This is a genomic window from Pseudomonas helleri (assembly GCF_045830615.1).
Classification (GTDB): Bacteria; Pseudomonadota; Gammaproteobacteria; order Pseudomonadales; family Pseudomonadaceae; genus Aquipseudomonas; species Aquipseudomonas helleri.
In genome coordinates, this window is record NZ_CP174501.1 from 4,291,520 (window position 1) to 4,349,190 (window position 57,671).

Genomic DNA, 57,671 nt, shown 5'->3' on the forward strand with positions numbered 1-57,671 from the left:
GATCCATAAATAAAACCCGGTCGGCCACTTCACGGGCAAAGCCCATCTCGTGGGTCACCACGACCATGGTCATGCCATCGCGGGCCAAGTCGCGCATCACCAGCAACACTTCACCGACCATCTCCGGGTCGAGCGCACTGGTGGGCTCGTCAAACAGCATCAGCGGTGGGCGCATCGCCAGCGCCCGGGCAATGGCCACGCGCTGCTGCTGACCACCGGACAAGTTGATCGGAAAGGCACTCGCCTTGTGCGCAAGGCCCACGCGATCGAGTAACGCCATGGCTTCTTTTTCAGCGTCTGCCCGGCTCAGGCCGCGCAGACGAATCGGCGCCAGCGTGCAGTTTTCCAGCACGGTGAGGTGCGGGAACAGGTTGAACTGCTGAAACACAAAGCCGATGTGTGAGCGGAACTGATTAAGGTCCAGGTCCTTGGCGTGGATGTCCTGGCCATCTATCAGAATGCGCCCGGACTTGATCGGCTCCAGACGATTGAGGGTGCGGATCAAGGTCGACTTGCCCGACCCCGACGGCCCGCAAATCACGACTACCTCGCCCTTGGCAATGTGCTCATCGACATCCACCAGTGCCTGATAGGTGCCGTACCACTTGTTAACTTTTTCCAGACGAATCATCAGGTCACCTTGCTGTTGTCAGTTAAGGAAACACGTTGCGTCTGACGCCGCTCCAGCCAGAAGGCGAAACGTGACAGGCCAAAGCACAACACAAAATACGTGAGCCCCAGAATCAGGTAGACCTGAGCCGGCATGGTGAACACTTGGGTGTTGATCTGCGAGGCGATAAAGGAAATTTCCGTAAGGCCAATGATGTAGCCCAATGAGGTTTCTTTGATCGTCGAGACAAACTGGTTAACCAGCGACGGCAGCATGGTGCGCAGCGCCTGTGGCAGGACCACCCAGCGCATCGTGCGCCAGTAGCCGAACCCCAGCGAACGCGATGCCTCCACCTGCCCGCGGTCCAGCCCCTGCACACCGGCGCGAACGATCTCTGACAGGTACGCCGCGTCGAAGATCACCAGTGCAATCAGCATGGTGGTGAATTGGTCGGTCTTGAAGCCGGTGAGGCTGGGCAGAAAAAAATACGCCCAAAAAATCACCATCAATAACGGCGTACCGCGCACCACAAACACCAGCGCCGTGACCGGCCAACGCAGCCAGCGCCACGGGCTGAGCCGCGCCAGGCCGAACAGCACACCCAGCGGCATCGCCAAGACCAGCGCGGCAGACGCCAGGATCAAGGTCAGCGCCAGCCCGCCAAGCGGCCCGTTGGGGTATTGACCGACCAGGAAGTACACCCAGTACGAATCGATCAACTCTAAAGTGGTCATCGTGATTTCGCCTGCACGTAGCGGTGTTGATACCACGCTGCAGCACCGGTAATCAGCAGCGACACGCTGAGATAGGCCGATGTGGCAAAGGCAAAGGATTCAAGGCTGCGGAATGTTGCGGTTTCAACCTGCCCGGCCTGATACATCAACTCGGCCACACCGACCACCGTGGCGATGCTGGTGTTTTTCCACAGATTGAGGGTTTGCGAGATCAGCGGCGCAACGGTCACCCGCAAGGCTTGCGGCAAAACCACCAAACGCATGCTCGCCAGATAACCAAAGCCCAGGGCACGCCCGGCCTCCAGTTGCACAGTGGGGATCGCACGGATACCGCTGCGAATGTCTTCGCTCATAAAGGCTGCGGTGTACAACGTCAGCGCGACGATGGCGCTGATGGCCTCAATGTTGCCGGCGTAGAGCCACTCGCGAAAGGACTCAGGCAAAAACTCGGGCGCCGCGAAATACCAGAACAGCATGTGTGCCAGCAGCGGAATATTGCGGATGGACTCGACGTAGGCAAAACCCAGCCATTGCAGCGGCCGCACAGGTGACAGGCGCAGCAAGGCAATGAACAGGGCCAACGGAAGTGCGCACACTAACGTGACACAGGCGAGCTTGATGGACAGCATCAAGCCACTGAGCAGCATGTCGTGGTATTGACCGCTCAGGAGTAACGAATAATCAAAATCCAGCATCTCGCGCAAAACTCTTGGAGACCGGCCGGCCATTCATTGGCGTTGCCTGGGGTTACCAGACCAGCAATGTCATGACCAGCCCGCCTAATGGCAGCGGTTACTCAACCTGATCGGAGTCGATCTTGAAATGGCGCTCGGCCTGGTTCGATTTGGTGCCCGGGCCGTACCATTTCAGGTACAGCTTCTCGGCTTCACCCGAGCTTTCAAGTCGCGCAAGAGTCTTGTCGACAGCCACTTTCAAGTCGCCGCTGTCTTTGGGTAATGCCAGCGCCAGCGCTTCGGTGCTGAGGTTTTCAGGGAGGATTGCGTAGCCTTTGGCGCCTGCACCGATCTTCGCAAAATCGTTGGTCAGCGCAGATTCATCATCGACAAACGCCTTGCCTTTACCTTGCTGCAACGCCAACAGTGCTTGTTGCGAAGTGTCGAAGGTCACGACTTTAGCAGTCGGCAGCGCCTTGAGGATGTTGGGTTCCTGAGTACCGCCTTTGACGGTGAGGATTTTTTCCCCGGCCAGTTGATCAAGTGCCGTCACGCCGCTGGATTTCTTCACCATGGCTTTTTGCCCGGTGATCAACACTGAATACGAGAAATCGACCAGCGCCTCACGTTCTTTGTTGTGGGTCAGCGAAGCGGCCAGCAGATCGACGCGGCCCTGCTGCAACTCTGGAATCCGCGCGGCTACGGCGATCTGTTTGTAGACCGGCTTTACGCCCAGGTCCTTGGCAATTTCATTGCCCAGATCAATCTCATAACCAATGATCTGGCGGGTTTTGGGGTCAACGAAACTGTTGGGCTCATCAGTACCCAAGGTACCGATCACAATCTCGCCCTTGTTTTTGATGGCGGCGACATCGGCAAAAACGCCAGCGCTCACCAGAGACAAAGCAACTGCAACGGCCGAACTCAGAAGGCTAATTCTCATCTCAGGATCTCAGAAGAAAAACTTAAGAACGTGACCCCGCCACTGATCAGCAGTGCAGGCCATTAGCCTGGAAGTTTAACAACCCGAACCATTGGTAATAAAAGAACTATTTAATATATCTATATCGCATTAATGATTGTCAGACAGGCTCACAGCCCTTGCAAAAACCCGTAGGAGCGAGCTTGCCTCGCGATCTTTTGATCTTTAGCCAGACGTAGCCTCGCAAAGCTCGTCAACTGCTACGGGTTTAATGGTTGATAAACCCTTAATTCCCCTTCATCGCCGCCGTCAGCTTGTCGACGTTGTAGCGGAACATTTGCGCATACGTCGGCGCCGGGCCATCAGCAGGTGACAGCGATTCAACGTAAAGCTCGCCACCCGGCTGCGCGCCGCTGGCATCAGCGATCTGCTTGACCAGCCGCGGGTCGCTGGAGTTTTCGAAGAAGTAGGTGCTGACGTGTTCTTGCTTGATCTGTTTGATCAGCTTGGCCACGTCCGAAGCCGACGCTTCGGTTTCGGTCGAGAAGCCTAGCGGCGACAGGAAAGTCACGCCATAGGCATCGCCGAAGTAACCAAACGCATCGTGCGAGGTCAGGACCTTGCGTTTGTCACTGGGGATTGCCTGGACCTGCGCGCGGGCATAAGCATCCAGTTGCTCCAACTGCTGGATGTACTGCTCGCCCTTGGCCTGATAATCGCTGGCATTGGCCGGGTCAGCCTTTTGCAAGGCGCTGATGATGTTGCGCACATACACCACACCGTTCGCCGCGCTGTTCCAGGCATGCGGGTCGGTGATGCGCTTGCCGTCTTCTTCCATGCTGCGGGTCTTGATGCCATTGGACAGCACCACCGGCTGGCCTTGGTAACCCGAGGCCTTGATCAAGCGGTCAAGCCAGCCTTCCAGGTGCAAACCGCTGACAAACACCAGATCGGCCCGCTTCAACGCCTGCGCGTCATTAGGCGTTGGCTCGTAGGCATGCGGGTCGCCGTTAGGGCCGATCAACGAGGTCACGTGCACATGGTCACCGCCCACGTTCTGCACCATGTCGGCAAGCACGGTGAATGAAGCCACCGCTTCGATGGGTTTTGCCTGGGCAAGACCGGCCATACTCGACAATGCAAAAACAGCAGCCAGCAGCATTTTTGGCTTCATGCGAATCCCCTTTGGGTGAGTGTCGGAAATCAGTGGGTGAGATGCGTTTTCGGGAGCAAGCGACGGACAATTCCACTGCGGCCAAACAGCAGCGAAATCACATAAAAAGCACTGGCGGTCAGCACAATCGCCGGGGCGGAAGCGACGCCGGCATGAAACGAAACGATCAAACCAATAAAGCCCGAGAGCGTGGCGACCACGGTCGAAATGATCATCAGCGCACTTAATGATGTGGCCCAGAACCGCGACACGGTAGCCGGGATGATCATCATGCCCACCGCCATCAACGTGCCCAGCGCTTGAAAGCCGGCCACCAGATTGAGCACCACAAGCAGCAAAAACAGCACGTGATACAACGAGCCTTTACCGCCCACGGCGCGCAGGAAGCCGGGGTCAAAACACTCCAGTATCAGCGGTCGATAAATCAGGGCGAGGACGATCAAGGTGAATGAGGCGATGCCGCCGACCATGAAAATGGCCTGGCTGTCGATGGCCAAAATAGTGCCGAACAGTACGTGCAGCAGGTCCACGCTGGAACCATGCAACGAAACAATCAACACCCCGGCAGCCAGCGAAGTGAGGTAAAAACTCGCGAAACTGGCGTCTTCGCGCAAGGTCGTAAAGCGGCTGACCAACCCGGCCAGCAACGCCACCAACAGCCCGGCGATCAGCCCGCCAAAGCCCATGGCGGGCAATGACAAACCGGCGAACAAAAAGCCGACGGCCGCACCGGGCAATACCGCGTGGCTCATCGCATCACCGACCAGGCTCATGCGCCGCAACATCAGCAACACCCCCACCGGACCGGAGCCGATACCCAGCGCCAGGCAAGCCACCAAGGCGCGGCGCATAAAGCCAAATTCAACAAACGGTTGCACGACCATCTGATACAGCATCATGAAGGCTGCTCCTCGTTCATATCGCAGGCCGTGGCATCGTCACTCCAGTATTCGGCCATGTTGCGCGCCCGGCGCAAATTGTCGGCGTGCAACACGGTCGCGGTGTCGCCCCAGGCAATCGCCTCGCGCGCCATCAACAGCGTATTGGGGAAATGTTTGCGCACCTGTTCGATGTCATGCAGCACCGCGATCACGGTGCGGCCCTGACCGTGCCAGTCGCGGATCAGTTTGAGCAGGTCTTGAGTGGTGCGGGCATCAATGGCGGTAAAGGGTTCGTCCAGCAAAATCACCGAGGCGTTCTGCATCAACAAGCGTGCAAACAGCACCCGCTGAAACTGCCCGGACGACAACGAGCCGACACTGCGGTCTTCAAACCCTTCAAGCCCGACGGCGATCAACGCCTCTTGGGCCTGCCGGGCTTGCTCACGGCTGACGCCACGAAAGGCACCGATACTGCGCCATGCGCCCATCAGCACCGTATCGACAACATTCAGGGGGAAGCTGCGATCGATCTCGGCCGCTTGCGGCAAATAACCAAGATTGCGCAACGCCAGATTGCCGCGATCCACCCGCCCGGCGGCGGGCTTTAGCGTGCCGGCAATGGTTTTGATCAGCGTCGATTTGCCGGCACCGTTAGGGCCGACAATCGCCGTCAGGCTGCCTGCATCGAAGCAACCGCTGATGTGATGCACCGCCGGTCGGCGCTCATAGGTGACAGTCAGGTCATCCAGGCTAATGCTCGCCGCACTCATGGAATCGCCACCGCCCAGGCGATGCCCAGCCACAACACTATCAACACACACAACGAGGTTAACAGTCGCTTACCCGCAGACTGGGCCAGCGCAGAGCTGACAATGCCTGCAACAAGGGGGGATCGGGGAGTCTTCACGCAGGTCGCTCGAAATATAATGTAATGATATTACATCCCGATAAACCACTATGGATAGTGAAACTATGCTGCCGACCACCGAATGGCTCAGGTGCTATGGGTTTTTTTAAAGATCAAAAGATCGCGAGGCGAGCTCGCTCCTACAGCGGAGGGTGAGTTAACGGCTGCTTTTTTTCACGCTGTACATGGCCGTGTCGGCCTGGTGCAGCAGTTGCCGGGCGTCGTCGCCATGTTCGGGATAAACGGCGATGCCGATGCTGGGGAGGGTGTTGAGTGTTTGCCCTTCAATCAAGAGGGGCTGGCTCAATTCAGTGCGAATGTTCTCGGCGACGATCAACCCGTCTTCTGGCCGTTTGAGGTTTTCAAGCACCACTACAAACTCGTCGCCACTCATTCTGGCTACGGTGTCGCTTTCGCGCACACAGGCTTTTAAGCGCAGCGCCACGTGTTGCAGCAACACGTCGCCAACGCCATGTCCGTAACTGTCATTGATCCGTTTGAAGTCATCCAGATCGACATACAGCACCGCCAGATATTGCTGCTCGCGTTTGGCCCGGGCCAGCGCGCTGTTTAAACGTTCGTACAGAAACTCGCGATTGGGCAAGCCGGTCAGTGCATCGTGCTGCGCCAAAAACTGCAGGTGAGCATGGAGTTTTTTTCTTTCAATGGCCGTGGCGATCTGGGCGGATACGAACTGCAGCAGCTCTTTGTGCGCCTCGGTATAAGGTTCACTGCCCAATGAGCTCTTGACTAGCACCGCACCGATAATGCCGTTTTGCGCTACCAACGGGGCGCCCAGCCACGACGCTGAACCCTGCTCGGCGTGCAGTAGCATCTGCTCACTGCGGATGACCTCCTGGCTCAGCCGCGTCACCTCGGCCAGCGGCCAGTCACCGTGCTCTGCAACCCGATAAGGAAAACTCAACAAACCATCCGGTTGATCACACAGTGCGACCGAAAAGTTTATCGCTGGCAGCCACTGACCGATCAACGCGTGAACGCGCTTGAACAACTCCAGCAAATCCCCAGCCCCATGGGCGGCTTCGGAGATGGCAAACAGCGCCAACTGACGGGACTCGGCCAGTTTGCGCTCAGTAATGTCACGGGCCACCGCGATGTGCAGCCGATAGTCTTCTGACCAGCGCGCAGACCACAAAATATGGATGACACTGCCGTCTTTGCGTAGATAACGGTTCTCGAAATTCGGCAGGGGGTCGCCCTCCCTGACGTCATTGGCAGCATGCACGGTGCGTTCACGGTCAGCCGGGTGAACCAGATCGATAATGCAACGGCCGATCAGTTCGTCCTGCTCATAGCCAAAAATACGCAGGCAGGCCGCGCTGACATAAACAATGTGGTACTTGCGGTCCACGACGCAGACCGCATCCAGCAACTGATCAATAAAACTGGCTTGAGACAGGTATCTTTTGATGTCCATAAAGCCCTCGATGCCTCGAGATTAAACGTGAACATCCATCCCTATCCCTGTGTTGCCCCATGACTGCACTCCCGGCAGATCACGTTACTTGTTGCTGCTCACCAGCCCTGGCAAGGCATGCGCCAGGGCGCTGATGGCAAAGCCGATAAACATCACGCCACACAAACGTGTAATCAGCAATTGATGACGCTGATACAGCGCGCGTACGTGACCCGCGCCGACGATACCGATCAAGATCACATACGCCAGTGCGCCGCCAACAAAGCTCAGGGCGATGAGCCAAGGCAGCATGCTCCAGGTAAGCAGTTCGGCACGCCCGGAAAGCAGCGCGGTGAAAGTCGCCACGGCCACCGGGTAGGCTTTGGGGTTGGTCAGGCCAAAGAAAATACCGTGGGCAAACGGTTTACGGGCCGGGCCTTCCTCGGCCACGCTGCTGCGCTTGGCACGTACGGCGCGCAGGCCCAGCCAGAACAGGTAAAGGCCGCTGATCAGGCCCAATACGTTGAATGCAGTGCTGCCAAATTCCCGCGCGCCGACAATCGCAATCAACGCCGTACTGCACCAAATAACATCACCCAGCAAATGCCCGCATAAAAACCCGGCGCCCGCACGGCGCCCACGGGCAGCGCCAATGCCGAAAACAGCCAGGACACCCGGGCCCGGAGTGATGCCATAGATAAAGCCCGACGCCAGTACGGCCAGCCACAATGAAGAAGTCATGCACAACGCTCCAAAAATTCAGACTTCACGCTGTCCAGTCGCCCGTGAAGTCGTTCGATTTTGCACGTTCTGCAGCGTTATGTAACCGCGTGTTCAACAAAATGCCACGCTTTCTTCAAACAGCCCCTGCGTTCAGGCGGTAACCCTTAACGGCGGCGCCCCAAAAGGTTGACCACCACCCGGTCAACCCAGCCCCAGATACGCTGCTTGACCCGCCCCCACAATGGCCGGGACTGCCAGGCTTGCAAGGTGATCGGCAGGCTTTGCGCGAAGTCGTTCATAAAGCTGGCCGCCACGGCTTTAGTCAGCGTCGGGTCGATGGCCTCCAGGTTGGCCTCAAGGTTAAAACGTAGATTCCAGTGGTCAAAGTTGCACGAGCCAATGCTCACCCAATCGTCGACCAGAACCATTTTCAGGTGCAGAAAGCACGGCTGATATTCAAATATCTGCACCCCGGACTTGAGCAACCGCGGGTAGTAACGATGCCCGGCGTAACGCACGGACGGGTGATCGGTGCGGGGACCGGTCAATAGCAACCGCACATCGACCCCGCGATTGGCCGCGCGACGCAGCGAGCGCCGCACACTCCAGGTGGGTAGAAAGTAAGGCGTGGCCAGCCAGATGCTGTGCTGGGCGCTGTTAATGGCCCGCACCAGCGATTGCAGAATGTCGCGGTGCTGATGGGCATCGGCATAGGCCACTCGGCCCAAGCCCTCGCCCTGCTGAGGCGCCTTGGGCAATCGCGCGAGGCCAAAGTGGGTGGCAGGCTTCCAGGCTTTGCGGCTGATGTTGGCGCGCCATTGGCGCTCAAACAGCATCTGCCAGTCTTGCACCAGCGGCCCCTCAATCTGCACCATCACCTCGTGCCAGTCGCACACGTTTTGCGCAGGCTGCCAAAACTCATCGGTAATTCCCGTCCCGCCTACCACCGCCAATTGCTGGTCCACCAGCAACAGCTTGCGGTGATCGCGGTACAGATTGTTCAGCCCCCGGCGCCAGCTCAGCGGGTTGTAAAAGCGAAGCTCCACGCCCGCTGCCAGCAGCCTGAGGCGCAAGGCTTCGGTAAACGCCAGGCTGCCATAGGCATCGAACAGGCAGCGCACCCGCACCTCACGCAACGCAGCGCGCTCCAGCGCCTGGACCGTGACTTCAGCGCACTGCCCGGCCTCGACCAGATAAAACTCCAGATCAATGTGATCCTGCGCCTGATCGATAGCCGCCAGCATCTGCGGGAAAAACTGCGGGCCATCGATCAGTAACTTGAATTGATTGGCGCCGTGCCAAGGGAACACCGCGCCCGCCATCTTAGCGAGCCGTGAAAATCAGCACCGCGTTCACCGGTACTGAAAAGCTGATAGCCGACAAGCCGGCGGATTTACGCAAGATTTCGAGTTCTGGCTGCAAGCCAAAATCTTCAGCCTGAAGCATCAACGGTTCGAGGGTTACAACCTGGAAGCGCTGTTCATCCAGCCGCGTCGCCAGCAACTCGGCCTCATAGGTGTGCTGTTTGCCACGCAGGCTCACGGTGACCGGCAGGCGCAATTCCACTTGAGCACCCGGCGCCAGCTCGTTGATGGGCTGCAGATTGATTTGCGCGGTGATTTGCGCCTCGGGGAAATGCTTGAAATCGAACAACTGGTCACGCATGCGCTCATCGCGCAAAGGCACCGCGCTGTTGACCGAGTCCATTTCAATCCGCAATTGCGCGTGGCCCTTACGGTCGACTTTGCCGTGCAAGACCAGAAAGCGGTGCTTGTTCGCGACATTGGCATTTTGCGTGGTGATAAATGAAAGCCGTGATGACTCACCGTCCAGGTACCAACTGGCCTGAGCCGACAGGCTTACCCCGAGGGTTAATAGCAACGCACCAGCGGCGGATAAAAACGTCTTGAACATAAAAACTCATCGGCAGGTAAACGGCCTCTAGTGTGAGTGCTTTAGCGCCGTCCGGGCATATTTTTTTACTCCGCTTTAGAGCACTCGTCCATCGCGCCAGTTCCTTGGCCGGACGCTGTCATACAAGCATCACTCAATTGTCATGGTCATGACACTGGCGCTCCCTAGCCTGAGATTGCACACCTCAGTCGACAAGGCGGGCTTGATGCCTGCACGGAGATTCGCAATGGCCCAGATCGCCCGTATCCGCGACACCGCTCAAGAACGCCGACTGCAGGCTGAACGCTTGCTTGGCCCAGAGGCCTTGCGTGAGGCGCAAGCCTTGCGCTTCCGGGTTTTCAGTGGCGAGCTGAACGCCAAACTGAAAAGCGCCGACTGTGGCCTGGACATCGACGACTACGATGCGCATTGCGAACACATCGGGGTTCGCGACCTCAACACCGGCCTGCTGGTGGCGACCACTCGCTTGCTGGACCACAGCGCAGCGCGAAACATCGGTCATTTTTACAGCGAAGAAGAATTCAGCCTTCACGGCCTGGCGCACCTGCAAGGCCCGATTCTTGAAATCGGCCGTACCTGTGTCGATCCGGCCTACCGCAATGGCGGCACCATCGCCGTGCTGTGGGGCGAGTTGGCTGAAGTCCTTAACCAGGGCGATTATCACTACCTGATGGGCTGCGCGAGCATCCCGATGCAAGACGGTGGCATTCAGGCCCAGGCGATCATGCAGCGTCTGCGCGAGCGTTACTTGTGCACTGAACATTTGCGCGCCGAACCGAAAAAACCGCTGCCCGCGCTGGACGTTCCGGCGAACGTCATCACCGAAATGCCCCCGTTGCTCAAAGCCTACATGCGACTGGGCGCGAAGATTTGTGGTGAGCCGTGCTGGGACGAAGATTTCCAGGTCGCTGACGTCTTTATCCTGCTCAAGCGCGACGAACTGTGCCCGCGCTATGCACGCCACTTCAAGGCAGCCATGTAATGAACCGCCTGCGCCTGTATGGGCGAGTGGTTCGGGTGTTGGCGGTGGTCAGTCTGGGATTGGGCATGGCGAGCATTTTCGCCCTGCTCCATCGGTTGCACCTCAACAGCGCCATGGATCGGCGCCAACGCTGGACACAGTTCTTCATGAAGCGGCTGAGCAATGCCCTGCCGTTTCAGGTCACGGTGGTTGGCGAACGACCTGTTACGCCGATGTTGTGGGTCAGTAATCATGTGTCGTGGACCGACATTGCCTTGCTCGGGCAACTGACGCCGCTGTCTTTTCTGTCCAAGGCCGAAGTGCGCAGCTGGCCTGTGGCGGGTTGGCTGGCGGACCAGGCCGGTAGCCTGTTTATCCGCAGGGGCGCGGGTGACAGCCAGACCATTCGCGAGCAGATGAGTTGTCATTTGCAGCAACAGCATCCGTTATTGATGTTCCCGGAAGGCACGACCACCGACGGGCGTTCAGTGCGCACCTTCCATGGCCGCTTGTTGTCAGCCGCGATAGACAGTGACGTGGCGTTGCAACCGGTGGCGATTCGTTATTTGCGCAATGGCGAGAGCGACCCGATCGCACCGTTTATTGGCGATGACGACTTGCTCTCGCATTTGCTGCGTTTGTTTGCACACGAACAGGCACAGGTTGAGATACACCTGCTGGAGCCGATTGCGTGTGAGCAGCAAGAACGCGCGATGCTGGCGTTCAAGGCGCAGGAAGCGATTCGCCAAGTGGTCAGCGGAGCACCGCAAACCCGTCCGCAGACTGAGTGCGAACCGGCGGCGGCTTAGGCCACCGCTCCTACAGGTGTATTGCGTACTACCTGTAGTCGCTGACGAGGCACGAAGGCTGCGAAAGATCAAAAGATCGCGAGGCAAGCTCGCTCCTACAGGTGCATTGCGTACAACCTGTAGCAGTTGACGATCTTTGCGAGGCTACGTCCGGGCGCGCACCGGCCGTTAAAAGAGCCAAGATCAAAAGATCGCAGCCTGCGGCGGCTCCTACACTTTTACCGCGCCCGCCTGTAGTCGCTGACGAGGCACGAAGGCTGCGAAAGATCAAAAGATCGCGAGGCAAACTCGCTCAGGTGTATTGCGTACACCTGTAGCAGTTGACGAGCTTTGCGAGGCTACGTCCGGGCGCGCAGCGGACGTAAAAAGAGCCAAAATCAAAAGATCGCAGCCTGCGGCGGCTCCTACGCTTTTACCGCGTCCGCCCGTAGTCGCTGACGAGGGACGAAGGCTGCGAAAGATCAAAAGATCGCGAGGCAAGCTCGCTCCTACAGATGTATTGCGAACCCCTGTAGCAGTTGACGAGCTTTGCGAGGCTACGTCCGGGCGCGCAGCGGCCGTAAAAAGAGCCAAAATCAAAAGATCGCAGCCTGCGGCGGCTCCTACGCTTTTACCGCGCCCGCCTGTAGTCGCTGACGAGGCACGAAGGCTGCGAAAGCGAGCAAGCTCGCTCCCACAGGCTTTATGGCGTCTGGCTGAGTTTTTCGCGGGCAGCAAACGCCTGCAGTTGCGGGTAGAAGGCGCTGAAGTCTTCACTCAGCGGTTCGTACAGGGCATGCAGGTCGCGCATGGCGCCGCTCAGTTCCTGTGGATGCGAAAGACGCCGGGCGATGCCGTTGAACACTTGCTCCAGCACGCCAAAGTCTCGATAGGACCCCAACCAGTCGTGCGCAGCCATGTGCGGGGCGATGCTGGCCAGACGCTTGGGCAACTGGGGTTGCGCAACCAGCAGCGCATAGAACGTTGAGGTGAAGCGCTCCAGCGGCCCTTCGGCGTATTGCACCCAATCCCGCGCCAAGCAATGGTCGAAGAAAACGTCCAGTACAATGCCGGCATAGCGACGCCGGGTCTGGGTGAAACGCGACAACGACTGATCAACCAATGGGTGCGCGTCGGTAAAGACGTCGATGCTGCGGTGCAACTGGATCGCCGACTCTATCGCCGGGCTGTATTGGCCCTGCAGGCGCCCTTTCACGAAGTCGCCATAGAGACTGCCGAGCAATTCTTCTGGCCGCTGGCCGCCAAGGTGCAGATGTGCGAGATAATTCATGCCGCGCAGTTTAGCACCGCGCTATTACGCACGACCAAAACATATCGTTATAACTCGATATACCGATTTGAGCTGACGTCAGATCAAATACATATTTGTATATCGCGATATTCCGATTTAAAGTTCGCCTCATCGCGATATAACGCTACACCTCATGAGCACTGCCACTATGCCGATCGACCTCGACGAAATAATAAAAGCGCTGGCACACCCAGTACGCCGAGAAATCATTCGCCTGCTTAAAAATCCGCAGGTCGAGTTTCCTGACCAGCATCACAGCACTGAGCACGGTGTGTGCGCAGGCCAGTTCGACCAACGCTTCGGGTTGTCGCAATCCACTGTTTCCGCCCACCTCGCCACTTTGCAGCGCGCTGGCTTGATCAGCAGCCAAAAAGTCGGCCAATGGCACTTTTTTAAACGCAATGAGGAAACCATTCAGGCCTTCCTCGCAACACTGAGCCAAGAGCTTTAACAAGGAATTCCATGCCTCTCTCGCTACTTATCCTGGCGCTCAGCGCCTTCGCCATCGGGACCACCGAGTTTGTGATCATGGGCTTGCTGCCTGATGTCGCAGCCGATTTGGGCGTGTCCATTCCGGGCGCTGGCTGGCTGGTAACGGGCTATGCCCTGGGCGTGGCCATTGGCGCGCCGTTTATGGCGCTGGCCACCGCCAAGTTGCCGCGCAAGGCCGCACTGGTGGCGTTGATGGGCATCTTTATTGTTGGCAATCTGCTTTGCGCCCTGGCCAGTGATTACGAAGTGCTGATGCTGGCCCGCGTGATTACCGCCCTGTGCCATGGCGCGTTCTTCGGTATCGGCTCGGTGGTGGCTGCCGGCCTGGTGCCTGCCAACAAGCGCGCGTCTGCGGTCGCACTGATGTTTACCGGCCTGACCCTGGCAAACGTCTTGGGTGTACCGCTGGGCACCGCCTTGGGCCAGGTTGCAGGATGGCGTTCGACATTTTTTGCCGTGACGGTGATTGGTGTGGTGGCGCTGATCGGCCTGATCCGCTTTTTGCCCACCAAGCGCGACGAAGAAAAACTCGACATGCGCGCCGAACTGGCTGCCCTCAAAGGCGCCGGGATCTGGCTTTCGTTGAGCATGACGGCATTGTTTTCGGCCTCCATGTTCACCCTCTTCACCTACGTCGCGCCGCTGCTCGGTGACGTGACGGGCGTATCGCCAACCGGCGTGACCTGGACCCTGCTGCTGATCGGCCTGGGCCTGACTGTCGGCAACATTATTGGCGGCAAGCTGGCGGACAAGCGCTTGGGCGCGACGTTGATCGGCGTGTTTATCGCAATGGCCGTGGTCTCGACCGTATTGACCTGGACCAGCGTGGCCCTGATTCCAACCGAGATCACCCTGTTCTTGTGGGCCACCGCTTCGTTTGCCGCGGTGCCCGCTTTGCAAGTCAACGTGGTGACCTTCGGCAAAGCCGCCCCCAACCTGGTGTCGACCCTGAATATTGGCGCTTTTAACGTCGGCAACGCATTGGGCGCCTGGGTAGGCGGCAGCGTGATTGCCCACGGCTTCGGCCTCACCAGCGTACCGCTGGCCGCCGCAGCGCTGGCGATACTGGCGCTGCTGGTCACCCTGATTACTTTTCGCCAGAACGGTAACCCCGAACTGGCCTCCGCAACACACTGATCCTTGAGAGGGCTGCATTAATGACCACGATTTTTGATCCGATCAAGCTGGGCGACCTTGAGCTGCCTAACCGCATCATCATGGCGCCGCTGACCCGCTGCCGTGCCGAAGAAGGCCGTGTGCCAGGCGCTCTGATCGCGGAGTACTACGTACAGCGCGCATCAGCAGGCTTGATCCTCAGCGAAGCCACTTCGGTTACCCCGCTGGGCGTTGGCTACCCGGACACCCCAGGCATCTGGTCCGACGAACAGGTTCGCGGCTGGACCAACGTTACCAAGGCCATCCATGACGCCGGTGGGCGCATCTTCCTGCAACTGTGGCACGTTGGGCGGATTTCCCACTCGCTGTACCTGAACGGCGAACTGCCCGTCGCACCGAGCGCCATCGCCGCCAAAGGCCATGTCAGCCTTGTTCGTCCAAAGGCAGACTTCGAAGTGCCACGCGCTCTGGAAACGGCTGAGATCACCGACATCGTCGAGGCTTACCGTACCGGTGCCGAAAACGCCAAAGCCGCAGGTTTTGACGGCGTTGAGATCCATGGCGCCAACGGTTACCTGCTCGATCAGTTCCTGCAAAGCAGCACCAACCAGCGCACCGACCAATACGGTGGTTCGTTGGAAAACCGTGCCCGCCTGATGCTGGAAGTCACCGACGCGGTAGTCGAAGTCTGGGGTGCTGGCCGCGTTGGCATGCACTTGTCGCCTCGCGCAGACCTGCACGACATGGGCGATGACAACCGGGCTGAAACTTTCGGGTATGTGGCTAAGGAACTGGGCAAGCGCGGTATCGCGTTTATCTGCGCCCGTGAGCGTGAAGCAGAAGACAGCCTGGGCCCACAGCTCAAAGAAGCGTTTGGCGGCCCTTACATCGTCAACGAAGGCTTCACTAAAGACAGCGCCAATGCCTTGATCGCTGCCCGCAAGGCAGACGCTGTTGCGTTTGGCGTGCCTTTTATTGCCAACCCAGACCTGCCAGCCCGCTTGAAGGCCGATGCACCGCTCAATGAACCGCAACCGGAGACCTTCTACTCCAAAGGCCCTGTCGGCTTCATTGACTACCCGGCGCTGTAAGCCCGCGCTTAAACACCGGCTTGCTCGCGGCCGGTCTTTAAACACATAAAAAAACGCCCAAGGCCATTCAAGCCCTGGGCGTTTTGTTTTAAATGCAGGTAACGGCTTAAACGCTTAAGTGGCGCGCCAGAGCACTTTTTAACGGGCAAAAAAAAGGGGCGGTTTGACCCGCCCACATTTTTTCCCTAATCCCTTTTGTTCCTTCTCATCATCCTGATGAATTGCATCCTGCAATGTCCTTAACGTTCCTCCTTGAACGCCGTGTCTATCCGTCGACACAGTTAAGATACTAGAGCCTTCTAAAATTGCTGCAAGCGCACCAGTTATAGATTTTTATTACAAAGCAGCGCCTTATAAAAACACAAAACCTATTACTTTCAACGAGTTATAAAACTAAACAAGTAAGAAAAAGTCATTCATTCCTACGTCTTTCGCCGTTGGCTTACAGAAAACGTAAGTAAAGGCTTACATCCGATCGCAGATAAAGCTCAACTTCGTACGTGTCATCCCATTTCAAGCCCACACATTTTTAAGAACAGGCCTGAATTGACTTGGCGCAAACAATGTCAGCCCATAAAAAAACCCCGAAAGCTCGGGGTTTTGGTCAGCACACTTCGTTTACTGAAACAGTGATTCGCTCGACAAACCATTACGTTCAAGAATCTCACGCAGGCGCTTGAGCCCTTCAACCTGGATTTGTCTTACACGTTCACGGGTCAAGCCAATTTCCAGCCCGACATCTTCAAGGGTGCTGCTTTCATGCCCACGCAAGCCGAAGCGGCGAATCACCACCTCGCGCTGTTTATCGGTGAGCTCGGATAGCCACTCATCAATACTCTGCGACAAATCATCGTCCTGCAGCAGCTCACAAGGATCTGTAGGGCGATCATCGGTGAGGGTATCAAGCAGTGTTTTGTCGGAGTCCGGGCCTAAAGAAACGTCTACCGAAGACACACGTTCGTTGAGCCCAAGCATGCGCTTGACCTCCGAGACGGGTTTTTCGAGCAGATTGGCGATTTCTTCAGGGGAGGGTTCGTGATCGAGCTTTTGCGTCAGTTCGCGCGCAGCTCGCAGGTAGACATTGAGCTCTTTTACAACGTGGATCGGCAAACGGATGGTTCGGGTCTGGTTCATAATTGCCCGTTCAATCGTCTGACGGATCCACCAGGTGGCATAGGTCGAGAAGCGGAACCCGCGTTCCGGGTCAAATTTCTCGACTGCCCGAATCAGGCCCAGATTGCCCTCTTCGATCAGGTCTAGCAGTGAAAGCCCACGATTGACGTAACGTCGGGCGATTTTCACCACCAGTCGCAAGTTACTTTCAATCATGCGTTTGCGCCCAGCGGGATCGCCACTTTGCGATAAACGCGCAAAATGGACTTCTTCTGCTGGTGAGAGCAACGGGGAGAAGCCAATTTCATTGAGGTACAGCTGAGTCGCATCGAGCGCCCGGGTGTAATCAATGTACTTGTGCTGCTTTGAGGCAGCTGCTTTTTTCGACTTGGTGCGAGCTGTAGGGGTTGAGTCGTTTTCTTCTGACATCAAGTCACTATCGATGCTGGCGTCCATAAGGAGCACCTCATCGTCGATGTCAAACCCCGGCGCTTCTTTGCTGAGAGCCATTGTTCTAGTCCTTTGGTGAGTTCGACCTCAAGCTCAAGCATCGCCTTTATCCTTGGCAACGCTGGAGCCTGTTCCTTTCATCTACATCAGGAACAGGCTGGTAACTGATCAACGGCGTGGAAGGAATTGCAATGGATCTACAGGTTTACCCTGGCGGCGAATTTCAAAGTGAAGTTTCACCCGGTCTGTACCAGTTGACCCCATTTCGGCAATTTTCTGCCCGACCTTGACCTGCTGCCCCTCCCGTACCAAAAGCCTGCGGTTGTGGCCGTAGGCACTAACATAGGTGTCACTGTGTTTGATGATGACTAATTCGCCGTAGCCCCTCAATCCACTGCCGGCGTATACAACTGAGCCATCAGACGCAGCTAAAACAGGCTGTCCCAAATCTCCGGCAATATCAATACCTTTATTCAAACTACCGTTTGAAGAAAATTTCCCGATCAAAATACCGTCTGCGGGCCATCCCCAGCCTTTGGGTGCAGGGCCTGCAGGCAAAGGCTGCGTGTTGACCGGTGTCGCCGTCGTGGCGACCGGGCGCTTGGTGACGGTAGTTTTGCTGCCTGATGAAGACGAAACCACGGTGGTTGTCGTGCCCCCTGAAGGGACAGTTCCTGCACGTCCATCGAAACGGATTGATTGCCCCGGAACGATCGTATACGGCGCCGCAATATTGTTTTTTGCCGCCAGCGCTTTCCAGTCCCAACCGTAGCGAAAGGCAATCGAGAACAACGTATCGCCACGTTTGACCACATACTGACCGGTGGTAACAGCCGGGCGCTGAGCCACACCGTTAACGCCACTTGTACCGCTTTTGGACGCGCTGGAACACGCCGCCAACATCGCCAGGGAGACACTTAACACCAGACCCGCCACTACTCTCTGATAGCTTATGGTCCCCATACGCTGCGTAATGACTGTGAGACTCACCCGCCGCTCCCTTTGAAGATGGCTAAAAATTAGAACGCCAGTCGCGGCCCTCATTGGGCGCAAGTATAACTGGCTGTACAGCTTTGCAGACGGCAAAGCCCATTCATAAACGTATTGTTTAAACCCCGAACAGGCACAGGACGGGCCTGACCACTGCGCTGTATGACCCGTACCCGGCATGATAATTCAGCCGGGCAGCGCTAAAGAATCAGGCCAGCGGCCCATTAAGCAGCGGTACAAACCGCACATTGCCAATGACGCGCCGGGCAAATCCGTGCTCTTCACGCACGATCAGCATCAGTTGCTGAACGTCACCTGCGCCGACCGGGATCACCAGGCGCCCGCCCGGAGCCAGTTGGTCGAGCAAGGCTTGCGGTACATCCGTGGCCACGGCGGTGACGATAATGCCATTGTAAGGTGCAAGCGCCGGCCACCCTTCCCAACCATCGCCCCAGCGAAAGACCACGTTACGCAAGTTAAGCTCAAGCAGACGTTCTTTGGCGCGATCCTGCAGCACCTTGATGCGCTCGACCGAGAAAATCCGCTCAACCAACTGCGACAACACCGCTGTCTGGTAACCCGAACCGGTGCCGATCTCCATGACTTTGTCCAGCGGGCCATCTTCGAGCAGCAGCTCGCTCATGCGCGCCACCATATACGGCTGGGAGATGGTCTGGTTGTTGCCAATCGGCAGCGCCGTGTCTTCGTAGGCACGGTGGGCCAGGGCTTCATCAACAAACAGGTGACGAGGTGTACGCCGAATGACCTCAAGCACTTTCTGGTTAACGATGCCCTCTTCACGCAGGCGCTGAATCAGCCGCTCACGTGTCCGCTCCGAGGTCATGCCAATGCCGCGATGCATCAGGCCATCCTGCTCACGCCCCATCAGCCCAACCCCTCCAGCCAGCCATCGAGGCTTTTGAAGGCATCTCCAAAGGTGCGATCCAGTTGTAACGGGGTAATCGACACATAACCCTGCATCACAGCGTGGAAGTCGGTGCCGGGGCCGCCGTCTTCCGCGTTGCCCGCTGCGGCAATCCAGTAACCCGCCTTGCCACGCGGATCGACCATGCGAACCGGCGCCGCTGCACGGGCGCGATGGCCCAGGCGGGTTAGCTGGATACCGCGGATCTTGTCCAGCGGCAAATTGGGAATGTTGACGTTCAGCACGGTGCGCGGTGGCAGCTCAAGCAGGTGATGTGCATCCACCAGCTTGCGCGCGAAATAGGCCGCCGTCGGCAGGTTGTCGACCTGGCGCGAGACCAGCGAGAACGCAAACGAAGGACGCTCCAGAAAGCGCCCTTCAAGGGCTGCTGCCACGGTGCCCGAATACAACACGTCATCACCCAGGTTGGCACCCAGATTGATCCCCGATACCACCATGTCCGGCTGCTGCTCCAACAGGCCATTGAGGCCCAGGTGCACGCAATCGGTCGGCGTCCCGTTGATGCTGATAAAGCCATTGGTCAGGGTATGCGGATGCAACGGGCGGTCGAGCGTCAGCGAGCTGCTCGCGCCACTTTTGTCTTGATCGGGGGCAATCACCACGCACTCGCAATAATCCGCCAAGGCGTCATAAAGCGCAGCTATCCCCGGGGCGCTGACCCCATCATCGTTTGAAATCAGAATACGCATAGGCTGTCCGTTTGCCCCAAAGACACCAGATCAACAAGTTCGCGCACCAGAACAGTGGCGAAGCATCCGGCCGGCAGTACAAATTCCAGTTGCAGAATATCTGGTTGCGGATAATGCCACGTCAGTCGGCCAATGGGCAGCCGCAGAATACGTCGCTCGTGGCTCATGCCAGCGCGAACCAGCCAGTCACGCAAATCGGCTTCACGCTCGGCAATGGCTTGCTCCAGCACATGGGTCGCACCTGTGGTTGGTGAATCACCTTCGCCCCACTGCGGGCCGGTCGGGTGCAGATCAAGGATAGCCAATCGCGGGTCGTTGCACTCCGCTTCGCCCGCCGGGAAAAAGCTCCGGCTGTCGGTGAAGGCCAGCAGATCCCCTACCTGCGCACGCTGCCAGCTGCCATCGGCGACGCGGGCGGCCAGCACCTGATTGAACAGATAGCTGCGCGCTGTAGAGAGTAGCCGCGAACGGACATTGCGCTGCTCCGGCAGGGCTTTGCGCGCCGCATAATCACGCGCCTCGCCCAGATTGCCGCCTTCCCAGCCAAAACGCTGGGTGCCGAAATAATTCGGCACACCCTCACGGGTGATCAATTCCAGACGTTGCTGCAAGGCGTCTTTGTCGGCGTTCAGTTGCGTCAGGCGCAACGTGAAACCGTTTGCCGCGTGGGCACCGCGTTGCAGTTTACGTTTGTGCCGCGAGGTCTTGAGGATCTTCAGCGTGTCGTTTTCAGCACCTGACAGGTCAGGGTCCGCCTTGCCCGGCAACTGCACACTGAACCATTGGCGGGTCAGCGCCTGACGATCCTTCAGACCGGCGTAGCTCACCGTGCGCAAAGGCACGCCTGCGGCCTTGGCAATACGCCGCGCCGCTTCTTCGGTATTCAGACCACGCTTTTCTACCCACAACCACAAGTGCTCGCCATCCCCGGACAGCGGGATATCCAGCACTTCATCGACCTGAAAATCTTCGGCCGTGGCTTTTAGCACTGCGGTGCCCAACGGCACGCCGTGAGCTGTCGGCCCCAGCAGATCAAACTCGTTCATGCGCGAACCAACAAAGCGATGGAATGCACCGCGATGCCTTCTTCACGGCCCACGAAGCCGAGTTTTTCAGTGGTAGTGGCTTTTACGTTTACCTGGTCCAAATCAACCTCAAGATCCGCTGCAATCAACGCACGCATCGTTTCAATGTGCGGTGCCATTTTTGGCGCCTGAGCAATGATGGTGTTATCGACATTACCGACTTTCCAGCCTTTGGCATGGATCAACCCGACGATATGGCGCAACAGGACACGGCTGTCCGCGCCCTTGAACTGCGGGTCGGTGTCCGGAAAATGCTTGCCGATATCGCCCAGCGCCGCCGCCCCCAGCAATGCATCGCTGAGCGCGTGCAGCAGCACGTCGCCATCAGAGTGGGCCAAGAGCCCGAATTTATGAGCAATACGCACGCCGCCCAGGGTTATAAAATCGCCTTCAGCAAAACAGTGCACATCATAGCCGTGGCCAATACGCATAAAAAAACGCCCCGATTAAGTCAGGGCGTGATTCTACCTACTTTGCTCAACATTAGGCGCTTAGTGCACGCGCGTGATGCCGCAAGTGGTCGTCAATGAAGCTGGCGATAAAGAAATAGCTGTGGTCATAGCCCGGCTGCAGACGCAAAGTCAGCGGATGGCCCGCCAGTTTGGCCGCTTGTTGCAGCGCTTCAGGCTTGAGCTGGACGGTCAAAAAGTCATCCCGATCACCTTGGTCGACCAGCAACGGCAGCTTTTCACTGGCCTCGCTGATCAACACACAGGCATCCCACTCGCGCCAGCGCGCACGCTCTTCACCCAGGTAATGGGTGAACGCCTTCTGCCCCCAAGGGCAATCCATCGGATTGCTGATCGGCGCAAATGCCGACACCGATTGATAGCGCCCCGGATTGCGCAAGGCACATACCAGAGCCCCGTGACCGCCCATCGAATGCCCGCTGATGCCGCGTTGTTGCGACGCAGGGAAATGAGCCTCAACCAATGCAGGCAATTCCTGCACCACATAATCATGCATCCGGTAATGCTGGGCCCAAGGTTGCTGGGTGGCGTTGACATAAAAGCCCGCCCCCAGGCCGAAATCCCACGCACCTTCCGGATCATCCGGCACACCTTCGCCACGCGGGCTGGTGTCCGGGCAAACAATAATCAGGCCTAACTCGGCGGCCAGTTTCATGGCGCCAGCCTTATGCATGAAGTTCTCATCGGTGCAGGTCAGCCCCGACAACCAGTACAGTACCGGCAGCTTGACGCCCTGCTCGGCCTGGGGTGGCAAATACACGGCAAACACCATGTTGCAGCCCAAGACTTCAGAGCGATGCTGGTAACGCTTGTGCCAGCCGCCAAAGCTTTTCTGGCAGGAAATATTTGTTAAGGGCATTAGGAGCAGCTCCAAGCTTTTAGCTGCAAACCGCACGATAAGCCCACTGTAGGAGCGAGCTCGCCTCGCGATCTTTTGATCGTTAAAAAGATCGCGAGGCAAGCTCGCTCCTACAGCGTCAGTGATTGGGCTTACCCCGGCTTGTAGCTATTCGTCAGAATTTAATAACAGTACGAATGCTTTTGCCTTCGTGCATCAGGTCGAATGCCTTGTTGATGTCTTCCAGGCCCATGGTGTGGGTAATGAACGTGTCCAGCGGGATTTCGCCGGTTTGCGCCATGTCGACATAGCTTGGCAGCTCGGTACGACCGCGCACGCCACCGAACGCCGAACCCCGCCATACGCGGCCTGTCACCAGTTGGAACGGACGGGTCGAGATTTCCTGACCGGCACCGGCAACGCCGATGATCACCGACTCGCCCCAGCCTTTGTGGCAGCATTCCAGCGCCGCACGCATCAGTTGCACATTGCCGATGCACTCAAAGGAGAAATCAACGCCGCCGTCGGTCATGTCGACGATCACTTCCTGGATCGGGCGATCAAAGTCTTTCGGGTTGACGCAATCCGTCGCGCCCAGCTGTTTGGCAATCTCAAACTTGGCCGGGTTGATGTCAATGGCGATGATGCGCGATGCCTTGGCTTTGACAGCACCAATCACTGCCGACAGGCCGATGCCGCCCAAGCCGAAGATCGCCACGGTGTCGCCCGGCTTGACCTTGGCGGTGTTGAGCACTGCGCCAATCCCGGTGGTGACGCCGCAACCCAGCAGGCAGACTTTCTCCAGCGGTGCATCTTTTTGAATTTTAGCGACGGAAATTTCCGGGAGTACGGTGTACTCCGAGAACGTCGACGTGCCCATGTAATGGAAAATCGGCTCGCCTTTGTAGGAGAAACGCGTAGTGCCGTCGGGCATCAAGCCTTTGCCTTGGGTCGAACGAATGGCCTGGCAAAGGTTGGTCTTGCCCGACAGGCAGAATTTACATTGGCGGCATTCCGGGGTGTACAACGGGATCACGTGGTCGCCAACGGCCACCGACGTCACGCCCTCACCGATGGCTTCTACGATGGCGCCGCCTTCGTGGCCCAGGATCGACGGGAAGATGCCTTCCGGGTCCGCGCCCGACAAGGTGTAGGCATCAGTATGGCAAACGCCCGACGCCACAACCCGCAGCAGCACTTCGCCAGCCTTGGGCATGGCGACATCCACTTCTACGATTTCCAGTGGCTTTTTGGCCTCGAACGCTACGGCAGCACGTGACTTGATCATCCATCGTCTCCAGCAAAGTAAAAACAAGGTGCCGAGTGTAAATCAGCTCTGAGTGATTAATAATCCAGGCAAAAGCAAAACATTATTGCTCTACAGGGATAATCAACCGTGAACGAAAACCGTTGGGAAGGTATAGACGAATTTGTCGCGGTGGCTGAGTGTGGCCAATTCACAGCGGCGGCAGAGCGCTTGGGCGTATCGTCTTCGCACATCAGCCGCCAGGTGGCGCGCCTTGAAGAACGCTTGCAGACCCGTCTGTTCTACCGCAGTACCCGACGGGTCACGCTGACCGAAGCCGGGCAAACCTTTTTGCAGCACTGCCAGCGTCTGCAAGATGGCCGCGAAGAAGCACTGCGTGCCATCGGTGACCTGACCAGCGAGCCCAAAGGCATGCTGCGCATGACCTGTGCCGTAGCCTATGGCGAACGTTTTATCGTGCCCTTGGTGACGCGTTTTATGGGCGTATACCCACAATTGCGGGTCGACATTGAACTGACCAACCGGCCACTGGACCTCGTACACGAAAGCCTCGATCTGGCGATCCGGCTGGGCCGACTGCATGACTCAAGCCTGGTCGCCACCCGTCTGGCCCCCAGGCGCATGTACGTGTGCGCGTCACCGTCGTATCTGGAACGATACGGGCGGCCCCACAGTTTGTCGGAATTGAGCCGTCACAACTGCCTGATTGGCAGTTCGGACATCTGGCAACTGGAGCAGGATGGGCGAGAATTTTCGCAGCGGGTGCAAGGCAATTGGCGCTGCAACAGTGGGCAGGCGGTATTGGACGCGGCGTTATTGGGGGTTGGCCTGTGTCAGCTACCGGACTATTACGTGCTGGAGCATTTGAAGACCGGGGCGCTGGTGTCGTTGCTCGATGCGCACCAGCCACCCAATACCGCGGTGTGGGCGCTGTACCCGCAACAACGGCACTTGTCACCCAAAGTCAGAAAGCTGGTGGATTACCTGAAGGCAGGCTTGGCCAAGCGGGAGGAGTATTCGGGACCATAGAAACCTGTGTAGGAGCGAGCTTGCCTCGCGATCTTTTAAAAGATCAAAAGATCGCGAGGCAAGCTCGCTCCTACGCGGGGATCAGCGGTTAGCCCAGCGCAGCCGCAGCCATTCAAGGTCTTCGGGGCGGGTGACTTTGATGTTGTCTGAACGGCCTTCGATCAGGCGTGGCGCCTGCCCCGCCCATTCCATTGCCGAGGACTCGTCGGTAATGGTCGCATCCGACACCAGGCTGTCAGCCAAGGCGCGGTGCAGCGCACCCAACCGAAACATCTGCGGCGTGTAGGCCTGCCAGATCAAGCTGCGGTCGACGGTTTCGACTGCCCGGCCATTTTTGTCCACGCGCTTGAGCGTGTCCCGCGCCGGAACCGCCAGCAAACCACCGACCGGATCATCTGCCAGCTCGTAGAGCAGCTTGTCGAGGTCTTCGCGTGACAAATTAGGTCGCGCGGCATCGTGCACCAGCACCCAGTCATCATCACTGGCGCCCTGCGCATGCAGGTACAACAAGGCGTTCAACACCGAATCGGCACGCTCGCGGCCACCGTCAACCCGGGCAATACGCGGGTCGGCAGCACATCGCAAAGAGGGCCAGAACGGATCATCAAACGCCAGACTGACCACCAAACCTTTAAGGCCGGGGTGATCAAGGAAACAGCCAAGGCTGTGTTCAAGAATACTGCGCCCGCCCAACTGCAAATATTGCTTGGGACGGTCTGCGGCCATACGGGCACCCACGCCCGCAGCAGGAATCACGGCCCAAAAGGCCGGTGATGCGATTCTCATTGGGCCAACTGGTAGAGGGTTTCGCCCTCTTTAACCATTCCCAATTCATGGCGGGCCCGTTCTTCAACGGTCTCCATGCCTTTTTTCAACTCAAGGACTTCCGCATCCAGCACGCGGTTACGCTCCAACAGCACTTCGTTTTCAGCATGCTGATCAGCAATTTGCTGCGTCAGATCTGTCACCTGCGCCAAACTCCCATTCCCCACCCACAGGCGATACTGCAGGCCAGCCAGAAGCAAGAGCAAAATGAGGAACAACCAATTGGGACTGCGCATCGAATATCAGGTATCCAGTGAAAAGACAGCCATGCCGACAAACGTAAACAACCAACAGTACAAAGCCTGGAAGAACCAGGCTTGTACTTGATAAGCATCAGGTTAGTGTCAAAACACCCACGATGGCGAGTTTTCTGACACAACCTGTTGTCTTTTTACCACCAACTGCTTAGCCGCGGAACTCGCCACGACCGTTGTACTTGGCTTTAGCACCCAATTGCTCTTCGATACGCAGCAATTGGTTGTACTTGGAAACGCGGTCCGAACGGCACAGGGAACCGGTTTTGATCTGGCCAGCCGAGGTGCCCACGGCCAGGTCGGCAATGGTGGAATCTTCGGTTTCACCGGAACGGTGCGAGATCACAGCGGTGTAACCAGCGGCCTTGGCCATCTGGATGGCTTCCAGAGTTTCGGTCAGGGTGCCGATCTGGTTGAACTTGATCAGGATCGAGTTGGCGATGTTTTTATCGATGCCCTCTTTCAGGATCTTGGTGTTGGTCACGAACAGGTCGTCACCTACCAGCTGAACTTTCTCACCGATTTTGTCGGTCAGGATCTTCCAGCCATCCCAGTCAGACTCGTCCAGACCGTCTTCGATGGAGATGATCGGGTAGCGCTGAGTCAGACCTTTGAGGTACTCGGCGAAACCTTCGGAGCTGAACACCTGACCTTCGCCGGACAGGTTGTATTTGCCGTCTTCGTAGAATTCGCTGGCCGCGCAGTCCAGTGCCAGGGTCACGTCAGTGCCCAGGGTGTAACCGGCGTTGGCGATCGCTTCGGAGATCACTTTCAGTGCATCTTCGTTGGACGCCAGGTTAGGTGCGAAACCACCTTCGTCGCCTACTGCGGTGTTCAGGCCACGGGCCTTGAGCACAGCTTTGAGGTGATGGAAGATTTCGGTGCCCATGCGCAGTGCGTCGGAGAAGGTCTTGGCGCCAACTGGCTGAACCATGAACTCCTGGATATCGACGTTGTTATCAGCGTGTTCGCCACCGTTGATGATGTTCATCATCGGAACCGGCATCGAGTAAACACCCGGCGTGCCGTTAAGGTTGGCGATGTGCGCGTACAGCGGCAGGTCCTGGTCCTGAGCTGCAGCCTTGGCTGCTGCCAGAGACACCGCCAGGATTGCGTTAGCGCCCAGCGAGCCTTTGTTTTCAGTGCCGTCCAGCGCGATCATCGCGTGGTCCAGCGCTTTTTGATCAACTGGGTCTTTACCCAGCAGCAAGTCGCGAATCGGGCCGTTGATGTTGGCAACCGCTTTCAGCACGCCTTTGCCCAGGTAACGGCTCTTGTCGCCATCACGCAGCTCCAACGCTTCGCGCGAGCCAGTGGAAGCACCGGAAGGCGCGCAAGCACTGCCGATGATGCCGTTGTCGAGAAGCACGTCGGCTTCCACAGTGGGATTGCCACGGGAGTCGAGAACTTCACGACCTTTGATGTCGACGATTTTTGCCATTGTTGTAAGCACTCCAAAGTTGACGAAAACGACGCAGCTGAGGGAAATCTGGTTATCGCCGGCAAGGATCGAAAAACGGGCAGCCTTGCGGACGATAAAGCCCGGGCCACAAGGGCCCGAGAAATCGTGCGGTACTTTACCGGAGAAAAGCGGATCAGGCCGTTTCTATTGTCGGAAAACTTTTAACCAACTCATCCAGCGACTTCAGTTGAGCCAGGAAAGGCTCAAGCTTGTCCAGACGCAAGGCGCAAGGGCCATCGCATTTGGCATTGTCAGGATCCGGGTGCGCCTCAAGGAACAGCCCCGCCAGGCCCTGGCTGATGCCAGCCTTGGCGAGGTCAGTGACCTGGGCACGACGACCACCGGCAGAATCGGAGCGACCACCGGGCATTTGCAGCGCGTGGGTCACGTCGAAAAAGACCGGGTATTCAAATTGCTTCATGATGCCGAAGCCCAGCATGTCGACCACAAGGTTGTTGTAGCCAAAGCTTGAGCCACGCTCACAGAGGATCAACTGATCGTTGCCCGCTTCTTCGCACTTGCTCAGGATGTGCTTCATTTCCTGAGGAGCAAGGAATTGGGCTTTTTTGATGTTGATCACGGCACCGGTCTTGGCCATGGCCACAACCAGGTCAGTCTGGCGCGACAGGAAAGCCGGCAACTGGATGATGTCGCAGACCTCGGCGACCACGGCTGCTTGCGCAGGCTCGTGGACGTCGGTGATCACCGGCACACCAAACGCTTGCTTGATGTCCTGAAAAATCCGCATGCCCTCTTCCAGGCCGGGGCCACGGTAAGAGTTGATCGATGAACGGTTAGCCTTGTCGAAACTGGCCTTGAATACGTAAGGGATACCGAGCTTTTCGGTAACACGTACGTATTCTTCGCACACCTGCATGGCCATATCACGGCTTTCCAGCACGTTCATGCCACCGAACAAGACCATTGGCTTGTCGTTGGCAATGTCGATATTGCCTACGCGGATAATTTTTTGCGCCATGCTGATTAAGCCTTCTTCTCGTGTTGCGCCAATGCTGCTTTAACGAAACCGCTGAACAGAGGGTGACCATCACGAGGAGTCGAGGTGAACTCCGGGTGGAACTGGCACGCCACGAACCAAGGATGATCCGGTGCTTCAACCACTTCTACCAGCGCGCCGTCACCGGAACGACCGGTCACTTTCAGGCCCGCTTCGATCAGCTGTGGCAGCAGGTTGTTGTTCACTTCATAGCGATGGCGATGACGTTCAACAATCACGTCCTTGGCATAGCAATCATGAACCTTGGAGCCGGCTGCCAGTTGGCAGTCCTGCGCGCCCAGACGCATGGTGCCGCCCAGATCAGAGGTTTCGGTACGGGTTTCGACTGCACCGGTGGCGTCTTCCCACTCAGTGATCAAGCCCACAACCGGGTGGCCGCTGCTGCGATCGAACTCGGTGGAGTTGGCGTCTTTCCAGCCCAGCACGTTACGTGCGAACTCGATTACGGCCACTTGCATGCCCAGGCAGATACCCAGGTAAGGCACCTTGTTCTCACGAGCATATTGAACCGCGGTGATCTTGCCTTCTACGCCGCGCAAACCGAAGCCGCCCGGAACCAGAATGGCGTCAGCGCCTTCGAGCAGTTCAGTGCCTTTGTTTTCGATGTCTTCGGAGTCAATGTAACGCAGGTTGACCTTGGTACGGTTGGAAATACCGGCGTGGCTCATCGCTTCGATCAGCGACTTGTACGCGTCCAGCAGTTCCATGTACTTGCCAACCATGGCGATAGTGACTTCGCGCTCAGGGTTGAGCTTGGCGTCGACCACTTTGTCCCATTCGGACAGGTCGGCGCTGTTGCACTGCAAGCCAAAACGCTCAACGACGAAATCATCCAGGCCCTGAGCGTGCAGCATGCCCGGGATCTTGTAGATGGTGTCGGCGTCTTCCAGAGAGATGACCGCACGCTCTTCAACGTTGGTGAACAGCGCGATCTTGCGACGCGAAGACACATCAACGTGGTGATCGGAACGGCAGATCAGCACGTCTGGCTGCAGGCCGATGGAGCGCAATTCTTTAACCGAGTGTTGCGTTGGTTTGGTTTTCGTTTCGCCAGCAGTGGCGATGTACGGAACCAGAGTCAGGTGCATCAGCATGGCGCGCTTGGCGCCCACTTCGATGCGCAACTGACGGATAGCCTCGAGGAACGGTTGGGACTCAATGTCACCCACAGTGCCGCCAATCTCGACCATCGCTACGTCGGCATCGCCGGCGCCCTTGATGATCCGACGCTTGATTTCGTCAGTGATGTGCGGAATCACCTGGATGGTCGCCCCCAGGTAATCACCACGGCGCTCCTTGCGCAGGACGTGTTCGTAAACGCGGCCCGTGGTGAAGTTGTTGTTCTGGGTCATGGTCGTGCGGATGAACCGCTCGTAGTGGCCCAAGTCCAGGTCGGTCTCGGCGCCGTCATGAGTGACGAACACTTCACCGTGCTGGAACGGGCTCATGGTGCCCGGATCAACGTTGATGTAGGGGTCCAGCTTCAGCATGGTGACCTTAAGTCCCCGCGCCTCCAGGATGGCTGCCAATGAAGCCGAGGCAATGCCTTTCCCCAATGAAGAAACAACACCGCCCGTGACGAAGATGTAGCGCGTCATGAAAAACCCTAGAAGTCTGCGTTAAAGCGGTCAGAGCCGCCGGGGAGAGCGAAGGAAGGCCGAAGCCCCCAATCACCAGCATTAGTCACAGTGCACCTTTCGAAAAACTGCTGCGTTGAAACAGACCGATGGAGACCAACGGTTCGATACAAGCCACACATTTTTTTAAAATCGCCCAGCAAAGACTGCTTGGTAATCGGCAACATCTGCAATTCCGGTGAATTTACAGAAGTTGTATCAAGAAGGGAGCGTAGTCTACCGGAAAGCCCCTTTCAGCTCAAACCTTGATCGCTGGAAGTTGGCAACCACTGCAATTGCCAACGCCCACAGGGGTCGCAAGCCAGTCCCTGGAGGTTTGCCACCGCCATTAACTGCTCATTGCGGTACAACAGCGGCAATCTGCCACGCACAAAGCCGGGTACACCGTGCTCGTTGAGCAAACGTTTAAGATCCCGATGCCCGCGTTGCGCCAGTTGCATCACCTCACCACCTTGACGATAGCTCACGCGCAAAGGACCTGCGGGAATCTCGCCGAGCAAACGTAACTGACCATTACCCGGCAGGCTCAATGGCAAATCCGTCTGCTCCCACGCCAATGGCGCAACAGGCTGACGCAACCAGTCGCCGCTCAACCACCAGAGGTGGCCGCCAGCCCGGTGCAACTGGCCATCGGCTAATGTCCAGATCGGCTGCGCATCTTCGCGGGCATCGCGCAGGGTTTCCCAGCCGGCCCAATGATCGGTGTCCGGCAGTTGAGTGAAGCCGGCCAGCCAATGGCGCAACGCGTTGCGTTGACGGGCCGCTGAAAGCCCGGCAATCGGTGCCAGCGCCAAGGACGGCAGGCCAAGCCAGGAGAACTCGGTGTGCGGGGTTGCGGCGGCGAGATCCTGTTGCGCCAACTCGTCGAGCAAGCCTTGCGCCTCGGCACAATGGGCAGCCGTGCGCGCCAGGCTCGCAGCAGCTTGCGGCCAGCGCTTGGTCAGGGTTGGAAAAACCTCATGGCGCAGGTAGTTACGCGAAAAATCGGTTTGGGTGTTCGAAGGGTCTTCGACCCAGCTCAAGCCGTGCGCGCGCGCGTAGGCTTCCAGCTCGGCGCGAGAGACATCCAGCAAGGGACGGCACAAATGGCCCTGCCCCAGCACCCGCTCACGGGGCATGGCCGCCACCCCGCTCACCCCTGCCCCGCGCAACAGGCGAAACAACACGGTTTCTGCCTGATCATCACGGTGCTGGCCCGTCAGCAAGACTTCGCCCGCCTGCGTGACGGCTTCAAAAGCCTGATAGCGCGCTTCTCGTGCAGCGCGCTCAAGGCTTGCGCCAGGGCGGACCTGCACCTGGACCACCTGCAACGGCACAGCCAGCGAATCACACAGCACCTGACAATGCGCCGGCCACGAATCAGCAACCACCTGCAAGCCATGATGCACATGGACGGCGGACAGAGCAGGAAGCGAATGGGTTTGACGCAGATGGGCGAGCAGGTGCAGCAGAACGGTTGAATCAAGGCCGCCAGAGAGTGCGACGTGCCAGGCATTGGCGTTGCGCCAGGGGGTCAGGGCTTGAAGCAGTTGCGTTGAGAGGTTGGGCATGTCGAGCACCGTCCAGATCAAAAGCCCCTCACCCTAGCCCTCCCCCAGAGGGAGGGGGACTGACCGGATGCGAACTCTAGAACACCGCTAATCAGCGCAGCCCCCGGAGGGAGGGGAACTGACTGGATGCGAACTCTAGAACACCGCTAATCAGCTCCCTCTCCCCCAGGGAGAGGGTTGGGGTGAGGGCAAGCTTTGATCAGAGACCGTAGCTCATCAGGCGGTCATAACGACGCTTGAGCAAGGTTTCGGTGTCCAGCTTTTTCAGCATGTCCAATTGCGACAGCAGCTCACCACGGATGGTCGCAGACGCTGCGGCCGGATCACGGTGCGCACCGCCCAATGGCTCGGTGATGATCTTGTCGACAATACCCAGGCCTTTGAGGCGCTCAGCGGTAATGCCCATGGCTTCTGCTGCGTCCGGCGCTTTTTCGGCGGTTTTCCACAGAATCGAGGCGCAACCTTCTGGCGAGATCACCGCGTACGTCGAGTACTGCAGCATGTTCAACTGGTCGCAAACACCAATCGCCAATGCACCGCCCGAGCCGCCTTCACCAATAACGGTAGAGATGATCGGGGTTTTCAAGCGGGCCATCACCCGCAGGTTCCAGGCAATCGCTTCGCTCTGGTTGCGCTCTTCAGCGTCGATCCCAGGGTATGCACCCGGTGTGTCGATGAACGTCAGGATCGGCATTTTGAAACGCTCGGCCATTTCCATCAGGCGGCACGCCTTGCGGTAGCCTTCTGGACGCGGCATACCGAAGTTACGGCGAACCTTCTCGCGCACTTCGCGGCCTTTCTGGTGACCGATCACCATCACGGGCTGGTCATCCAGGCGCGCAATACCGCCCACGATGGCGGCGTCATCCGAGAAGTGACGGTCGCCGTGCAACTCGTCGAACTCGGTGAAGATGTGATCGATGTAGTCCAGGGTGTAAGGACGACGCGGGTGACGGGCCAGACGAGCAATTTGCCAGCTGGTCAGCTTGCCGAAAATATCTTCAGTCAGCGTTTTGCTTTTGTCTTGCAGGCGAGAGATTTCATCGCTGATGTTCAGCGAGTTGTCATTACCGACCAAGCGCAACTCTTCGATTTTGGCTTGCAGGTCAGCAATCGGCTGTTCGAAATCAAGAAAATTCGGGTTCATAAGCATCCGTCTTGGGTCGGCGGCAAAGCATGCCAGCGGGTTTGAAGCCCAGCATTTGCTGGTGAATCCAACCCGACTGGGGCAGCCGGTTGATCTGTATCGCGCCTACCTTAAGGGAGAGGCGCTCTCAGGTCGAGATTAAAAATTCAGGTCGAGGTCAGGGCGCGTGTATCGCCCCTGACCGTCAACGGTATTGGAGGAAGACGTTGTCTCGCCCAAACTGGTCACGCAACGCTTGAATCAAGCTGTCTGCCGGATCAATTCGCCAGCTTTCGCCAAACTGCAGCAAAGCCTTGGCGTCTGCGCCGGTGTAGTCCAGGGTGATCGGGCACGCCCCACGGTGTTTTTTGAACAACTCGCCCAAAAAGCGCAATTGATCGCCTTTGAGCGCCGCTTGCGTCACTTTCAGACGCAAACTTTCAGCCAGGCTGGTGCGCGCTTCTTCCATGCTCATCACGCGCTTGACCCGCAAACGCAGGCCGCCGGAGAAGTCATCATTGCTGACCTCACCTTCGACCACCACCATTGCATCAGTCTGCAACAGCGATTGCGCCGAATGGAAGGCCTCGGCAAACAGCGAGGCTTCGATGCGCCCTGAACGGTCGTCCAGGGTGATAAAGCCCATTTTGTCGCCCTTTTTGTTCTTCATCACGCGCAAGGCAATGATCATCCCCGCGACAGTCTGGGTGTCCCGCGCCGGTTTCAGATCAATGATGCGCTGACGGGCAAAGCGGCGGATCTCACCTTCATACTCATCAATCGGGTGACCGGTCAGGTACAGCCCAAGGGTGTCTTTCTCACCTTTGAGGCGCTCCTTGAGGGTCAGTTCCTTGGCCTTGCGGTGGTTGGCATAGACATCCGCGTCTTCTTCGACAAACAAACCGCCAAACAAATCGGCATGCCCACTGTCATGGGTACGCGCAGTCTGTTCAGCCGACTTGATGGCCTCTTCCATCGCCGTCAGCAACACCGCGCGGTTCAGGTCGATATGCGCCTGATAAGCCTTAGGCTCGTCATAGAAATACGGCCCAAGACGGTCCAACGCACCACTGCGGATCAAACCATCGAGAGTACGCTTGTTGATCCGCTTGAGGTCAACACGGGCACAGAAATCGAACAAATCAGTAAACGGGCCGTCTTTGCGCGCTTCGGTGATGGCTTCAACCGGCCCCTCACCCACCCCTTTGATCGCGCCCAGGCCGTAAATAATGCGGCCTTCGTCGTTCACCGTGAACTTGAACTCCGAGGCATTCACATCCGGCGCATCAAGACGCAGCTTCATGCTGCGAATTTCTTCGATCAGGGTCACAACCTTGTCAGTGTTGTGCATATCCGCCGACAGTACCGCGGCCATGAACGGTGCCGGGTAGTGAGTTTTCAGCCAGGCCGTCTGGTACGACACCAGACCGTAAGCAGCGGAGTGAGACTTGTTGAAACCATAACCGGCAAATTTCTCTACCAGGTCGAAAATGTTACCGGCAAGGTCGGCATCAATATTGTTGTTGCCACAGCCTTCGATGAAACCGCCGCGCTGCTTGGCCATTTCTTCGGGTTTTTTCTTACCCATGGCTCGACGCAGCATGTCAGCGCCGCCAAGGGTGTAACCGGCCATGACCTGAGCAATCTGCATCACCTGTTCCTGATACAGGATGATGCCGTAGGTCGGCGCCAATACCGGCTTGAGGCCTTCGTACTGGTAGTCAGAGTGCGGGTACGCCAGTTCGGCGCGACCGTGCTTACGGTTGATAAAGTCATCAACCATGCCTGATTGCAGCGGGCCCGGACGGAACAGGGCCACCAGTGCGATCAAGTCTTCAAGACAGTCGGGCTTAAGCTTTTTGATCAGCTCTTTCATGCCGCGCGACTCAAGCTGGAACACCGCAGTGGTCTCGGCTTTTTGCAGCAATTGGTACGTGGGCTTGTCGTCCAGCGGGATAAAGGCGATGTCCAGCGGCGCTTCATTGACCTTGGCGCGGTCACGGTTGATGGTTTTCAGCGCCCAGTCGATGACCGTCAGGGTCCGCAGACCGAGGAAGTCGAACTTCACCAGACCTGCCGACTCAACGTCATCCTTGTCGAACTGGGTGACCAGACCGCCACCCTCTTCATCGCAGTAAATCGGCGAGAAGTCCGTGAGTTTGGTCGGGGCGATAACCACACCACCGGCGTGCTTACCCACGTTACGCACAACGCCTTCAAGCTTGCGCGCCATTTCCCAGATTTCGGCAGCCTCTTCATCGACCTTAATGAAGTCGCGCAGGATCTCTTCCTGCTCAAAGGCCTTTTCGAGGGTCATGCCCACTTCGAACGGGATCATCTTCGACAGGCGGTCAGCCAGGCCGTAAGACTTGCCCTGAACCCGCGCCACGTCGCGGATTACCGCCTTCGCAGCCATCGAACCAAAGGTGATGATCTGGCTTACGGCGTTACGACCGTATTTTTCGGCCACGTACTCAATAACCCGGTCGCGACCATCCATGCAGAAGTCGACGTCAAAGTCGGGCATCGATACCCGTTCCGGGTTAAGGAATCGTTCGAATAGCAGGTCGTATTCCAGCGGATCAAGGTCGGTGATCTTCTGCACATACGCTACCAGCGAGCCGGCACCCGACCCCCGGCCAGGCCCCACCGGCACGCCGTTGCTTTTGGCCCACTGGATAAAGTCCATTACGATCAGGAAGTAACCGGGGAACCCCATCTGGATGATGATATCCAGCTCGAAATTCAGCCGGTCGACGTACACCTGACGCTTGGCGTCGTAGTCTTCGGTGGTGTCTTTGGGCAGCAGAACGGTCAAGCGCTCTTCAAGACCTTCAAAGGACACTTTGCGGAAATATTCATCGATGGTCATGCCATCGGGAATCGGGAAGTTGGGCAGGAAGTGAGTGCCCAGCTTCACGTCAATATTGCAGCGCTTGGCAATTTCGACCGTGTTGGCCAGCGCCTCCGGCAGGTCACTGAACAGCTCGGCCATTTCTTCGGCGCTTTTCAGGTACTGCTGGTCGCTGTAGTTCTTGGAGCGACGCGGGTCATCCAGCGCCCGGCCTTCACCAATGCATACGCGAGTTTCGTGAGCCTCGAAATCTTGCTGCTTGATGAAGCGCACATCGTTGGTGGCCACCAATGGCGCACCGATCTCATCGGCCAGCGCAACGGCGGCGTGCAGGTGCTCTTCATCATTGGGACGGCTGGTGCGCTGAACTTCGAGATAAAAGCGCTCGGGGAACACCGTCATCCACTCAAGCGCCAGGGTGCGCGCCTCTTCGGCGTTACCGCTGAGCAGCGCCAGGCCGATCTCGCCCTCTTTGGCAGCCGACAGCATGATCAAACCGTCGGCAGCTTCAGCGACCCACTCACGCTCAATGATCACCTGACCGTTGCGCTGACCGTCGATAAAGCCCCGCGAGATCAGCTCGGTCAGGTTGCGGTAACCCACGGCATTCATCGCCAACAGGCTGATACGGCTCAGCGGGTTATCCGGGTCTTTGTTCGACAGCCACAGGTCGGCACCACAAATCGGCTTGATACCGCCGCCCATGGCGGTTTTATAGAATTTGACGAGAGAACACATGTTGTTCTGATCGGTCACCGCTACGGCGGGCATGTTCATGCCGGCCAGGGTTTTGATCAGCGGTTTGATCCGCACCAGGCCATCGACCAGGGAGTATTCAGTGTGCAGGCGCAGGTGAACGAATGAAGCCGGCATGGTGATCCTGTCTATCAGCTTTGGAAAACAACAAGGCCCGGATTGTACCGGGCCTTGGCAAAAACATCAGCCTCGCGACTAAACCTTGGCAAGGCCTTCACGCGCTTCGTACGCACGGCGAACCGGGCCGAACGAGCGTCGATGAATAGGCGTCGGGCCCAAACGCTCAAGGGCTTCCAGATGGACGGAGGTAGGGTAACCCTTGTGCCCACCGATACCATAACCGGGGTATTGCAGCTCAAAGGCCGCCATCTCACGGTCACGGCTGACCTTGGCCAAAATCGAAGCGGCAGCAATGGCCGGGACCTTGCTATCGCCCTTGACCACCGCTTCGGCCGGCATGGCCAGCTTGGGGCAGCGGTTACCGTCAATCATCGCCAGTTTAGGGGTGATGCTCAGCCCTTCTACCGCACGCTGCATGGCCAGCATGGTGGCGTGCAAAATGTTCAGTTCGTCGATTTCTTCGACTTCAGCCCGCGCAATGCACCAGCTCAGGGCTTTTTCGCGAATCTCATCGAAAAGCTTTTCACGACGCGCTTCGGTCAGTTTTTTCGAATCGTTGAGGCCCGCGATCGGGCGCATCGGGTCAAGAATGACCGCTGCCGTGACCACAGCACCGCACAACGGGCCACGACCGACTTCATCAACGCCGGCAACCAGGTCTTCAACCTGATTGACCAGATTGAAGTCCAATCCGATTTGCATAGTCACTGTACTCATTAAGATTTTGCGATCAGGCCCAGCACCGCGTCTGCGGCCTGATTGGAAGCGTCGAGACGCAATGTGCGATGGATCTCGTCAAAGCCGCGTGTTTGTTCCTCACCGCCATCCAGCAAAGGCAAGACGGTATCAGCCAGCGCATCTGGCGTTGCAGCATCCTGCAACAGTTCAGGCACCAACAGGCGTTGAGCCAGCAGGTTGGGCAGCGACACGTACGGGCTTTTGACCAGACGTTTGAGGATCCAGAACGTCAGCGACGACAAGCGATACGCAACCACCATCGGCCGTTTGTACAGCAGCGCCTCAAGGGTCGCTGTGCCGGAGGCGATCAACACCGCATCACAGGCTGCCAGCGCCAGGTGTGACCGGCCATCGAGCAAGGTCAACGGCAAGTCACGGCCCACCAGCGATTGCTCAATCTGAATACGACGCGCGTTATTGGCGCACGGCAATACAAAACGGACCTCAGGACGCGCCTGATAGACCTTCTGCGCAGCATCCAGAAACAAACCGCCCAGCTTGCCGACTTCCCCGCCGCGACTGCCGGGCATCAAGGCGATCAGCGGGCCATCGGGCAGGCCCAATTCAGCACGCGCAGCAGCACGATCAGCTTCAAGCGGGATGGCATCGGCCAACGGGTGGCCGACAAAACGCACCGGCACGCCCTTCTCTTCGTAGAATTTGGCTTCAAACGGGAACAGCGTGAGCATCAAGTCGCAGCCTTCGCGAATTTTCAGCACCCGCTTCTGACGCCATGCCCACACCGACGGGCTGACGTAGTGCACGGTCTTGATCCCGGCACGGCGCAATTGCAGCTCGATGTTAAGGGTGAAGTCAGGGGCGTCGATGCCGATAAACACGTCAGGCTTTTCAGCAATCAGCGTTTTAACCAGCTCTTTGCGGCGCTTGAGCAGCTCACGCAGGCGGCCAAGCACTTCCACCAGGCCCATGACCGACAAGCGCTCCATCGGGAAGTAAGAGCTCATGCCCTCTGCTTCCATCAATGGACCGCCGACGCCAATGAACTCGATATCCCCATGACGGGCTTTGAGCGCACGCATCAGACCGGAGCCGAGAATGTCACCGGAGGCTTCGCCAGCCACCAGAGCAATACGCAATCTGGCCATGATTAGCGCGTAATGCCGCGAGTAGACGAACGGATCGACTCGACGAACATCGCCACTTCAGGGAACTGCACAGCCGGTTCGGCCAGTTCAGCCAGCGCCTGGTCGACGGTAAGGCCCTGTCGGTAGACCACTTTGTAAGCTCGGCGCAGGGCGTGAATGGCTTCATCGCTGAAACCACGGCGGCGCATGCCTTCAAAGTTCATGCTGCGCGCTTCGGCCGGGCTACCGAACACGGTGACAAACGCCGGAACGTCTTTACCGATGGCAGTGCCCATGCCCGAAAAACTGTGCGCACCGATATGGCAGAACTGGTGAACCAGCGTGAAGCCGGACAGGATCGCCCAGTCACCCATGTGCACATGGCCCGCCAGGGCGGCGTTGTTAACCAGAATGCAGTGGTTGCCAATCACGCTGTCATGCCCGATGTGGGCATAGGCCATGATCAAGTTGTGATCACCCAGCGTTGTTTCAGCACGGTCCTGCACGGTGCCGCGGTGAATGGTGACGCCTTCACGAATAACGTTGTGGTCACCAATCACCAGGCGCGTTTCTTCGCCTTTGTACTTCAGATCAGGTGTGTCCTCGCCTACCGAAGAAAACTGGTAGATGCGATTGTGTTTACCGATCCTGGTTGGGCCTTTAAGAATCACATGCGGCCCAATCACAGTCCCCTCGCCGATTTCCACACCTGCGCCGATGATCGACCAAGGGCCGACCTCGACGTCGTCGGCCAAAATGGCCGTCGGATCGATGATTGCGCGAGGGTCAATCAAACTCATAGTTTGCGTTCCGCACAGATGATCTCAGCCGAGCACACTGGCTTGCCGTCAACCGTGGCCTGGCATTCAAATTTCCAGATGGAGCGCTTGCAGCTCAGGAACTTGGCTTCAAGGATCAGTTGATCCCCAGGCAGTACAGGCTGGCGAAAGCGCAGCTTGTCGGAGCCGACGAAATAATAGAGCGTGCCGTCGGAAGGCTTCAGATCCATCATCTTGAAACCCAGAATGCCAGCGGCCTGAGCCATCGCTTCAATGATCAGGACGCCCGGCATGATCGGGTGCGCCGGGAAGTGACCATTGAAGAAAGGTTCATTGATGCTGACATTCTTGTAGGCACGAATGCGCTTGTTCTCGACATCCAGATCCACCACTCGGTCCACCAGCAGGAACGGGTAACGGTGGGGCAGATATTCGCGAATCTCGTTGATGTCCATCATTTCGTGGGGAAGCCTGTAATAAAGATTGGGCGCGCGCGACTAAGGCGCGCTCCTCTAGCAAATCAAGGAAGCAAACCAGTGGCTATGCACTCTTGATATGGAAAATGTACTAGCCCTCTGAAGAAGCTTTACCGTCCGGGGTCACTTCCCCGACGCGCTTTTCCAGATGTTTTAGCCGTCTTGCAATGTCATCCAGCTGACGTATGCGTGCCGCACTTTTGCGCCACTCCGCAGCCGGCTGCATGGCAGTACCGGAAGAATAGGCTCCTGGCTCGGTGATCGAATGCGTCACCATCGTCATGCCAGTCAAGAACACGTTGTCACAAATTTCAATGTGACCGACCAAACCAACTCCGCCTGCGAGCATGCAGTGCTTACCGATTTTAGTACTACCGGAAATGCCTACACACGCGGCCATCGCCGTATGGTCACCCACCTGAACGTTGTGCGCGATCTGGATCTGGTTATCCAGCTTGACGCCATTGCCGATCAACGTATCGGCCAAAGCACCCCGATCAATGGCCGTGTTGACGCCAATTTCGACATCATCACCGAGGGTCACACCGCCAATTTGAGCGATTTTCTGCCAAATGCCTTTTTCGTTGGCGAAACCAAAACCTTCGCCACCCAACACGGCACCCGACTGAATCACCACACGCTTGCCGATATGCACATCGTGGTACAGGGTCACACGAGGTGCCAGCCAACCGTCTTCACCGATGGTGCAACGCGCACCGATAAAGCAATGCGCACCAATGGTGACGCCGGCAGCGATTCGCGCACCGCTCTCAATGACCGCAAACGCACCGATGCTCGCCATTGGATCAACCACCGCATCGTCCGCAATCACAGCCGAAGGGTGAACCCCGGCAGTGGCTTTGGGCTTGGGGTCGAACAAATGGGAGATTCGGGCATACGCCAGGTAAGGATCGGGCACAACCAGCGCATCCCCCGCGTACTCCTCGGCATCCGCCGCCTTGAGCAGTACCGCTCCAGCGTGGCAGTCAACGAGGTATTTACGGTATTGGGGGTTAGCCAGAAAGCTCAACTGAGCTGGGCCGGCCTCTTGCAAAGTGGCCAGCCCAGTAATTTCTTTCTCCGCGGAGCCACGCAAGGTGGCCCCGAGGAACTCGGCCAATCGGCCGAGTTTTATAGTCGCGGTCATAATTACTTCAGCTGATTCATGCGCTCAATCACTTGGCGAGTGATGTCGTACTGAGGTTTTACATCAATCACAGCACCACGCTCGAACACCAGGTCAAAGGCGCCTTTCTTGATGACTTCTTCAACAGCGCTGTCCAGTTTTGGCTTCAGCTGTTTCAGCATTTCACGGTCAGCAACGGCTTTGGCTTCGTTCAGTTCCTTGGACTGGAACTGGAAGTCACGGGCCTTTTGCTTGAATTCAAGCTCCAGACGCTCACGCTCGCCTTGCTGCATTTTGTCGCCGCCGCTAACCAGACGGTCCTGGATGCCCTTGGCGCTGCTTTCCAGGTTTTTCAGCTTGGTCAGTTGTGGGCCAAATTTTTTCTCGGCATCCACGGCATAACGCTTGGCAGCGTCGGATTCAAGCAGTGCCATTTGATAGTTCAGCACAGCAATTTTCATGTCGGCAAAAGCCGGGCCCGCTGCCAAGAGCGAAGCCAGGAGAACCAATTGAGTCAACTTACGCACGATGCACTCCTAAAAAATCCGTTGTCTGTATCTATAGTCAGGCTTTTAGAAAGTCTGGCCGAGGGAGAATTGGAACACTTGAGTGTCTGCGTCATCCGGTTTCTTGATCGGCATGGCCAAGCTGAAGCTCAGCGGGCCAAGCGCAGTTACCCATGTCACACCTACACCCACAGAACTGGCCATATTGCTAAAGCTGATATCGCAATTCTTGGTTTCGCCCTTGCAGTTGGTGTCGAACACGTTACCCACATCCCAGAATACGGAAGTACGCAGGGAACGTTGATCCTTCACAAACGGCATCGGGAACAGAACTTCTACACCACCCTGGATCAGCACGTTACCACCGAACGGCAGCGGGTCTTGATCCGGGTCGGCAATCGTACCCGGGTTCTTACCGGTACTCGGCGTACTGCGAGGGCCCAGTGCGCTGTCTTTAAAGCCACGTACCGAGTTGAAACCACCCGCATAGTAGTTCTCGTAGAACGGCAGACCTTCAGTCGAACCGTAACCATCACCATAGCCCAACTCTGTGTGCAGGCGAGCAGTGAAGGTATCGCTCAACGGCTGGAACAACTGTGCACGATAGTCCAGTTTGTAGAACTGCAGGTCGCTGCCAGGAATGGTGGTTTCCAGCACCAGGCTCTGCGACGTACCACGGGTTGGCAACACGCCTTTGTTCAGGGTCGACTCGGACCAGCCAATCGATGCCTTGAAGTTGAGGTACTTGTCACCTTCACGGTTTACGAAGTCGAAGATCTCGTCAACGGTGTAACGACCAGTGCTGATTTCATCCTGCTGAACGGTCAGGCCGTAGGTCAGACGGGAGGTATCGCTGATCGGGTAGCCCATGGTAACGCCAGCACCCAGGCTGTCGACCGAGTAGTTGGCAACGTCAACGTCCAGCTCTTTGTAGTCAGTGGTGCGGTAGAAAACGTTGTAGCCCAGGCTCACACCGTCCGGCGTCCAGTACGGGTCAACGTAGCTGAAGTTGTAACGGCTTTGGTATTCGCTGCGGGTCAGACCAATGCTGACCTTGTTACCCGTACCCAGGAAGTTGTTCTGGGTAATCGAGCCACCCAGGATCAAACCGGCGCTCTGAGCAAAACCGACGCTGGCAGTGATCGAACCCGACGCTTGTTCTTCAACAGCGTAGTTCACGTCAACCATGTCGTCAGTGCCTGGCACTGCCGGAGTTTCAACGTTCACTTCCTTGAAGAAGCCCAGACGCTCAAGGCGAACCTTGGACTGGTCGATCAGGTAAGTAGAAGCCCAACCGCCTTCCATCTGGCGCATTTCACGACGCAGCACTTCGTCTTCCGACTTGGTGTTGCCGCGGTAGTTGATACGGTTCACGTAAGCACGCTTGCCCGGATCGACCACGAAGGTGATGGCGACGGTGTGGTTTTCCGGGTCTGGCTGAGGCACGCCGTTCACGTTGGCGAAGGTGTAGCCTTCGTTACCCAGGCGACGGGTGATCAGCTCGGAGGTGGTGGTCATCAGCTTGCGCGAGAACACCTGGCCTGGCTGAACCAGCAGCAGCGACTTGATCTGATCTTCCGGGACCTTGAGGTCACCGCTCAGTTTGACCGAGCCGACATTGTATTTTTCGCCTTCGTTCACGTTGACCGTGATGTAGACGTTCTTTTTGTCAGGGGTGATCGATACCTGGGTCGAGGCGATATCCATGTTGATATAGCCGCGATCGAGGTAGTAGGAACGCAGACGCTCCAGGTCACCCGACAGTTTTTCACGCGCATACTTGTCGTCGTTCTTAAAGAACGACAACCAGTTGGTGGTTTTCAGTTCGAACAGATCAACCAGGTCAGATTCCGGGAAGACCGTGTTACCCACCACGTTGATGTGCTGGATAGAGGCAACGGTGCCTTCGTTGATGTTGACCTTCAAGGCAACGCGGTTGCGCGGCTCAGGCACCACTTCGGTGTCTACCGTCGCCGAGTAGCGGCCTTGGGCAACATACTGACGTTGCAGCTCGTTACGAACACCTTCAAGGGTCGCACGCTGGAAGATTTCGCCTTCAGCCAGGCCCGATTGTTTCAGGCCTTTCATCAGGTCATCAGTGGAGATCGCCTTGTTACCGTCAATGGTGATGCTGGAGACGGAAGGACGTTCGACAACCGTAATGACGAGCACATTGCCATCACGACCCAGTTGGATATCCTGAAAGAACCCGGTTTTGAACAACGCACGAGTGGATTCCACCAAACGGCGGTCATCCGCTACCTCACCCACGTTCAGCGGTAACGCGCCAAACACGCTGCCGGCGGAAACCCGCTGGAGCCCGTTGACACGGATATCAGAGATAGTGAAGGACTCGGCGTGAACTTCGGCGATCATCAGTACGGCGAGAACCGCAGTTAGCAGCAGACGTTTCATGAAGTCCTTTCTTATTCCAACTGGCAATAAACAAACTGCCGCAAAATGCGGCAGATTCGCAATTCAGCGAAGTGTTTACAGTCGTCCCAAGTCGTTGACCAGAGCAAGTAACATCACTCCGACCACCAAACTGATACCGATCTGCATCCCCCAACCCTGTACCCGATCCGACAAGGGACGACCACGCGCCCACTCGATCAGATAAAACAACAAGTGCCCACCGTCCAGGACGGGAATGGGCAACAAGTTCAGAACCCCCAGGCTAATACTCAGATAAGCCAGGAAATTCAAGAAATCAGCAACGCCCGACTGGGCAGAAGCGCCCGCCACTTTAGCAATGGTTATCGGTCCACTCAAGTTTTTTACCGAGAGCTCGCCGAACAACATTTTCTTCAGTGAATCGAGCGTCAATACGCTCATGGTCCACGTACGCTTGACCCCTTCGCCGATGGCGGCGACCGGGCCATAGCTGACTTCGCGAATCATCGCAGGTGGCCAATCGACACCTTTGACCCCTGCCCCCAGATAACCGGTCGCCGCGTCACCTTCACCGCGAGCGGCCAGAACCACCGGCACCTCAAGCGCAACACCGTCGCGCTCGACGCGCAAATCTACGCGGGCCGCGGGCCGCAGACGAACCCAGTCCACGACTTGTTGCCAGTCATTGATGGCCTGACCATTCATGGACAGCAGTTTGTCACCGGTCTTGAGGCCAGCTGCTTGGGCCGGGCCTTTAGGGTCAAGTTCTGCCAAAACGGCTGGCAGCTCAGGGCGCCATGGCCGAATACCCAACGATTTGATCGGATCCGGCTCATCAGCCCCTTTTAGCCAGTCATGCAAAACCAGTTGGTGGGAGCTTTCAACGTCGGAATCGGGGCCGCGCACCGCAACCTGAATGGCACCGCTTTCGCCGAGGCGACGCACCAGTTGCAGGTTGACGTTCGACCAGCCAACAGTTGGCTGGCCATCAATTGAAACAATTTCCTGACCGGCTACCAGGCCGGCTTGTGCCGCCAGGCTGCCGCTTTCGACTGCCCCGATCACCGGGCGCACCTGCTGGCTGCCCATCATTGCCAGCACCCAGAAGAACGCAATGGCCAGCAAGAAGTTGGCCACAGGCCCGGCGGCGACGATGGCAATGCGCTGACCGACGGTTTTGCGGTTGAAGGATTGATCCAGTTGGTCAGCCGGAACATCGCCTTCACGCTCGTCGAGCATTTTTACGTAGCCGCCCAGCGGAATCGCTGCGACGACAAACTCAGTGCCCTGACGGTCATGCCAGCGTAAGAGAGGCGTACCGAAGCCCACAGAAAAGCGCAGAACCTTGACGCCGCAACGGCGCGCCACCCAAAAGTGACCGAATTCATGAAATGTGACCAGCACCCCCAATGCCACCAGGGTGCCAACAATCATATAGAGCGCACTCATCTACTTTCTCCGCGATTCTGTCCGGCTCCGACATGTACCACTTGTCAGTTGTTACGGCTCAACCACTGCTCAGCTCGCAGTCGCGCTTGGGTATCTACCGCAAATACAGCATCCAGCTCATCGACTGCAATCACAGGCTCATTGCTTAACACATCTTCAATAAGGTTGGCGATTTGCGGGTAACGAATCTTGCCATCAAGAAACGCCGCCACCGCCACTTCGTTTGCTGCATTGAGGGTCGCGGGTGCGCTGTTACCCGCCTCGGCTGCTTCTCGACACAGACGCAAACACGGGAAGCGTTGTTCGTCCGGACGCTCAAAGTCCAGCCGCGCAACCGCAAACAGGTCCAGCGGCGCAACACCCGAGTCGATGCGTTCAGGCCACGCCAGGGCATTGGCAATGGGTGTGCGCATGTCCGGATTACCGAGCTGCGCCAAGACCGAGCCATCCACGTAATCAACCAGCGAGTGAATCACGCTCTGTGGGTGGATCACCACTTCAACCTGGCTTGGCTTGGCATCGAACAACCAGCAGGCCTCGATCAGCTCCAGGCCCTTGTTCATCATGCTCGCCGAATCAACGGAAATCTTGCGCCCCATCGACCAATTGGGATGAGCACACGCCTGATCCGGGGTGACATGTTGCAACAACTCTAAAGGCGTCTCGCGGAACGGTCCGCCCGACGCCGTCAGCAATATCCGCCGCACACCGACCGAACCCAGGCCGCGTGCGTAGTCCTGTGGCAAACACTGGAAAATCGCGTTGTGTTCGCTGTCGACAGGCAGCAATACCGAACCGCTGCGACGAACGGCCTGCATAAAAAGATCGCCGGTCATGACCAGCGCTTCTTTATTGGCCAAGAGAATTTTTTTGCCAGCGTTAACCGCTGCCAACGTAGGACGCAAGCCAGCTGCACCCACGATTGCTGCCATGACCGTGTCAACTTCTGGAGCAGAAGCCACCTGACACAAGCCTTGCTCACCCACCCATACTTCAGTGCCGAGCTTGGCGGCCTGCAAACCAGCCCGCAGTTGGCTGGCTGCATGCTCGTGCGGCACCACAACCACTCGCGGCTTGTGTTCGAGACACAAGGCCAGAAGCTCCGGGATACGGCTAAAACCGCTCAGGCCAAAGACCTGATAGCGGTCAGGGTGACGCGCAATAACATCCAAGGTGCTCAGGCCAATCGAGCCTGTAGCCCCCAGCACCGTAATCTGTTGAGGTCGACTCATGATCCGGCAATCCAAAGCAGTACAGCAAACAACGGAACCGCCGCCGTCAGACTGTCGATACGGTCCAGCACCCCACCGTGACCAGGCAGCAGGTTACTGCTGTCCTTGATACCGGCCTGACGCTTGAACATGCTTTCGGTGAGGTCGCCCACAACGGACACCAGCACAATCATCGCTGCACCCAACAGCGCTGCGATGATTTCGCCAACGCTCCAGCCACGCACCAGACCGACAGCAGCCGTGATCAGCAGACTGAGGATCAAACCGCCATACACGCCTTCCCAGCTCTTGCCCGGGCTGACTTTAGGGGCCAGCTTGCGTTTCCCGAACTTGCGCCCGGAAAAGTAAGCGCCGATGTCAGCGCCCCACACCAGCACCATGACCGCCATGATCAGCCAGTTGCCCAGCGCCATCGCCTTGATCAGCACCAGCCCTTGCCAGGCCGGCAGCAAAATCAGCAGGCCAATCACCAGCTTGGTCAAGGTTGCCGACCAGCGCTCGGCCGACTCAGGAAACGTCAGCACCAGCCAGGTTGCAGCGCCCCACCACAAGATTGCGGCGCCCAGCACCCAGGGTGCCAGATCCGGGAAGACGTACAAACCAAACAGCAGCAGAGCCACGAATACTGCAAAAGCCACCCGCGCCAACTGAGCTTCGAAGCCCGCCAGACGCGCCCATTCCCAGGCCCCCAAGGTCACGACCAGGCCGATAAACAGCGCAAAGCCAGACCCTTCGAGCAGGAAAAACCCGCACAAAGCGATGGGCAGCAATATGAGTGCCGTAATGATGCGTTGTTTAAGCATTAAACCCGGGCTCCAGCTTCAACCTGCTCACTCGTTTTACCGAAGCGACGCTGGCGAGAAGCGAAATCAGCCAGCGCGTTGCGCATGGCTTCGTGTTTGAAGTCCGGCCAGAACAGGTCGGAGAAGTACAGTTCGGCATACGCCAACTGCCACAGCAGGAAATTGCTGATGCGGTGCTCGCCGCCTGTGCGGATGCACAGATCAGGCAAAGGCAGATCGCCAGTCACCAGACAGTTTTGCAACAGGCCCGGGGTGATGTCTTCAGGCTGCAAATGCCCCGCCTGAACTTCACGCGCCAGGCGCTGTGCGGCCTGCGCAATGTCCCACTGGCCGCCGTAGTTAGCGGCAACCTGCAGTACAAAGCGATCAGGCCCTGCCGTCATCTGCTCCGCCTCACGCATCGCCGCCTGTAATTCAGGGTGGAAGCGCGAACGGTCGCCGATGATCCGCAAGCTGATGTTGTTGTCGTTGAGGCGCCGGGCCTCACGCCGTAGCGCCTTGAAGAACAAGTCCATCAAGGCGCTGACTTCAGCGGCAGGGCGCTGCCAGTTTTCACTGGAGAACGCGAATAAGGTGAGCACCTCGACCTTGGCCTCGACGCACACCTCAATCACTGCGCGAACTGCATCCACTCCCGCTTTATGCCCGGCAACACCTGGCAGAAAGCGTTTTTTCGCCCAGCGATTATTACCATCCATGATGATCGCGACGTGGCGCGGCACCGATGATGGCTCTGTCTGCTTGGTCTTTTCCATAAAACGCCCAGACCCTTATACGGCCATCAGGTCCGCTTCTTTCGCCTTGGTAGCCGCATCAATGTCTGCCTCGGCCTTGTCGGTCAGCTTCTGAATATCAGCAGCGGCGCGACGCTCTTCGTCTTCGCTGATTTCTTTGTCTTTAACCAGTTTTTTCAGCTCGCTCAACGCATCGCGACGGATGTTGCGAACCGCTACACGCGCGTCTTCAGCGGCACTACGGGCTTGCTTGGTGAAACCTTTACGGGTTTCTTCAGTCAAGGCCGGCATGGAGATCAGCAGCAACTCACCCAGGTTAGTCGGGTTGAGGTTCAGGCCAGCGCTCTGGATAGCCTTGTCGACCGCGGCCAGCATGTTGCGCTCAAATGCCACAACTTGCAGGGTACGCGAGTCTTTTACCGTTACGTTGGCAACGCTGCTCAACGGGGTATCGGCGCCGTAGTAAGGCACCATCACGCTGCCCAGGATGCTCGGGTGCGCTTTGCCGGTGCGGATCTGGCCAAATGCATGGGCCAAGGATTCCAGCGACTTCTGCATGCGCGTTTGAGCGTCTTTTTTGATTTCATTGATCATTGTTGAACTTCCTCGATCAGAGTCCCTTCAGCGCCGCCATGGACAATATTCAGCAAGGCGCCGGGCTTGTTCATATTAAATACACGCAATGGCATTTTATGGTCACGGCACAGACAAATGGCCGTAAGGTCCATAACACCCAGTTTGCGATCCAGTACTTCATCGTAAGTCAGATGATCGAACTTCTCGGCATGCGGGTCTTTAAATGGATCTGCGGTGTACACGCCGTCAACCTTGGTTGCTTTAAGCACCACGTCAGCGTCGATTTCAATAGCACGCAAGCAAGCAGCAGAATCCGTTGTGAAGAACGGATTACCGGTGCCTGCAGCGAAAATCACCACATCTTTAGCGTTCAAATGACGCATTGCCTTGCGACGATCGTAATGATCAGTCACACCAACCATCGAAATAGCCGACATTACGATGGCAGAGATATTCGCACGTTCCAGCGCATCGCGCATGGCCAAGGCGTTCATAACGGTTGCCAGCATGCCCATATGGTCGCCAGTCACACGATCCATACCGGCCGCGCTCAGGGCAGCACCGCGGAACAGGTTGCCACCACCGATCACCAAACCTACCTGGACGCCGATGCCGACCAGTTGGCCCACTTCCAGCGCCATGCGGTCGAGTACTTTGGGATCGATCCCGAACTCTTCAGAGCCCATCAGGGCTTCACCGCTTAGCTTGAGTAGGATGCGTTTATAGCGAGTTTGATAACCAGCGCCCTGCTGAGCCATTGCGAATCTCTCCTGCCGCGTTTTAAAAAAATCTGTGCGAGGCCACTTTCAGCCCGCGCTTACTCTAGCGTGGCGCTGCACAGCAGCACCATCGGAACACGACTTATGCAATCGGTTCCGCAAGAAAAGGTAAAACCCTCTCCCATTTGAAAAGAGGCTGCGCGCGTGAGCGGGCAGCCTCTTCGGGTCGACAGTGTAAAACTGTCTTATTGCTTGGCTGCAGCCAGCTGAGCAGCAACTTCTTCAGCGAAGTTGTCGACTGGCTTCTCGATGCCTTCGCCTACTTTGAAGTAAGTGAAGGAAACGATTTCAGCGCCGGCTTTCTTGGCCAGCTCGCCAACTTTGATCTCTGGGTTCTTAACGAAAGCTTGCTCAACCAGGCTAGCTTCGGCCAGGAACTTGCTGATGCGGCCTTTGATCATGTTTTCAACGATGTTTTCTGGCTTGCCGGCAATCTTGTCAGCATTGAGGCTCAGGAACACCGCTTTTTCACGCTCGATCGCGTCTTCAGAAACTTCCGAAGGCAGCAGGAACTCTGGGTTGCTTGCAGCGACGTGCATAGCGATGTCTTTGGCCAGCTCAACGTTGCCGCCTTTCAGAACAACCGCTACACCGATTTTGTTGCCGTGCAGGTAACCACCAACCACGTCACCTTCAACACGAACCAGGCGACGGATGTTGACGTTTTCGCCAACTTTGCCGACCAGTACCAGGCGATCAGCTTCTTGAGCTTCGATCAGAGGCTCAACAGTCGTCAGCTTGTCAGCGAATGCTTTTTCAACGCTGGCAGCAACGAATGCTTTGAAGTCGTCCTGCAGGGCCAGGAAGTCAGTCTGCGAGTTCACTTCCAGCAGAACTGCGGATTTACCGTCTTCCTTCAGAGCGATTGCGCCTTCAGCAGCAACGTTGCCTGCTTTTTTGGCAGCCTTGATGGCGCCGGAAGCACGCATGTCGTCGATGGCTTTTTCGATGTCGCCGCCAGCCTTGGTCAAGGCTTTCTTGCAATCCATCATGCCTTCGCCAGTACGCTCACGCAGTTCTTTAACCAACGCTGCAGTAATCTCTGCCATTTCAAAATTCCTCTTGGATAGGTTTTCAACCATTCCACCCGACCGAACGGGCGTTCAATTCGTATGAAGCCTGCCTCGAGGCTCCCAGCCAGCCGCATTCTGATACAGCAATGACGAGAGCATGTCCAATAAATGGATTTCGAGGTGGCAAAAAGGGGGCCAAGCCCCCTTTTTGCGCACTGAGTAAACGCTAGGCGTTAGTTACTCAGCCTTCAACTACCGCTGCAGCTGGAGCTTCTTCGACGAAAACGTCGGTGCCGCCAGCAACGTGGTTGCGACCACGGATAACAGCATCAGCCATCGCACCCATGTACAGCTGGATAGCGCGGATTGCGTCATCGTTGCCCGGGATGATGTAGTCAACGCCTTCTGGGCTGCTGTTGGTATCGACAACGCCGATTACCGGGATGCCCAACTTGTTAGCTTCGGTGATCGCGATGCGCTCGTGGTCAACGTCGATAACGAACAGTGCGTCTGGCAGACCGCCCATGTCCTTGATACCACCCAGGCTACGATCCAGCTTTTCCAGATCGCGAGTGCGCATCAGCGCCTCTTTCTTGGTCAGCTTGGCGAAAGTACCGTCTTCTGCTTGAACTTCAAGGTCACGCAGACGCTTGATGGAAGCACGGATGGTTTTGAAGTTGGTGAGCATGCCGCCCAACCAGCGGTGATCGACGTACGGCGAGCCGCAACGTGCTGCTTCTTCAGCAACGATCTTGCCAGCGGAACGCTTGGTGCCGACGAACAGAATCTTGTTTTTGCCCTGGGCCAGACGCTCTACGAAAGTCAGAGCTTCGTTGAACATTGGCAGGGTTTTTTCAAGGTTGATGATGTGGATCTTGTTACGCGCGCCAAAGATGTATTTACCCATCTTCGGGTTCCAGTAACGGGTTTGGTGACCGAAGTGCACACCGGCCTTCAGCATATCGCGCATGTTGACTTGGGACATGGTAGTTCCTTAATAAGTCGGGTTAGGCCTCCACGTATCCCAACGACCAACCAGCAGCTTCGAGCTGAAGGCACCCAGGTCATCGTGTCGATACGTGTGTGGGTTTGTGCTCTGCGGGCTATACCCGCAAAGCGGCGCATTTTATATCACAAGACACATAAAAAACGAAGCGCGAATTCAGACTTTATTGCTAAGCCGTTGTCGCACAAGGATTTGCGCCCTGTAGGAGGGGCCACCCCGTCTTCGACGCCGCGCTGTCGCGCAGCAAACAGGCGACTGTAGTCGCTGACGAGGTACGAAGGCTGCGATCGGCTGCATGCAGCCGTAAAACCATCCACCTCAATATTTTTGGGTACATATCCATTGCTGCGGCTTAGCCACTGCGCAACACCTGCGTTCGGACAGCGTGGTTTAACGGGGCCTCTTAGATCAAGATCACAAGCTGGATCAAGATCAAAAGATCGCGAGGCAAGCTCGCTCCTACAAGGCCTTTAGAATCAATAACTTATTTTATGCTTGATAAGAGCGAGCTTGCCTCGCGATCGTTTGATCTGTGGTGTGCCCGTTAACTGCACAACGGCATTTCACCGATTTAGCCCTTACCGCGAGGCAGGCAGATCAAAATCCCGGATCAAAAGCCGCCCCTTCCTTTTGCTAGAGCCTTGGAATAGGGCCAGAATGCCCCACTCTATTAATAGAAGCGATGGCGCAAGGCTCATGTTTACAGCCGACCGTCTGGTAGAATCGCGTTTTTATGGCGGTGTGTAGCTGAAATAACTCGTCACACACCCGCAACCCCGTTGATGAGCGCTTACGCGCGAAGAGAGCCTGTATGACCGTCACCCTCAAAACTCCCGAGGACATCGCAAAAATGCGTATCGCCGGCAAACTGGCCGCCGACGTACTGGAAATGATCGCTGAACACGTTAAACCCGGCGTCACCACCGAAGAGCTGGACCGCATTTGCCATGACTATATTGTCAATGTGCAACAGGCCATCCCTGCGCCGCTCAACTATAAAGGCTTCCCCAAGTCGATCTGCACCTCGATCAACCACGTGGTCTGCCACGGCATTCCGGGTGACAAGGCGCTGAAGGAAGGCGACACCCTGAACATCGACGTTACCGTGATTAAAGACGGCTACCACGGCGACACCAGCCGCATGTTCCATGTCGGCAAAGTGCCAGTCTGGGCTGAGCGCCTGTCGCAAGTGACCCAGGAATGCATGTACAAGGCCATCGAACTGGTCAAGCCTGGCTGCCGCCTGGGCGATATCGGTGAAGTGATTCAAAAGCACGCCGAAAAGAACGGCTTCTCGGTGGTTCGCGAGTTCTGCGGCCATGGCATTGGCAAGGTGTTCCACGAAGAGCCGCAAATCCTGCACTACGGGCGCGCGGGCACCGGCATGGAACTCAAGGCTGGCATGACGTTCACCATCGAGCCAATGATCAACCAGGGCAAAGCCGACACTAAAGTGCTGGGCGATGGCTGGACGGCGATCACCAAGGACCGCAAGCTGTCTGCGCAGTGGGAACACACCCTGCTGGTGACCGACACCGGTTACGAAATCTTCACCCTGCGCAGCGATGACACCATCCCGCGGGTTTCGGCCTGACAGCAACCCCCACACACATCCCACGACAGGAAAGCCAATCGATGCCGCAGGTGGATCCCGAACTTTTTGACCGCGGCCAGTTCCAGGCCGAATTGGCATTAAAGGCAAGCCCGATTGCCGCTTTCAAAAAGGCGATCCGCCAGGCACGTGAAGTGCTCGACGAACGCTTTCGCAAAGGCCGCGATATTCGACGATTGATCGAGGACCGCGCCTGGTTCGTCGATAACATCCTGCAACAAGCGTGGGACCAGTTCAGCTGGAGCGACCAGGCCGATATCGCCCTGGTCGCGGTGGGCGGTTATGGCCGGGGCGAATTGCACCCCTACTCCGACATCGACCTGCTGATACTGCTCGACAACGCAGACCATGAAATCTTCCGCGATTCCATCGAGCGGTTTCTGACGCTGCTGTGGGACATCGGTCTGGAAGTCGGCCAGAGCGTACGCTCGGTCGACGAATGTGCAGAGCAAGCCCGCGCCGACCTGACCGTCATCACCAACCTGATCGAAAGCCGCACCATTGCTGGCCCCGAGCGCTTGCGTCAACGCATGCTCGAAGTCACCAGCACCGAACACATGTGGCCCAGCAAGGAATTCTTTCTGGCCAAGCGTGCCGAGCAAAAAGCCCGGCACCACAAGTACAACGACACCGAATACAACCTTGAGCCCAACGTCAAAGGCTCGCCCGGCGGCCTGCGCGACATTCAGACCATCTTGTGGGTAGCCCGTCGCCAGTACGGCACCCTGAATTTGCGCGCCCTCGCTGGTGAAGGTTTCCTGGTCGAAAGCGAGCACGACCTGCTCTCTTCCTCCCAGGAGTTTCTCTGGAAGGTCCGCTATGCCCTGCACATGCTCGCTGGCCGTGCCGAAGACCGTCTGCTGTTTGACCATCAACGCAGCATCGCCGAGTTGCTCGGCTTTACCGGCGAAGACACCAAGCAGACCATCGAAAACTTCATGCAGCAGTATTACCGGGTGGTCATGAGCATTGCCCAGCTCAGCGACCTGATCATCCAGCATTTCGAAGAAGTGATCCTGGCCCCGGAAGACGAAGCGCCACCGACGCCGATCAACTCGCGCTTTCAACTGCACGACGGCTACATCGAAGCCACCAGCAACAACGTGTTCAAGCGCACGCCGTTCGCCATGCTCGAAATCTTCCTGCTGATGGCGCAGCACCCCGACATCAAAGGCGTGCGGGCTGACACCATCCGCTTGCTGCGCGAACACCGCTACCTGATCGACGATGATTTTCGCAGCGACATCCGCAACACCAGCCTGTTTATCGAGCTGTTCAAATGCAAAATCGGCATCCATCGCAACCTGCGCCGGATGAACCGCTACGGCATTCTCGGACGTTACCTGCCGGAATTCGGCTTTATCGTCGGGCAAATGCAGCACGACCTGTTCCACATCTATACGGTCGATGCGCACACCCTGAACCTGATCAAGCACCTGCGTAAGTTGCAGTACACCCAGGTCTCGGAGAAATTCCCGCTGGCCAGCAAACTCATGGCCAAACTGCCCAAGCCTGAGCTGATTTACCTCGCCGGGCTGTACCACGATATCGGCAAAGGCCGCCACGGCGACCACTCGGAGATTGGCGCGGTGGACGCAGAAGCCTTCTGCATTCGTCATCACCTGCCCGCCTGGGATACGCGACTGATCGTGTGGCTGGTGCAAAACCACCTGGTGATGTCGACCACCGCCCAGCGCAAAGACCTGTCAGACCCGCAAGTCATCCATGACTTTGCCCAGACCGTGATCGACGAAACCCACCTCGACTACTTATATGTGCTGACCGTGGCCGACATCAACGCCACCAACCCGACGCTGTGGAACTCCTGGCGCGCCAGCCTGTTGCGCCAGCTCTACACCGAGACCAAGCGCGCCCTGCGTCGCGGCCTGGAAAACCCGGTCGATCGCGAAGAGCAAATTCGCCAGACGCAAAGCGCCGCGCTGGACGTGCTGGTGCGCAACGGCAACGATCAGGACGATGTCGAGCAACTCTGGTCGCAGCTGGGCGATGACTACTTCCTGCGCCACACCTCGGCCGACGTGGCCTGGCACACCGAAGCCATCCTGCAGCAACCTGTAGATGGCGGCCCGCTGGTGCTGATCAAGGAAACCACCCAGCGCGATTTCGAGGGCGGCACGCAGATCTTCATTTACGCGCCCGACCAGCACGACTTCTTCGCCGTGACCGTGGCGGCCATGGACCAGCTCAACCTCAACATTCATGACGCGCGCATCATTACCTCTAGCAGCCAGTTCACCCTCGACACCTACATCGTGCTCGACAACGACGGCGACTCGATCGGCAATAATCCGGAGCGCATCGAAAAAATCCGCAAAGGCCTGACCGAAGCCCTGCGCAACCCGGACGACTACCCCAACATCATCCAGCGCCGGGTACCGCGCCAGCTCAAACACTTTGCTTTCCCGCCGCAAGTGACGATCCACAACGACGCCCAGCGCCCGGTCACCGTACTGGAACTCAGCGCCCCGGACCGTCCCGGCCTGCTGGCGCGCATCGGGATGATCTTCCTGGAGTTCGACCTGTCGTTGCAAAACGCCAAGATCGCCACCTTGGGCGAGCGCGTCGAAGACGTCTTCTTCATTACCGACGAAAACAATCAGCCATTGTCTGACCCACAACTGTGCATACGTTTGCAGGAAGCCATCGTGGAGCAACTAACGGTCAACAAAGACTCAACCCCAACCTGGCGCCTGAGCATCTAGCCGCCGAGTGAGACCCGCATCCAATGAACAACGCTCTAAACCAGTTGCAGCCTTACCCGTTCGAAAAACTGCGTGCCCTGCTGGGTAGCGTGCAGCCCAACGCCGACAAGCGGCCGATTGCGCTGTCGATTGGCGAACCGAAACACCGCTCGCCCGATTTCGTGGCCAAGGCCCTGGCGGACAACCTCGACCAGATGGCGGTCTACCCGACCACCCTCGGCATCCCTGCCCTGCGCGAAGCGATTGGTAGCTGGGCCGAGCGCCGTTTTAACGTGCTGGCTGGCTGGCTGGACCCGGCGCGCAACATCCTGCCCGTCAACGGCACCCGTGAAGCGCTGTTCGCCTTCACCCAAACCGTGGTCAACCGCAGCGACGACGGCTTGGTGATCAGCCCGAACCCGTTCTACCAGATCTACGAAGGGGCCGCGTTTTTGGCCGGCGCCAAGCCGCACTACCTGCCGTGCCTGGCTGAACAAGGCTTCAACCCGGACTTCGACGCGGTGTCGGTCGAGACCTGGAAGCGCTGCCAGATCCTGTTCCTGTGCTCGCCGGGCAACCCGACCGGTGCCTTGATCCCGCTGGCAACCCTGAAAAAACTGATTGCACTGGCTGATGAACACGACTTCGTGATCGCCGCCGACGAATGCTACAGCGAGCTGTATTTCGACGAGCAGACCCCGCCAGAAGGCTTGCTCAGCGCGTGCGTGGCCTTGGGCCGTGAAGACTTCAAGCGCTGCGTGGTCTTCCACAGCCTGTCCAAGCGCTCGAACTTGCCGGGCCTGCGCTCGGGTTTTGTCGCCGGTGATGCCGAGATCCTCAAGGCGTTCCTGCTGTACCGCACCTACCACGGCTGCGCCATGCCGGTGCAAACCCAGCTGGCGAGCATTGCTGCCTGGAACGACGAAGAACACGTGCGCGCCAACCGCGACCTGTACCGCGCCAAGTTCGATGCCGTGCTGGAGATTCTGACGCCGGTACTGGATGTACAGCGCCCGGATGGCGGGTTTTATCTGTGGGCGAATGTCGAAGGGGATGACACAGAATTCTCCCGCGACCTGTTCGCAGAAGAACACGTGACCGTGGTACCGGGTTCTTATCTTTCACGCGAAGTCGACGGCTTTAACCCGGGTGCAGGCCGCGTGCGCATGGCCCTGGTCGCGCCATTGGCTGAATGCGTAGAAGCCGCCGAGCGGATCCGCGACTTCATCCAGCGCCGCCGCTAAACCCAAATCTGTAGGAGCGAGCTTGCCTCGCGATCTTTTAAAAGATCAAAAGATCGCGAGGCAAGCTCGCTCCTACAGTATTCATAGCCTTACTTCACCGTCCCCAGATTCGCTTCGCTCAAATCCAGATCACGCAAAATCTCGCTGAGCACGTCATCGCCGATCTCATGGTGGCGACGCAAGCTATACAGCTCCAGACGCTGTGCCCTGAGTGCCTTGAGGCGCAAGCGGCTTTCCAGCAGGTCCATCTGTGAGGCCAACGCCTGCGCTTCAGCCGAGTCATTAAACACTTCGAGCTGATGGCGGTATTCAGACATGATCCGCGCCTTCAATTCAGCCGCCAGTGCTGCTTGGGCCGCGTCTTGCGGACTATCGGCTGGCTCAACCACGTCTTCGGCTTCCAGTGCATGAATCGCCGCCTCTGCCGTGCGCCGCCAAGCTTCGCGTACCTCTTTGCGCATGGCGTCGTCCGGGCTCTTGGGGATGCCGCGCAACAACAAAGGCAAGGCGATACACGCCGCCACCAGCGACAGCAAAATCACTCCCGCGGCAATAAAGATGAGCAGGTCGCGCTCAGGGAAGTCCACCCCCGCGCTGATCAACAACGGCACCGACATCACACCGGCCAACGTCACCGCACCGCGCACACCACCGACCGTCAGCAACCAGCACGAACGCGCCGTCGGCACCAGGGTCAGGTCGCCCTTGCCGCGCCAGCGACGCAAGAGGCCAAACAGGCGCCAAATGCTCTGCACCCAGATAAAACGTAGCGCCAGCAGCACCAGAAAAATCGCCACCACGTCCAGGCAGCGATAAAACAGGGTCGGCCACAAGGTGGTTTCGTGGCTGACCACCGCCTTGATGATGTCTGGCAGTTGCAAGCCCAACAGCAGGAAGATCAGGCCATTGAAGGCAAACTCCAGCAGCCCCCACACACTGCGGTTAAGCAGGCGCGTACTGGTTTGACGCGGCAACAGGTCCAGCCAGCTTTGCATCATCCCCGCCGCCACCGCCGACAAAATGCCCGAGGCGCCCAAGCGCTCAGCCAATACATAAGCGGCAAACGGCAGCAGCAACATAAACACGACGTGGGTCGCCGGGTCATCCCAGCCGCGACCGATCATCCAGGCCCGCAGGCGCCCCACCAGCCAACTCAGCGCCACACCGATGGCCAGGCCGCCACAGGCCACCAGTACAAAGGTCAGGCTGGCATTGGTCAGCG

53 protein-coding genes (2 of these 53 running past the window's edge) are annotated in these 57,671 nt (G+C 57.5%); 9 read left to right on the top strand and 44 right to left on the bottom strand.

Annotation, left to right across the window (positions count from 1 at the left end; all coding sequences use genetic code 11):
- The 11 genes from ACJJU9_RS19380 to ACJJU9_RS19430 form a co-directional block, all read right to left on the bottom strand.
- On the bottom strand, positions 1–631 hold the 5' portion of the coding sequence (locus ACJJU9_RS19380; protein WP_048368023.1) for an amino acid ABC transporter ATP-binding protein. It extends 113 nt beyond the left edge of the window; 631 of the gene's 744 nt are visible here — the first part of the coding sequence; its start codon is at positions 629–631; the stop codon falls past the left edge of the window.
- Complete coding sequence (locus tag ACJJU9_RS19385) at positions 631–1,344, bottom strand: amino acid ABC transporter permease (protein ID WP_153334140.1); 714 nt, start codon at positions 1,342–1,344, stop codon at positions 631–633. Before ACJJU9_RS19385 ends, ACJJU9_RS19380 begins: the two co-directional genes overlap by 1 nt.
- The gene (locus tag ACJJU9_RS19390) at positions 1,341–2,039 is read right to left on the bottom strand and encodes an amino acid ABC transporter permease (protein ID WP_048385503.1); all 699 of its coding nucleotides are present in this window, start codon (positions 2,037–2,039) and stop codon (positions 1,341–1,343) included. The genes ACJJU9_RS19385 and ACJJU9_RS19390 overlap by 4 nt, the downstream gene beginning before the upstream one ends.
- 97 nt (positions 2,040–2,136) lie before the next feature.
- On the bottom strand, positions 2,137–2,961 hold the full coding sequence (locus tag ACJJU9_RS19395; protein ID WP_048368029.1) for an ABC transporter substrate-binding protein: 825 nt from the start codon (positions 2,959–2,961) through the stop codon (positions 2,137–2,139).
- A 265-nt stretch (positions 2,962–3,226) separates the two neighbouring features.
- Positions 3,227–4,114 carry a metal ABC transporter substrate-binding protein gene (locus ACJJU9_RS19400; protein WP_153326226.1) on the bottom strand — a complete coding sequence of 296 codons (888 nt, stop codon included), beginning with the start codon at positions 4,112–4,114 and terminating at the stop codon, positions 3,227–3,229.
- Positions 4,115–4,143: 29 nt separating this feature from the next.
- A complete protein-coding gene (locus tag ACJJU9_RS19405; protein WP_407729332.1) occupies positions 4,144–5,013 on the bottom strand; it encodes a metal ABC transporter permease in 870 nt (289 codons plus the stop codon).
- Positions 5,010–5,765, bottom strand: a complete 756-nt coding sequence (locus ACJJU9_RS19410) for a metal ABC transporter ATP-binding protein (RefSeq protein ID WP_153373707.1) — start codon at positions 5,763–5,765, stop codon at positions 5,010–5,012. Before ACJJU9_RS19410 ends, ACJJU9_RS19405 begins: the two co-directional genes overlap by 4 nt.
- Positions 5,766–6,059: 294 nt before the next feature.
- Positions 6,060–7,340: a diguanylate cyclase domain-containing protein gene (locus ACJJU9_RS19415; protein ID WP_407729333.1), complete on the bottom strand. Its 1,281-nt coding sequence runs from the start codon at positions 7,338–7,340 to the stop codon at positions 6,060–6,062.
- Between the two features lie 84 nt (positions 7,341–7,424).
- Positions 7,425–8,060: a LysE family translocator gene (locus ACJJU9_RS19420; protein ID WP_407729334.1), complete on the bottom strand. Its 636-nt coding sequence runs from the start codon at positions 8,058–8,060 to the stop codon at positions 7,425–7,427.
- Between the two features lie 146 nt (positions 8,061–8,206).
- Positions 8,207–9,364, bottom strand: coding sequence for a phosphatidylserine/phosphatidylglycerophosphate/cardiolipin synthase family protein (locus tag ACJJU9_RS19425; RefSeq protein ID WP_273222377.1), 1,158 nt, complete (start codon positions 9,362–9,364; stop codon positions 8,207–8,209).
- Position 9,365: 1 nt separating this feature from the next.
- Positions 9,366–9,956 carry a YceI family protein gene (locus ACJJU9_RS19430; RefSeq protein WP_407729335.1) on the bottom strand — a complete coding sequence of 197 codons (591 nt, stop codon included), beginning with the start codon at positions 9,954–9,956 and terminating at the stop codon, positions 9,366–9,368.
- 226 nt (positions 9,957–10,182) lie between these two features.
- On the opposite strand from ACJJU9_RS19430, the gene olsB reads away from it, so the two are divergent.
- Entirely contained in the window at positions 10,183–10,938 is a 756-nt protein-coding gene (olsB, locus tag ACJJU9_RS19435; protein ID WP_048368051.1) for an L-ornithine N(alpha)-acyltransferase, read from the top strand.
- A complete protein-coding gene (locus ACJJU9_RS19440) occupies positions 10,938–11,726 on the top strand; it encodes a 1-acyl-sn-glycerol-3-phosphate acyltransferase (protein ID WP_153326212.1) in 789 nt (262 codons plus the stop codon). The genes olsB and ACJJU9_RS19440 overlap by 1 nt, the downstream gene beginning before the upstream one ends.
- A 682-nt stretch (positions 11,727–12,408) precedes the next feature.
- Here the strand turns inward: ACJJU9_RS19440 and ACJJU9_RS19445 are convergent.
- Positions 12,409–12,996 carry an ACP phosphodiesterase gene (locus tag ACJJU9_RS19445; RefSeq protein WP_407729336.1) on the bottom strand — a complete coding sequence of 196 codons (588 nt, stop codon included), beginning with the start codon at positions 12,994–12,996 and terminating at the stop codon, positions 12,409–12,411.
- 169 nt (positions 12,997–13,165) lie between these two features.
- Here ACJJU9_RS19445 and ACJJU9_RS19450 point away from each other — a divergent pair, with 169 nt between their 5' ends.
- Genes ACJJU9_RS19450 through ACJJU9_RS19460 form a run of 3 tightly spaced genes read left to right on the top strand, consistent with a single transcriptional unit; the run spans position 13,166 to position 15,716 of the window.
- Entirely contained in the window at positions 13,166–13,468 is a 303-nt protein-coding gene (locus tag ACJJU9_RS19450) for a helix-turn-helix transcriptional regulator (protein WP_048385531.1), read from the top strand.
- An 11-nt stretch (positions 13,469–13,479) separates the two neighbouring features.
- Positions 13,480–14,646 (top strand): MFS transporter, encoded by a 1,167-nt coding sequence (locus ACJJU9_RS19455; protein WP_048368057.1) that lies wholly within the window; start codon positions 13,480–13,482, stop codon positions 14,644–14,646.
- Positions 14,647–14,666: 20 nt separating this feature from the next.
- A complete protein-coding gene (locus ACJJU9_RS19460) occupies positions 14,667–15,716 on the top strand; it encodes an alkene reductase (RefSeq protein WP_407729337.1) in 1,050 nt (349 codons plus the stop codon).
- Between the two features lie 618 nt (positions 15,717–16,334).
- Here the strand turns inward: ACJJU9_RS19460 and rpoS are convergent.
- The 8 genes from rpoS to ACJJU9_RS19500 all read right to left on the bottom strand — a co-directional run bounded on the left by rpoS (position 16,335) and on the right by ACJJU9_RS19500 (position 23,585).
- Positions 16,335–17,339, bottom strand: a complete 1,005-nt coding sequence (gene rpoS, locus ACJJU9_RS19465; RefSeq protein WP_048368060.1) for an RNA polymerase sigma factor RpoS — start codon at positions 17,337–17,339, stop codon at positions 16,335–16,337.
- A 108-nt stretch (positions 17,340–17,447) separates the two neighbouring features.
- Positions 17,448–18,269, bottom strand: coding sequence for a peptidoglycan DD-metalloendopeptidase family protein (locus ACJJU9_RS19470; protein WP_048368462.1), 822 nt, complete (start codon positions 18,267–18,269; stop codon positions 17,448–17,450).
- Positions 18,270–18,477: 208 nt separating this feature from the next.
- Complete coding sequence (locus ACJJU9_RS19475) at positions 18,478–19,113, bottom strand: protein-L-isoaspartate(D-aspartate) O-methyltransferase (RefSeq protein ID WP_164488137.1); 636 nt, start codon at positions 19,111–19,113, stop codon at positions 18,478–18,480.
- Positions 19,114–19,154: 41 nt separating this feature from the next.
- Positions 19,155–19,904, bottom strand: a complete 750-nt coding sequence (gene surE / locus ACJJU9_RS19480; RefSeq protein WP_048385535.1) for a 5'/3'-nucleotidase SurE — start codon at positions 19,902–19,904, stop codon at positions 19,155–19,157.
- Positions 19,892–20,950 (bottom strand): tRNA pseudouridine(13) synthase TruD, encoded by a 1,059-nt coding sequence (gene truD, locus ACJJU9_RS19485; protein WP_407729338.1) that lies wholly within the window; start codon positions 20,948–20,950, stop codon positions 19,892–19,894. Before truD ends, surE begins: the two co-directional genes overlap by 13 nt.
- Positions 20,947–21,420, bottom strand: a complete 474-nt coding sequence (gene ispF, locus ACJJU9_RS19490) for a 2-C-methyl-D-erythritol 2,4-cyclodiphosphate synthase (protein WP_048368067.1) — start codon at positions 21,418–21,420, stop codon at positions 20,947–20,949. Before ispF ends, truD begins: the two co-directional genes overlap by 4 nt.
- A gap of 52 nt (positions 21,421–21,472) precedes the next feature.
- Positions 21,473–22,318 carry an S-formylglutathione hydrolase gene (gene fghA / locus ACJJU9_RS19495; RefSeq protein ID WP_407729339.1) on the bottom strand — a complete coding sequence of 282 codons (846 nt, stop codon included), beginning with the start codon at positions 22,316–22,318 and terminating at the stop codon, positions 21,473–21,475.
- 154 nt (positions 22,319–22,472) lie between these two features.
- Entirely contained in the window at positions 22,473–23,585 is a 1,113-nt protein-coding gene (locus ACJJU9_RS19500) for an S-(hydroxymethyl)glutathione dehydrogenase/class III alcohol dehydrogenase (RefSeq protein ID WP_048385541.1), read from the bottom strand.
- A gap of 108 nt (positions 23,586–23,693) precedes the next feature.
- Here ACJJU9_RS19500 and ACJJU9_RS19505 point away from each other — a divergent pair, with 108 nt between their 5' ends.
- A complete protein-coding gene (locus tag ACJJU9_RS19505; protein WP_407729340.1) occupies positions 23,694–24,593 on the top strand; it encodes a LysR substrate-binding domain-containing protein in 900 nt (299 codons plus the stop codon).
- A gap of 81 nt (positions 24,594–24,674) precedes the next feature.
- Here the strand turns inward: ACJJU9_RS19505 and ispD are convergent, their stop codons facing one another.
- From ispD to rpsB, 23 genes are all read right to left on the bottom strand, one after another.
- Positions 24,675–25,379, bottom strand: coding sequence for a 2-C-methyl-D-erythritol 4-phosphate cytidylyltransferase (ispD, locus tag ACJJU9_RS19510; protein WP_048368073.1), 705 nt, complete (start codon positions 25,377–25,379; stop codon positions 24,675–24,677).
- A complete protein-coding gene (ftsB, locus tag ACJJU9_RS19515; RefSeq protein WP_003440483.1) occupies positions 25,376–25,654 on the bottom strand; it encodes a cell division protein FtsB in 279 nt (92 codons plus the stop codon). The genes ispD and ftsB overlap by 4 nt, the downstream gene beginning before the upstream one ends.
- Positions 25,655–25,823: 169 nt before the next feature.
- Positions 25,824–27,113 (bottom strand): phosphopyruvate hydratase, encoded by a 1,290-nt coding sequence (eno, locus tag ACJJU9_RS19520; RefSeq protein WP_048368076.1) that lies wholly within the window; start codon positions 27,111–27,113, stop codon positions 25,824–25,826.
- Between the two features lie 154 nt (positions 27,114–27,267).
- Positions 27,268–28,113: a 3-deoxy-8-phosphooctulonate synthase gene (gene kdsA, locus ACJJU9_RS19525; RefSeq protein ID WP_048368078.1), complete on the bottom strand. Its 846-nt coding sequence runs from the start codon at positions 28,111–28,113 to the stop codon at positions 27,268–27,270.
- A gap of 5 nt (positions 28,114–28,118) precedes the next feature.
- Entirely contained in the window at positions 28,119–29,750 is a 1,632-nt protein-coding gene (locus ACJJU9_RS19530) for a CTP synthase (RefSeq protein ID WP_048368080.1), read from the bottom strand.
- A gap of 272 nt (positions 29,751–30,022) precedes the next feature.
- Positions 30,023–31,339 carry a tRNA lysidine(34) synthetase TilS gene (gene tilS / locus ACJJU9_RS19535; protein ID WP_407729341.1) on the bottom strand — a complete coding sequence of 439 codons (1,317 nt, stop codon included), beginning with the start codon at positions 31,337–31,339 and terminating at the stop codon, positions 30,023–30,025.
- A gap of 199 nt (positions 31,340–31,538) precedes the next feature.
- The gene (accA, locus tag ACJJU9_RS19540; protein WP_048368083.1) at positions 31,539–32,486 is read right to left on the bottom strand and encodes an acetyl-CoA carboxylase carboxyl transferase subunit alpha; all 948 of its coding nucleotides are present in this window, start codon (positions 32,484–32,486) and stop codon (positions 31,539–31,541) included.
- A 184-nt stretch (positions 32,487–32,670) separates the two neighbouring features.
- On the bottom strand, positions 32,671–36,192 hold the full coding sequence (gene dnaE / locus ACJJU9_RS19545; RefSeq protein ID WP_048385552.1) for a DNA polymerase III subunit alpha: 3,522 nt from the start codon (positions 36,190–36,192) through the stop codon (positions 32,671–32,673).
- 78 nt (positions 36,193–36,270) lie between these two features.
- Positions 36,271–36,897, bottom strand: a complete 627-nt coding sequence (rnhB, locus tag ACJJU9_RS19550) for a ribonuclease HII (RefSeq protein WP_123749725.1) — start codon at positions 36,895–36,897, stop codon at positions 36,271–36,273.
- Positions 36,898–36,911: 14 nt separating this feature from the next.
- The gene (gene lpxB, locus ACJJU9_RS19555) at positions 36,912–38,039 is read right to left on the bottom strand and encodes a lipid-A-disaccharide synthase (protein WP_153390085.1); all 1,128 of its coding nucleotides are present in this window, start codon (positions 38,037–38,039) and stop codon (positions 36,912–36,914) included.
- Between the two features lie 2 nt (positions 38,040–38,041).
- Complete coding sequence (lpxA, locus tag ACJJU9_RS19560) at positions 38,042–38,818, bottom strand: acyl-ACP--UDP-N-acetylglucosamine O-acyltransferase (protein ID WP_048368087.1); 777 nt, start codon at positions 38,816–38,818, stop codon at positions 38,042–38,044.
- Positions 38,815–39,255: a 3-hydroxyacyl-ACP dehydratase FabZ gene (fabZ, locus tag ACJJU9_RS19565; RefSeq protein ID WP_048368088.1), complete on the bottom strand. Its 441-nt coding sequence runs from the start codon at positions 39,253–39,255 to the stop codon at positions 38,815–38,817. Before fabZ ends, lpxA begins: the two co-directional genes overlap by 4 nt.
- A gap of 109 nt (positions 39,256–39,364) precedes the next feature.
- A complete protein-coding gene (gene lpxD, locus ACJJU9_RS19570) occupies positions 39,365–40,420 on the bottom strand; it encodes a UDP-3-O-(3-hydroxymyristoyl)glucosamine N-acyltransferase (protein ID WP_048368090.1) in 1,056 nt (351 codons plus the stop codon).
- A gap of 2 nt (positions 40,421–40,422) precedes the next feature.
- Positions 40,423–40,926, bottom strand: coding sequence for an OmpH family outer membrane protein (locus ACJJU9_RS19575; RefSeq protein WP_048368091.1), 504 nt, complete (start codon positions 40,924–40,926; stop codon positions 40,423–40,425).
- Positions 40,927–40,971: 45 nt separating this feature from the next.
- The gene (gene bamA / locus ACJJU9_RS19580) at positions 40,972–43,320 is read right to left on the bottom strand and encodes an outer membrane protein assembly factor BamA (RefSeq protein WP_153326192.1); all 2,349 of its coding nucleotides are present in this window, start codon (positions 43,318–43,320) and stop codon (positions 40,972–40,974) included.
- 75 nt (positions 43,321–43,395) lie between these two features.
- The gene (gene rseP, locus ACJJU9_RS19585; RefSeq protein ID WP_407729342.1) at positions 43,396–44,748 is read right to left on the bottom strand and encodes an RIP metalloprotease RseP; all 1,353 of its coding nucleotides are present in this window, start codon (positions 44,746–44,748) and stop codon (positions 43,396–43,398) included.
- A 44-nt stretch (positions 44,749–44,792) separates the two neighbouring features.
- Complete coding sequence (ispC, locus tag ACJJU9_RS19590; RefSeq protein ID WP_048385560.1) at positions 44,793–45,980, bottom strand: 1-deoxy-D-xylulose-5-phosphate reductoisomerase; 1,188 nt, start codon at positions 45,978–45,980, stop codon at positions 44,793–44,795.
- Positions 45,977–46,783, bottom strand: coding sequence for a phosphatidate cytidylyltransferase (locus tag ACJJU9_RS19595; RefSeq protein ID WP_153331701.1), 807 nt, complete (start codon positions 46,781–46,783; stop codon positions 45,977–45,979). Before ACJJU9_RS19595 ends, ispC begins: the two co-directional genes overlap by 4 nt.
- Positions 46,783–47,538: a polyprenyl diphosphate synthase gene (gene uppS / locus ACJJU9_RS19600; protein WP_048368096.1), complete on the bottom strand. Its 756-nt coding sequence runs from the start codon at positions 47,536–47,538 to the stop codon at positions 46,783–46,785. The genes ACJJU9_RS19595 and uppS overlap by 1 nt, the downstream gene beginning before the upstream one ends.
- Before the next feature lie 15 nt (positions 47,539–47,553).
- Complete coding sequence (gene frr / locus ACJJU9_RS19605) at positions 47,554–48,111, bottom strand: ribosome recycling factor (protein WP_048385564.1); 558 nt, start codon at positions 48,109–48,111, stop codon at positions 47,554–47,556.
- Entirely contained in the window at positions 48,108–48,851 is a 744-nt protein-coding gene (gene pyrH, locus ACJJU9_RS19610) for a UMP kinase (protein WP_048368099.1), read from the bottom strand. Before pyrH ends, frr begins: the two co-directional genes overlap by 4 nt.
- 206 nt (positions 48,852–49,057) lie before the next feature.
- Positions 49,058–49,921 (bottom strand): translation elongation factor Ts, encoded by an 864-nt coding sequence (gene tsf / locus ACJJU9_RS19615; protein WP_048368100.1) that lies wholly within the window; start codon positions 49,919–49,921, stop codon positions 49,058–49,060.
- 205 nt (positions 49,922–50,126) lie between these two features.
- The gene (gene rpsB / locus ACJJU9_RS19620) at positions 50,127–50,870 is read right to left on the bottom strand and encodes a 30S ribosomal protein S2 (RefSeq protein WP_019411593.1); all 744 of its coding nucleotides are present in this window, start codon (positions 50,868–50,870) and stop codon (positions 50,127–50,129) included.
- A gap of 832 nt (positions 50,871–51,702) precedes the next feature.
- On the opposite strand from rpsB, the gene map reads away from it, so the two are divergent.
- Genes map through dapC form a run of 3 tightly spaced genes read left to right on the top strand, consistent with a single transcriptional unit; the run spans position 51,703 to position 56,449 of the window.
- Complete coding sequence (gene map, locus ACJJU9_RS19625) at positions 51,703–52,485, top strand: type I methionyl aminopeptidase (RefSeq protein ID WP_048368102.1); 783 nt, start codon at positions 51,703–51,705, stop codon at positions 52,483–52,485.
- Positions 52,486–52,526: 41 nt separating this feature from the next.
- Positions 52,527–55,226 carry a [protein-PII] uridylyltransferase gene (locus ACJJU9_RS19630; protein WP_153326186.1) on the top strand — a complete coding sequence of 900 codons (2,700 nt, stop codon included), beginning with the start codon at positions 52,527–52,529 and terminating at the stop codon, positions 55,224–55,226.
- A 23-nt stretch (positions 55,227–55,249) separates the two neighbouring features.
- Entirely contained in the window at positions 55,250–56,449 is a 1,200-nt protein-coding gene (gene dapC / locus ACJJU9_RS19635; RefSeq protein ID WP_407729343.1) for a succinyldiaminopimelate transaminase, read from the top strand.
- Positions 56,450–56,538: 89 nt separating this feature from the next.
- Here the strand turns inward: dapC and ACJJU9_RS19640 are convergent, their stop codons facing one another.
- Positions 56,539–57,671, bottom strand: the 3' portion of a protein-coding gene (locus tag ACJJU9_RS19640) for a Na+/H+ antiporter (RefSeq protein WP_153332033.1). 517 nt of this gene lie beyond the right edge of the window; only the last 1,133 of its 1,650 coding nucleotides appear in the window; its start codon lies off the right edge, out of view — the gene reads right to left on this strand; the stop codon is at positions 56,539–56,541.

Coding starts and splice junctions, on each gene's coding strand:
- ACJJU9_RS19385 (WP_153334140.1), bottom strand. CDS start 1,344: ATGACCACTTTAGAGTTGATCGATTCGTACTGGGTGTACTTCCTGGTC.
- ACJJU9_RS19390 (WP_048385503.1), bottom strand. CDS start 2,039: ATGCTGGATTTTGATTATTCGTTACTCCTGAGCGGTCAATACCACGAC.
- ACJJU9_RS19395 (WP_048368029.1), bottom strand. CDS start 2,961: ATGAGAATTAGCCTTCTGAGTTCGGCCGTTGCAGTTGCTTTGTCTCTG.
- ACJJU9_RS19400 (WP_153326226.1), bottom strand. CDS start 4,114: ATGAAGCCAAAAATGCTGCTGGCTGCTGTTTTTGCATTGTCGAGTATG.
- ACJJU9_RS19405 (WP_407729332.1), bottom strand. CDS start 5,013: ATGATGCTGTATCAGATGGTCGTGCAACCGTTTGTTGAATTTGGCTTT.
- ACJJU9_RS19410 (WP_153373707.1), bottom strand. CDS start 5,765: ATGAGTGCGGCGAGCATTAGCCTGGATGACCTGACTGTCACCTATGAG.
- ACJJU9_RS19415 (WP_407729333.1), bottom strand. CDS start 7,340: ATGGACATCAAAAGATACCTGTCTCAAGCCAGTTTTATTGATCAGTTG.
- ACJJU9_RS19420 (WP_407729334.1), bottom strand. CDS start 8,060: ATGACTTCTTCATTGTGGCTGGCCGTACTGGCGTCGGGCTTTATCTAT.
- ACJJU9_RS19425 (WP_273222377.1), bottom strand. CDS start 9,364: ATGGCGGGCGCGGTGTTCCCTTGGCACGGCGCCAATCAATTCAAGTTA.
- ACJJU9_RS19430 (WP_407729335.1), bottom strand. CDS start 9,956: ATGTTCAAGACGTTTTTATCCGCCGCTGGTGCGTTGCTATTAACCCTC.
- olsB (WP_048368051.1), top strand. CDS start 10,183: ATGGCCCAGATCGCCCGTATCCGCGACACCGCTCAAGAACGCCGACTG.
- ACJJU9_RS19440 (WP_153326212.1), top strand. CDS start 10,938: ATGAACCGCCTGCGCCTGTATGGGCGAGTGGTTCGGGTGTTGGCGGTG.
- ACJJU9_RS19445 (WP_407729336.1), bottom strand. CDS start 12,996: ATGAATTATCTCGCACATCTGCACCTTGGCGGCCAGCGGCCAGAAGAA.
- ACJJU9_RS19450 (WP_048385531.1), top strand. CDS start 13,166: ATGCCGATCGACCTCGACGAAATAATAAAAGCGCTGGCACACCCAGTA.
- ACJJU9_RS19455 (WP_048368057.1), top strand. CDS start 13,480: ATGCCTCTCTCGCTACTTATCCTGGCGCTCAGCGCCTTCGCCATCGGG.
- ACJJU9_RS19460 (WP_407729337.1), top strand. CDS start 14,667: ATGACCACGATTTTTGATCCGATCAAGCTGGGCGACCTTGAGCTGCCT.
- rpoS (WP_048368060.1), bottom strand. CDS start 17,339: ATGGCTCTCAGCAAAGAAGCGCCGGGGTTTGACATCGACGATGAGGTG.
- ACJJU9_RS19475 (WP_164488137.1), bottom strand. CDS start 19,113: ATGACCTCGGAGCGGACACGTGAGCGGCTGATTCAGCGCCTGCGTGAA.
- surE (WP_048385535.1), bottom strand. CDS start 19,904: ATGCGTATTCTGATTTCAAACGATGATGGGGTCAGCGCCCCGGGGATA.
- truD (WP_407729338.1), bottom strand. CDS start 20,950: ATGAACGAGTTTGATCTGCTGGGGCCGACAGCTCACGGCGTGCCGTTG.
- ispF (WP_048368067.1), bottom strand. CDS start 21,420: ATGCGTATTGGCCACGGCTATGATGTGCACTGTTTTGCTGAAGGCGAT.
- fghA (WP_407729339.1), bottom strand. CDS start 22,318: ATGCCCTTAACAAATATTTCCTGCCAGAAAAGCTTTGGCGGCTGGCAC.
- ACJJU9_RS19500 (WP_048385541.1), bottom strand. CDS start 23,585: ATGATCAAGTCACGTGCTGCCGTAGCGTTCGAGGCCAAAAAGCCACTG.
- ispD (WP_048368073.1), bottom strand. CDS start 25,379: ATGAGAATCGCATCACCGGCCTTTTGGGCCGTGATTCCTGCTGCGGGC.
- ftsB (WP_003440483.1), bottom strand. CDS start 25,654: ATGCGCAGTCCCAATTGGTTGTTCCTCATTTTGCTCTTGCTTCTGGCT.
- eno (WP_048368076.1), bottom strand. CDS start 27,113: ATGGCAAAAATCGTCGACATCAAAGGTCGTGAAGTTCTCGACTCCCGT.
- kdsA (WP_048368078.1), bottom strand. CDS start 28,113: ATGGCGCAAAAAATTATCCGCGTAGGCAATATCGACATTGCCAACGAC.
- ACJJU9_RS19530 (WP_048368080.1), bottom strand. CDS start 29,750: ATGACGCGCTACATCTTCGTCACGGGCGGTGTTGTTTCTTCATTGGGG.
- tilS (WP_407729341.1), bottom strand. CDS start 31,339: ATGCCCAACCTCTCAACGCAACTGCTTCAAGCCCTGACCCCCTGGCGC.
- accA (WP_048368083.1), bottom strand. CDS start 32,486: ATGAACCCGAATTTTCTTGATTTCGAACAGCCGATTGCTGACCTGCAA.
- dnaE (WP_048385552.1), bottom strand. CDS start 36,192: ATGCCGGCTTCATTCGTTCACCTGCGCCTGCACACTGAATACTCCCTG.
- rnhB (WP_123749725.1), bottom strand. CDS start 36,897: ATGCAAATCGGATTGGACTTCAATCTGGTCAATCAGGTTGAAGACCTG.
- lpxB (WP_153390085.1), bottom strand. CDS start 38,039: ATGGCCAGATTGCGTATTGCTCTGGTGGCTGGCGAAGCCTCCGGTGAC.
- lpxA (WP_048368087.1), bottom strand. CDS start 38,818: ATGAGTTTGATTGACCCTCGCGCAATCATCGATCCGACGGCCATTTTG.
- fabZ (WP_048368088.1), bottom strand. CDS start 39,255: ATGATGGACATCAACGAGATTCGCGAATATCTGCCCCACCGTTACCCG.
- lpxD (WP_048368090.1), bottom strand. CDS start 40,420: ATGACCGCGACTATAAAACTCGGCCGATTGGCCGAGTTCCTCGGGGCC.
- bamA (WP_153326192.1), bottom strand. CDS start 43,320: ATGAAACGTCTGCTGCTAACTGCGGTTCTCGCCGTACTGATGATCGCC.
- rseP (WP_407729342.1), bottom strand. CDS start 44,748: ATGAGTGCGCTCTATATGATTGTTGGCACCCTGGTGGCATTGGGGGTG.
- ispC (WP_048385560.1), bottom strand. CDS start 45,980: ATGAGTCGACCTCAACAGATTACGGTGCTGGGGGCTACAGGCTCGATT.
- ACJJU9_RS19595 (WP_153331701.1), bottom strand. CDS start 46,783: ATGCTTAAACAACGCATCATTACGGCACTCATATTGCTGCCCATCGCT.
- uppS (WP_048368096.1), bottom strand. CDS start 47,538: ATGGAAAAGACCAAGCAGACAGAGCCATCATCGGTGCCGCGCCACGTC.
- frr (WP_048385564.1), bottom strand. CDS start 48,111: ATGATCAATGAAATCAAAAAAGACGCTCAAACGCGCATGCAGAAGTCG.
- pyrH (WP_048368099.1), bottom strand. CDS start 48,851: ATGGCTCAGCAGGGCGCTGGTTATCAAACTCGCTATAAACGCATCCTA.
- tsf (WP_048368100.1), bottom strand. CDS start 49,921: ATGGCAGAGATTACTGCAGCGTTGGTTAAAGAACTGCGTGAGCGTACT.
- rpsB (WP_019411593.1), bottom strand. CDS start 50,870: ATGTCCCAAGTCAACATGCGCGATATGCTGAAGGCCGGTGTGCACTTC.
- map (WP_048368102.1), top strand. CDS start 51,703: ATGACCGTCACCCTCAAAACTCCCGAGGACATCGCAAAAATGCGTATC.
- ACJJU9_RS19630 (WP_153326186.1), top strand. CDS start 52,527: ATGCCGCAGGTGGATCCCGAACTTTTTGACCGCGGCCAGTTCCAGGCC.
- dapC (WP_407729343.1), top strand. CDS start 55,250: ATGAACAACGCTCTAAACCAGTTGCAGCCTTACCCGTTCGAAAAACTG.